Annotated in this window: 62 protein-coding genes and 1 tRNA gene (1 of these 63 running past the window's edge); 23 read left to right on the forward strand and 40 right to left on the reverse strand. The window is 61.8% G+C overall.

Features of this window, described 5'->3' with window-relative positions; genetic code table 11:
- Positions 1-52 precede the first annotated feature (52 nt).
- Positions 53-880 carry a tetratricopeptide repeat protein gene (locus LMTR13_RS20735; protein ID WP_065729443.1) on the reverse strand — a complete coding sequence of 276 codons (828 nt, stop codon included), beginning with the start codon at positions 878-880 and terminating at the stop codon, positions 53-55.
- Between the two features lie 149 nt (positions 881-1029).
- Positions 1030-1275, reverse strand: a complete 246-nt coding sequence (locus tag LMTR13_RS43370) for a PilZ domain-containing protein (RefSeq protein ID WP_065729444.1) — start codon at positions 1273-1275, stop codon at positions 1030-1032.
- A gap of 269 nt (positions 1276-1544) precedes the next feature.
- On the opposite strand from LMTR13_RS43370, the gene LMTR13_RS20745 reads away from it, so the two are divergent.
- Entirely contained in the window at positions 1545-3230 is a 1686-nt protein-coding gene (locus LMTR13_RS20745) for a Na/Pi cotransporter family protein (RefSeq protein WP_065729445.1), read from the forward strand.
- 3 nt (positions 3231-3233) lie between these two features.
- Here LMTR13_RS20745 and LMTR13_RS20750 read toward each other — a convergent pair whose 3' ends face one another.
- From LMTR13_RS20750 to LMTR13_RS20775, 6 genes are all read right to left on the reverse strand, one after another.
- Entirely contained in the window at positions 3234-3572 is a 339-nt protein-coding gene (locus tag LMTR13_RS20750) for a lipid-A-disaccharide synthase N-terminal domain-containing protein (protein WP_065729446.1), read from the reverse strand.
- Positions 3572-4312, reverse strand: a complete 741-nt coding sequence (locus tag LMTR13_RS20755) for a glycosyltransferase family 2 protein (RefSeq protein WP_065732849.1) — start codon at positions 4310-4312, stop codon at positions 3572-3574. The genes LMTR13_RS20750 and LMTR13_RS20755 overlap by 1 nt, the downstream gene beginning before the upstream one ends.
- A gap of 74 nt (positions 4313-4386) precedes the next feature.
- Complete coding sequence (locus LMTR13_RS20760; RefSeq protein WP_065729447.1) at positions 4387-5232, reverse strand: phosphatase PAP2 family protein; 846 nt, start codon at positions 5230-5232, stop codon at positions 4387-4389.
- A 1-nt stretch (position 5233) separates the two neighbouring features.
- The gene (locus tag LMTR13_RS20765) at positions 5234-6976 is read right to left on the reverse strand and encodes an ArnT family glycosyltransferase (RefSeq protein WP_065729448.1); all 1743 of its coding nucleotides are present in this window, start codon (positions 6974-6976) and stop codon (positions 5234-5236) included.
- Between the two features lie 77 nt (positions 6977-7053).
- Positions 7054-9168, reverse strand: a complete 2115-nt coding sequence (gene pbpC / locus LMTR13_RS20770) for a penicillin-binding protein 1C (RefSeq protein ID WP_065729449.1) — start codon at positions 9166-9168, stop codon at positions 7054-7056.
- 101 nt (positions 9169-9269) lie between these two features.
- Positions 9270-14483 (reverse strand): alpha-2-macroglobulin family protein, encoded by a 5214-nt coding sequence (locus LMTR13_RS20775; protein WP_065732850.1) that lies wholly within the window; start codon positions 14481-14483, stop codon positions 9270-9272.
- Between the two features lie 318 nt (positions 14484-14801).
- On the opposite strand from LMTR13_RS20775, the gene LMTR13_RS20780 reads away from it, so the two are divergent.
- Positions 14802-14878, forward strand: a tRNA-Arg gene (locus tag LMTR13_RS20780).
- A 287-nt stretch (positions 14879-15165) separates the two neighbouring features.
- Here LMTR13_RS20780 and LMTR13_RS20785 read toward each other — a convergent pair.
- Positions 15166-15396: a hypothetical protein gene (locus LMTR13_RS20785; RefSeq protein ID WP_065729450.1), complete on the reverse strand. Its 231-nt coding sequence runs from the start codon at positions 15394-15396 to the stop codon at positions 15166-15168.
- 293 nt (positions 15397-15689) lie between these two features.
- Between LMTR13_RS20785 and LMTR13_RS20790 the strand changes: the two genes are divergently transcribed.
- Both LMTR13_RS20790 and LMTR13_RS41755 read left to right on the forward strand, forming a co-directional pair.
- The gene (locus LMTR13_RS20790) at positions 15690-15893 is read left to right on the forward strand and encodes a hypothetical protein (protein WP_335622026.1); all 204 of its coding nucleotides are present in this window, start codon (positions 15690-15692) and stop codon (positions 15891-15893) included.
- Complete coding sequence (locus LMTR13_RS41755; protein WP_197520876.1) at positions 15890-16054, forward strand: hypothetical protein; 165 nt, start codon at positions 15890-15892, stop codon at positions 16052-16054. The genes LMTR13_RS20790 and LMTR13_RS41755 overlap by 4 nt, the downstream gene beginning before the upstream one ends.
- Positions 16055-16068: 14 nt before the next feature.
- Here LMTR13_RS41755 and LMTR13_RS20795 read toward each other — a convergent pair whose 3' ends face one another.
- Together LMTR13_RS20795 and LMTR13_RS20800 are read right to left on the reverse strand one after the other, a co-directional pair.
- Entirely contained in the window at positions 16069-16287 is a 219-nt protein-coding gene (locus LMTR13_RS20795) for a hypothetical protein (protein ID WP_065729452.1), read from the reverse strand.
- Positions 16288-16520: 233 nt separating this feature from the next.
- A complete protein-coding gene (locus tag LMTR13_RS20800) occupies positions 16521-17477 on the reverse strand; it encodes a hypothetical protein (protein WP_065729453.1) in 957 nt (318 codons plus the stop codon).
- A 646-nt stretch (positions 17478-18123) separates the two neighbouring features.
- Between LMTR13_RS20800 and LMTR13_RS20805 the strand changes: the two genes are divergently transcribed.
- The 3 genes from LMTR13_RS20805 to LMTR13_RS39440 all read left to right on the forward strand — a co-directional run bounded on the left by LMTR13_RS20805 (position 18124) and on the right by LMTR13_RS39440 (position 20187).
- Complete coding sequence (locus LMTR13_RS20805; protein WP_065729454.1) at positions 18124-18492, forward strand: type II toxin-antitoxin system RelE/ParE family toxin; 369 nt, start codon at positions 18124-18126, stop codon at positions 18490-18492.
- A 2-nt stretch (positions 18493-18494) separates the two neighbouring features.
- Positions 18495-18887, forward strand: a complete 393-nt coding sequence (locus LMTR13_RS39435) for a helix-turn-helix domain-containing protein (RefSeq protein WP_083219108.1) — start codon at positions 18495-18497, stop codon at positions 18885-18887.
- A gap of 112 nt (positions 18888-18999) precedes the next feature.
- The gene (locus tag LMTR13_RS39440; protein WP_083219109.1) at positions 19000-20187 is read left to right on the forward strand and encodes a PEP-CTERM sorting domain-containing protein; all 1188 of its coding nucleotides are present in this window, start codon (positions 19000-19002) and stop codon (positions 20185-20187) included.
- Here LMTR13_RS39440 and LMTR13_RS20810 read toward each other — a convergent pair.
- The 18 genes from LMTR13_RS20810 to LMTR13_RS20885 form a co-directional block, all read right to left on the reverse strand.
- On the reverse strand, positions 20169-21512 hold the full coding sequence (locus LMTR13_RS20810; RefSeq protein WP_065729455.1) for a right-handed parallel beta-helix repeat-containing protein: 1344 nt from the start codon (positions 21510-21512) through the stop codon (positions 20169-20171). The two genes, LMTR13_RS39440 and LMTR13_RS20810, sit on opposite strands and share 19 nt — an antisense overlap.
- A 17-nt stretch (positions 21513-21529) precedes the next feature.
- Complete coding sequence (locus LMTR13_RS20815) at positions 21530-21874, reverse strand: hypothetical protein (RefSeq protein ID WP_065729456.1); 345 nt, start codon at positions 21872-21874, stop codon at positions 21530-21532.
- Positions 21875-22372: a DUF7694 domain-containing protein gene (locus LMTR13_RS20820; RefSeq protein ID WP_156795694.1), complete on the reverse strand. Its 498-nt coding sequence runs from the start codon at positions 22370-22372 to the stop codon at positions 21875-21877. It abuts the gene before it with no gap.
- Positions 22373-22410: 38 nt separating this feature from the next.
- Positions 22411-22590, reverse strand: a complete 180-nt coding sequence (locus LMTR13_RS40885; protein ID WP_156795695.1) for an HU family DNA-binding protein — start codon at positions 22588-22590, stop codon at positions 22411-22413.
- Entirely contained in the window at positions 22590-22796 is a 207-nt protein-coding gene (locus LMTR13_RS20825; RefSeq protein ID WP_065729458.1) for a hypothetical protein, read from the reverse strand. Before LMTR13_RS20825 ends, LMTR13_RS40885 begins: the two co-directional genes overlap by 1 nt.
- Positions 22771-23349: a hypothetical protein gene (locus LMTR13_RS20830; protein ID WP_083219110.1), complete on the reverse strand. Its 579-nt coding sequence runs from the start codon at positions 23347-23349 to the stop codon at positions 22771-22773. Before LMTR13_RS20830 ends, LMTR13_RS20825 begins: the two co-directional genes overlap by 26 nt.
- Positions 23346-23594, reverse strand: coding sequence for a hypothetical protein (locus LMTR13_RS20835; protein ID WP_065729459.1), 249 nt, complete (start codon positions 23592-23594; stop codon positions 23346-23348). Before LMTR13_RS20835 ends, LMTR13_RS20830 begins: the two co-directional genes overlap by 4 nt.
- Before the next feature lie 2 nt (positions 23595-23596).
- Entirely contained in the window at positions 23597-24775 is a 1179-nt protein-coding gene (locus LMTR13_RS20840; RefSeq protein WP_065729460.1) for a hypothetical protein, read from the reverse strand.
- Positions 24775-25755: a tail fiber protein gene (locus LMTR13_RS20845; protein ID WP_065729461.1), complete on the reverse strand. Its 981-nt coding sequence runs from the start codon at positions 25753-25755 to the stop codon at positions 24775-24777. Before LMTR13_RS20845 ends, LMTR13_RS20840 begins: the two co-directional genes overlap by 1 nt.
- Positions 25755-26165, reverse strand: a complete 411-nt coding sequence (locus LMTR13_RS20850; RefSeq protein WP_156795697.1) for a hypothetical protein — start codon at positions 26163-26165, stop codon at positions 25755-25757. Before LMTR13_RS20850 ends, LMTR13_RS20845 begins: the two co-directional genes overlap by 1 nt.
- 2 nt (positions 26166-26167) lie before the next feature.
- Positions 26168-26524: a hypothetical protein gene (locus tag LMTR13_RS20855; RefSeq protein WP_065729463.1), complete on the reverse strand. Its 357-nt coding sequence runs from the start codon at positions 26522-26524 to the stop codon at positions 26168-26170.
- Positions 26524-26796: a hypothetical protein gene (locus LMTR13_RS20860; protein WP_156795698.1), complete on the reverse strand. Its 273-nt coding sequence runs from the start codon at positions 26794-26796 to the stop codon at positions 26524-26526. Before LMTR13_RS20860 ends, LMTR13_RS20855 begins: the two co-directional genes overlap by 1 nt.
- A 543-nt stretch (positions 26797-27339) precedes the next feature.
- Positions 27340-28110 carry a terminase small subunit-like protein gene (locus LMTR13_RS20865; protein ID WP_156795699.1) on the reverse strand — a complete coding sequence of 257 codons (771 nt, stop codon included), beginning with the start codon at positions 28108-28110 and terminating at the stop codon, positions 27340-27342.
- Between the two features lie 7 nt (positions 28111-28117).
- Positions 28118-29152 carry an AAA family ATPase gene (locus LMTR13_RS20870; RefSeq protein WP_065729466.1) on the reverse strand — a complete coding sequence of 345 codons (1035 nt, stop codon included), beginning with the start codon at positions 29150-29152 and terminating at the stop codon, positions 28118-28120.
- Positions 29149-29448 (reverse strand): hypothetical protein, encoded by a 300-nt coding sequence (locus LMTR13_RS20875; protein WP_156795700.1) that lies wholly within the window; start codon positions 29446-29448, stop codon positions 29149-29151. The genes LMTR13_RS20870 and LMTR13_RS20875 overlap by 4 nt, the downstream gene beginning before the upstream one ends.
- Positions 29445-29669, reverse strand: coding sequence for a hypothetical protein (locus LMTR13_RS40890; protein ID WP_156795701.1), 225 nt, complete (start codon positions 29667-29669; stop codon positions 29445-29447). The genes LMTR13_RS20875 and LMTR13_RS40890 overlap by 4 nt, the downstream gene beginning before the upstream one ends.
- Before the next feature lie 3 nt (positions 29670-29672).
- A complete protein-coding gene (locus LMTR13_RS20880; protein ID WP_156795702.1) occupies positions 29673-29873 on the reverse strand; it encodes a DNA-binding protein in 201 nt (66 codons plus the stop codon).
- A gap of 59 nt (positions 29874-29932) precedes the next feature.
- Positions 29933-30493 (reverse strand): hypothetical protein, encoded by a 561-nt coding sequence (locus LMTR13_RS20885; RefSeq protein ID WP_156795703.1) that lies wholly within the window; start codon positions 30491-30493, stop codon positions 29933-29935.
- 10 nt (positions 30494-30503) lie between these two features.
- Here LMTR13_RS20885 and LMTR13_RS20890 point away from each other — a divergent pair, with 10 nt between their 5' ends.
- From LMTR13_RS20890 to LMTR13_RS20900, 3 genes are all read left to right on the forward strand, one after another.
- Positions 30504-31712 carry a tyrosine-type recombinase/integrase gene (locus LMTR13_RS20890; protein ID WP_065729470.1) on the forward strand — a complete coding sequence of 403 codons (1209 nt, stop codon included), beginning with the start codon at positions 30504-30506 and terminating at the stop codon, positions 31710-31712.
- Positions 31713-31932: 220 nt separating this feature from the next.
- Positions 31933-32190, forward strand: a complete 258-nt coding sequence (locus tag LMTR13_RS20895; protein WP_065729471.1) for a hypothetical protein — start codon at positions 31933-31935, stop codon at positions 32188-32190.
- Positions 32191-32412: 222 nt separating this feature from the next.
- Complete coding sequence (locus LMTR13_RS20900) at positions 32413-32694, forward strand: DUF3551 domain-containing protein (protein WP_065729472.1); 282 nt, start codon at positions 32413-32415, stop codon at positions 32692-32694.
- 57 nt (positions 32695-32751) lie between these two features.
- Here LMTR13_RS20900 and LMTR13_RS20905 read toward each other — a convergent pair whose 3' ends face one another.
- The gene (locus tag LMTR13_RS20905) at positions 32752-33027 is read right to left on the reverse strand and encodes a hypothetical protein (protein WP_065729473.1); all 276 of its coding nucleotides are present in this window, start codon (positions 33025-33027) and stop codon (positions 32752-32754) included.
- Positions 33028-33287: 260 nt separating this feature from the next.
- Between LMTR13_RS20905 and LMTR13_RS43705 the strand changes: the two genes are divergently transcribed.
- Together LMTR13_RS43705 and LMTR13_RS40900 are read left to right on the forward strand one after the other, a co-directional pair.
- Complete coding sequence (locus tag LMTR13_RS43705; protein ID WP_065729474.1) at positions 33288-33539, forward strand: PilZ domain-containing protein; 252 nt, start codon at positions 33288-33290, stop codon at positions 33537-33539.
- A 376-nt stretch (positions 33540-33915) separates the two neighbouring features.
- Positions 33916-34215 (forward strand): hypothetical protein, encoded by a 300-nt coding sequence (locus tag LMTR13_RS40900; RefSeq protein ID WP_156795705.1) that lies wholly within the window; start codon positions 33916-33918, stop codon positions 34213-34215.
- A 195-nt stretch (positions 34216-34410) separates the two neighbouring features.
- On the opposite strand, the gene LMTR13_RS20915 is transcribed toward LMTR13_RS40900, so the two are convergent.
- On the reverse strand, positions 34411-34746 hold the full coding sequence (locus LMTR13_RS20915) for an H-NS histone family protein (protein ID WP_236843038.1): 336 nt from the start codon (positions 34744-34746) through the stop codon (positions 34411-34413).
- A gap of 465 nt (positions 34747-35211) precedes the next feature.
- On the opposite strand from LMTR13_RS20915, the gene LMTR13_RS20920 reads away from it, so the two are divergent.
- Entirely contained in the window at positions 35212-35628 is a 417-nt protein-coding gene (locus LMTR13_RS20920) for a septal ring lytic transglycosylase RlpA family protein (RefSeq protein ID WP_156795706.1), read from the forward strand.
- Positions 35629-36542: 914 nt separating this feature from the next.
- Here LMTR13_RS20920 and LMTR13_RS20925 read toward each other — a convergent pair.
- Positions 36543-36845: a hypothetical protein gene (locus LMTR13_RS20925; protein ID WP_065729476.1), complete on the reverse strand. Its 303-nt coding sequence runs from the start codon at positions 36843-36845 to the stop codon at positions 36543-36545.
- Between the two features lie 44 nt (positions 36846-36889).
- Positions 36890-37141, reverse strand: coding sequence for a hypothetical protein (locus LMTR13_RS20930; RefSeq protein ID WP_065729477.1), 252 nt, complete (start codon positions 37139-37141; stop codon positions 36890-36892).
- A gap of 197 nt (positions 37142-37338) precedes the next feature.
- Here LMTR13_RS20930 and LMTR13_RS20935 point away from each other — a divergent pair, with 197 nt between their 5' ends.
- Positions 37339-37584, forward strand: a complete 246-nt coding sequence (locus LMTR13_RS20935) for a hypothetical protein (protein ID WP_065729478.1) — start codon at positions 37339-37341, stop codon at positions 37582-37584.
- Between the two features lie 315 nt (positions 37585-37899).
- Positions 37900-38253 (forward strand): DUF6481 family protein, encoded by a 354-nt coding sequence (locus tag LMTR13_RS20940; protein WP_065729479.1) that lies wholly within the window; start codon positions 37900-37902, stop codon positions 38251-38253.
- Between the two features lie 118 nt (positions 38254-38371).
- On the opposite strand, the gene LMTR13_RS20945 is transcribed toward LMTR13_RS20940, so the two are convergent.
- A complete protein-coding gene (locus LMTR13_RS20945; RefSeq protein WP_065732853.1) occupies positions 38372-38614 on the reverse strand; it encodes a pentapeptide MXKDX repeat protein in 243 nt (80 codons plus the stop codon).
- A gap of 136 nt (positions 38615-38750) precedes the next feature.
- On the reverse strand, positions 38751-39452 hold the full coding sequence (locus LMTR13_RS20950; protein WP_065732854.1) for a GntR family transcriptional regulator: 702 nt from the start codon (positions 39450-39452) through the stop codon (positions 38751-38753).
- A 174-nt stretch (positions 39453-39626) separates the two neighbouring features.
- Between LMTR13_RS20950 and LMTR13_RS20955 the strand changes: the two genes are divergently transcribed.
- The 4 genes from LMTR13_RS20955 (at position 39627) to LMTR13_RS20970 (ending at position 43525) form a co-directional block, all read left to right on the forward strand.
- Entirely contained in the window at positions 39627-40250 is a 624-nt protein-coding gene (locus LMTR13_RS20955) for a TRAP transporter small permease (protein WP_065729480.1), read from the forward strand.
- Entirely contained in the window at positions 40250-41515 is a 1266-nt protein-coding gene (locus LMTR13_RS20960; RefSeq protein ID WP_065729481.1) for a TRAP transporter large permease, read from the forward strand. The genes LMTR13_RS20955 and LMTR13_RS20960 overlap by 1 nt, the downstream gene beginning before the upstream one ends.
- 26 nt (positions 41516-41541) lie before the next feature.
- Complete coding sequence (locus LMTR13_RS20965; RefSeq protein WP_065729482.1) at positions 41542-42525, forward strand: TRAP transporter substrate-binding protein; 984 nt, start codon at positions 41542-41544, stop codon at positions 42523-42525.
- 73 nt (positions 42526-42598) lie between these two features.
- The gene (locus LMTR13_RS20970; RefSeq protein ID WP_065729483.1) at positions 42599-43525 is read left to right on the forward strand and encodes a dihydrodipicolinate synthase family protein; all 927 of its coding nucleotides are present in this window, start codon (positions 42599-42601) and stop codon (positions 43523-43525) included.
- A 5-nt stretch (positions 43526-43530) separates the two neighbouring features.
- On the opposite strand, the gene LMTR13_RS20975 is transcribed toward LMTR13_RS20970, so the two are convergent.
- The 4 genes from LMTR13_RS20975 to LMTR13_RS20990 all read right to left on the reverse strand — a co-directional run bounded on the left by LMTR13_RS20975 (position 43531) and on the right by LMTR13_RS20990 (position 49335).
- Complete coding sequence (locus tag LMTR13_RS20975; RefSeq protein ID WP_065729484.1) at positions 43531-44439, reverse strand: hydroxymethylglutaryl-CoA lyase; 909 nt, start codon at positions 44437-44439, stop codon at positions 43531-43533.
- Complete coding sequence (locus LMTR13_RS20980) at positions 44436-46445, reverse strand: acetyl/propionyl/methylcrotonyl-CoA carboxylase subunit alpha (protein WP_065729485.1); 2010 nt, start codon at positions 46443-46445, stop codon at positions 44436-44438. The genes LMTR13_RS20975 and LMTR13_RS20980 overlap by 4 nt, the downstream gene beginning before the upstream one ends.
- A 2-nt stretch (positions 46446-46447) precedes the next feature.
- Positions 46448-48052: a carboxyl transferase domain-containing protein gene (locus tag LMTR13_RS20985; protein WP_065729486.1), complete on the reverse strand. Its 1605-nt coding sequence runs from the start codon at positions 48050-48052 to the stop codon at positions 46448-46450.
- A 110-nt stretch (positions 48053-48162) separates the two neighbouring features.
- Positions 48163-49335: an isovaleryl-CoA dehydrogenase gene (locus LMTR13_RS20990; protein ID WP_065729487.1), complete on the reverse strand. Its 1173-nt coding sequence runs from the start codon at positions 49333-49335 to the stop codon at positions 48163-48165.
- Between the two features lie 184 nt (positions 49336-49519).
- On the opposite strand from LMTR13_RS20990, the gene LMTR13_RS20995 reads away from it, so the two are divergent.
- The 3 genes from LMTR13_RS20995 to LMTR13_RS21005 all read left to right on the forward strand — a co-directional run bounded on the left by LMTR13_RS20995 (position 49520) and on the right by LMTR13_RS21005 (position 51663).
- Positions 49520-50185, forward strand: a complete 666-nt coding sequence (locus LMTR13_RS20995; protein WP_065729488.1) for a TetR/AcrR family transcriptional regulator — start codon at positions 49520-49522, stop codon at positions 50183-50185.
- Positions 50186-50195: 10 nt separating this feature from the next.
- Positions 50196-50663 (forward strand): Lrp/AsnC family transcriptional regulator, encoded by a 468-nt coding sequence (locus tag LMTR13_RS21000; protein ID WP_065732855.1) that lies wholly within the window; start codon positions 50196-50198, stop codon positions 50661-50663.
- A 235-nt stretch (positions 50664-50898) separates the two neighbouring features.
- Entirely contained in the window at positions 50899-51663 is a 765-nt protein-coding gene (locus tag LMTR13_RS21005) for a class I SAM-dependent methyltransferase (RefSeq protein WP_065729489.1), read from the forward strand.
- A 61-nt stretch (positions 51664-51724) separates the two neighbouring features.
- Here LMTR13_RS21005 and LMTR13_RS21010 read toward each other — a convergent pair whose 3' ends face one another.
- Positions 51725-52030, reverse strand: coding sequence for an ETC complex I subunit (locus LMTR13_RS21010; protein WP_065729490.1), 306 nt, complete (start codon positions 52028-52030; stop codon positions 51725-51727).
- A 220-nt stretch (positions 52031-52250) separates the two neighbouring features.
- Between LMTR13_RS21010 and LMTR13_RS21015 the strand changes: the two genes are divergently transcribed.
- Positions 52251-53162 carry the 5' portion of an OpgC domain-containing protein gene (locus LMTR13_RS21015; RefSeq protein WP_065729491.1) on the forward strand. The gene runs 234 nt beyond the window's last position, so the window shows 912 of its 1146 coding nt (coding positions 1-912); its start codon is at positions 52251-52253; its stop codon lies off the right edge, out of view.

Below are 53162 nucleotides of genomic sequence, written 5' to 3' on the forward strand. Positions count from 1 at the left end.
TGAATTCAGGCTCTGTTGGTTCTGATTGGATCGGAACCGGTAGAGCGCTAGACTAGTCGGTGCGTCGGGCCGAGGCGATCGGCATCTTGTCGGCCTCGGCCCGCGCGTTCTCCCTGTCCTTTCGCGCCAGCATCCGCTTCAATTGCGCGACGTTGGCTGCCGCTTCGGCGGGCGGCAGGTCGGCCTTCACGATCTTTTCTGCCTCGGCAAAACGGCCCTGCAGGCCGACCGCCAGTGCAAGATTGGCGCGCACGCGCGGATCGGTCCCGGCCAGGCTGTGGGCGCGGCGCAGCCTCTCCTCGGCCTTGGGCAAATCCTTCGAGAGCACATAGGACAGTCCTAGATTGGACAGCACCGACGGATGGTCGGGCACAATTTTCAGCGCGCTCGCATAGTATTGTCGCGCCTCCTCGTATCGGCCGAGTTGATCCAGTGTTGCTCCCTGCGCCGACAGCAGCCGCCAATCGGGATCGTCGGGGCTGTGGGCGCGGCCGAGCACGTCGAAGGCCTGCTGGAAATTGCCGTTATCCGCCAGCGCGCGGCCGTAGGCTGCGAGCAGCAGCTTGTTGCCCGGATGGGCGATGGAGGCCTGTTCGAGCACCGCAACCGCCTGCGACCGCTGCCCTGTCGCGCGAAGCGCCTTGCCGTATTTTAGCGCTGCGTCGGCATCCTTCGGATCGGCGCGATAGCGCTCCTGGTAAAGTTGAAGATCGCGGCGCGGATCGGCGGCCGGGTCAGTGTCGGCCTTCTCGCCGATCGAACCGGTAATGTCTGACAGACCCGAGGTCTGGCAGCCGCCAAGCCCCATCGCCAGGATCAGGGTCGATGTGCACGCAAGGAGCCGCATGACGCGGAGCGGATGGGGCAACTTCTGGAGCATGTAGCAGGACTCACGGCGGCGACTGTCCAGAAGTGTTCACAGCTTAACCCTAAGTTCCGGTTAAGCTGGCCCGCTTTTGCGGTAATTGGTGACCTTTGCGGGCGGCTGCCGCCAGGTACGCGCGGTGCCGGCCCGTTTCGCCGCGCCACCTAGTCGAGGAATTGCGCGCCGAGTTCGCAACCGATCCGCCAGGCCAGCTTGCACTGACGCGGCCTCCCCTCCGAAAAGATCACCGTGAATTCGGCAGGAATTTCGGGATACTCGGCGATGATCTTCACGCCGCCGTCCGACATGTCGGTAATCATGCAGTCGCGCGGCAATCCGCCGGTCGCAAACTGTATTTTCGCAAAGTTTCTGCACGCACGTCGTTCGCTTCTGCGGCGATTCGCTAACATGTCTACCCTGGCCTTGCTGGAGTGATTCACCCGGAGGTGCCCTCAGCTTTACCGAAGAATTGTTGGAATTGACCTAGCGCGTCAGCTCGCAATGTAACTGTTGCATTCGAACTCCGTTTACCGAACCCGGCGCCTCGACCTTCGAACGCCGGAAAGCCGCGCCCGCATCAGCGCCTCCGCGTCGCAATTTTCGGCAAATTAAAGGGTTGATCCCCTCTCGTCAGGCGATAGCCTGACCCCTCGACTCGATTTGGCGGAAGTTGACGCACATGGGAAGCCTCGTCCTTCTCGACCTGATGGGCGGCGTGGCGCTGCTGTTGTGGGGCCTGCACATGGTCCACAGCGGGATCCTGCGCGCGTTCGGGCCGAACCTGCGCCAGTTGCTGGCAAAAGCCCTGAGCAACCGCTCCTCCGCCTTCGCTGCCGGCCTCGGCCTGACCGCGCTGCTCCAAAGCAGCACCGCGACGGCGCTGATCACGAGTTCGTTTACGTCGGACGGGCTCGTCAGCCTGGTGCCTGCGCTCGCCATCATGCTCGGCGCCAATGTCGGCACCACGCTGATCGTCCAGATCCTGTCGTTCAACATCGCCGCCGTCTCGCCCGTGCTGTTCCTCATCGGCCTGGTCGCCTTCCGCACCGGGCCGCGCTCGCGCATCAAGGACATCGGCCGCGTCTTCATCGGGCTCGGCCTGATGCTGCTGGCGCTGCATATCCTGCTCAATACGCTGGCGCCGGCGGAGAGTGCGCCGGGCGTGCGCGTCTTCATGAACGCCATTACCGGCGATCCCGTGCTCTGCATCCTGTTCGCTGCGATCGTGACCTGGCTCGTGCATTCTTCCGTTGCCAGCGTGCTGCTGGTGATGTCGCTGGCCTATGCGCATTTCATCACCCCCTATGCGGCGCTGGCGCTCGTGCTCGGCGCCAATCTCGGCAGCGCCATCAATCCGATCGTCGAGGGCGCGCGCCGCGGCAATCCCGCGAGCTATCGGCTTCCGCTCGGCAACCTCGTCAACCGGCTCGTCGGCGTCCTGCTGGCGGCGCCGTTCCTGCAGCCGATCGCGGAGCTTCTGATCGCGTGGCAACCGGATGTAGCCAAGGCGACCGCCTTGTTCCACATCGCCTTCAACGTTGCGACCGCAGCTCTCTTCATTGGTCTGCTCGACGGCATGGCGCGGCTGTTGAAGAGGTTGCTGCCCGAGCGCGTCAAGGAGGCCGACCCGTCAGGTCCGCGCTATCTCGACGAGAGCGCGCTCGAGACCCCTTCCCTCGCGCTGGCGGATGCCGCCCGCGAGACCCTGCACATGGGCGATCACGTCGAGATCATGCTGCGCAAGGTGATGGCGGCGATGATGACCAACGACCGCGCGCTGGTCGACGAGGTCTCGCGGATGGACAACAGCGTCGACAGCCTCGACGAGGCAATCAAGCTCTATGTCACGAAACTCACCCGCGGCAGTCTCGACGAGCGCGAGGGACACCGGGCGATGGAGATCGTCTCCTTCGCCATCAACCTCGAGCATATCGGCGACATCATCGACAAGAATCTGAGCGAACTGGCAACCAAGAAAATCAAGCGCCGCTTCCAGTTCTCGGCCGAGGGCGCCGAGGAGCTTTCGGCCTTTCACAAGCGCACGATGGATTCGCTGCGGATCGCGTTCGGGGTCTTCATGTCGGGTGACCTCAACGAAGCGCGAAAATTGCTGGCTGAGAAGGCCGCGCTGCGCAATGCCGAGCTCGCCGCCACCGAGCGGCACCTCGACCGTTTGCGCGAGGGCCGGCCCGAAACCATCGAGACCACGTCGCTTCATCTCGACGTGCTCCGCGACCTCCGGCGCATTCACTCGCACATCTGCTCGGTCGCTTATCCCGTACTGGATGCGGCCGGCGAACTCGCCGCGCATCGCAGCGCCGAAAGCGAGTTGCCCACGCTATCCGCGCCGGCGCCGAGCCGCTGACGGTCAGCGATCGAGCGTCTTCGAGGCGGTGCCGCGGTTCTTCACGATCAGCATGATGTTTCTGATGTAGATGATGGTGGCCAGCGACTGGCCGACGATGATCACGGGCTCGCGCTTGGCGATGCCGTAGATCAGCGTCATCATGCCGCCGCCCATCGAGAAGAACCAGAACGCCATCGGCACCACGCTCTGCCCGGCGCGCTCGCTCGTGATCCACTGCACCAGGAAGCGCGCGGTGAAGAACAATTGCGCGATCAGCCCGAAGGCCAGCCAGAAGTCGAACTTGGCGACGAACACGTCGTAGAGATAGTCGCCGAGCGCCTGCCCGTATTGAATCAGCATCAGGAAACCTCGATCGCAACGGGCGTCGACTTCTTGCGGCGGATCAGCCACCACACGCCGGCAAGATCCATGATCCCGATCCATAACCGGTCAAAGAAGCCGTAATTGGACACGCCGGACTGGCGCGGGCGGTCGATCACGTCGACGTAAGCGATGTCGAAACCTTCGCGGCGCACCAGCGCCGGCAGGAACCGATGCAGCCCGTCGAAGTAGGGCATCGAGAGGAACACCTCGCGCGGGAACGCCTTCAGCCCGCATCCGGTGTCGCGGGTACCGTCGCGCAGGATCGCGTTGCGCACGCCGTTGGCGATCCGCGACTGCAGTTTCTTGAAACCGGTGTCCTTGCGCCCGACCCGCTGACCGGCGGCGAGGCCGACGCGGCCATCGCCTTTCTCAACCGCCGCAATCAGGTCCGGCAGGAACGCCGGATTGTTCTGTCCGTCGCCGTCGAGCGTCGCCACGATGGCGCCGCGCGCGGCCCGCACGCCGCTGCGCACCGCTGCCGATTGCCCCGTTGAGGCGGCGTGCTTCAGTTGCCGAAGCTGCGGATACTGTTTCATCATCGCCGCCAGCCGCTCTGCGGTTGCATCCGTCGAACCGTCGTTGACATAGATGATTTCGTAGGCCCAGCGGCTGCCGAGCGCGCTGACGATTTCCGCAATCAGCGGCGCGACGTTGTCCGCCTCGTTGCGCACCGGCACAACGATTGAAACGGCGACCGCATCTCTGTCGGCAGGTATCAAATCGGTACTCGTCTGGTTGGTTTGGAAGGACCCGGAACCGGGCCTATCGGGCCGTCGGGCGGCGTCCGCTTTTATGGGGCGAAAGCGCCCCGGGCAACCCTTTTGAGGCGTCCGGACGAGGGCCCGACAAGGGACACGATGCTGCCGTCGTGCTGGATCGCAAATCCGAGCCGACGGGCCGCAAACCAGTATCGCACGAACATCGCACCGACGATGCCGACCAGGGCGCCGGCAACCACGTCACTTGGATGGTGGGCGACCAGCACCAGACGGGTCGCCGCAATGATGAGGGCATAGACGGCCATCGCAAGGCGAGCATTCGGCCAGATGACCGACACCGCGAAGGCGAGCGCAAAGGCTGTCGTGGCGTGGCCGGAAGGAAAGCTGTAATAGGCCGGGTTGCCCGCGAAGTGCGAGAAGTGGAAAGCGTTGGCCTCGCCGCCGACAAATGGCCGCCCGCGGCCGATGCTGTATTTCAGCACTTCGGTGACCAGACTGGGCACGGCAACGGCGCAGAATATGAACTGCAGCCGCGTTCCGAGACCGAGCAACAATGATCGTCTGATGCCATGCAGGGCCGGTGCAGCGATCGCGACCGCGATCAGCGATACGCCCAGCACCGCCAGCACATATTCGTCCTTGCCGAAATCGGTGACAATGCGGACCCACCACAGCGAGGGCGTACCGCGCTTTGGCATCTGGGCGATTTCCCACGCGTCGATCGTATACATCAGCACCACGATCGCGGCGCCGAGACCCGCCGAGATCCACAAGACGTGACGCGCCGCGCGGCGAGCGGCTTCGGCCCGCCGCGAGTGCGACGGCGACCGCACGAGCTGCGCCAACGACAGCCACGCCAGCGTGGCGAAACGCGAATGATAGTTTTTGGAATCGACGACAGAAGGGCTCGCAGCCATCTTACTCCGTGCCTTCCGAGCGGAAGATGGCAATCGAGATCGCCTTGCCCTGCGAGATGTTATAGCCCTCGATTCGCTTCGCTACATTGTAGCGCAGCCCGATCGCTTCGGCGCGCTGGACGAAGGCGCGCTCGGTGCGCCATTCGACCAGCGCGAAGCGGCAACTGCCCTGCCCGAGGAAATCGGCCGCACCCGATCCGTCGGTGAGCAGCGTGCCGGTGCCGGTCATGAATACGAGGCTCGGCTCGTGAAAGCCCGCGGCCGCCGCCTTTGGCCCGACGCAGACCACGTTGCGAAGCGCGCGCGCGATCTCGGCGCTTGGAAACATGGCCGTCAGCGACGGCATGACGATGCCGTAGATTCCGACCGCCAGAAACATCGCCGCGACCACGGCATTCAGCAGCGAGCGCTCGGCGCGGCTGTCCTCGAACATCCACCACGCGATCAGGCCGAAGATCATCGCTGCCGCCAGGAAGGGCCAGGCCGGAAATGCCGGGTAATGCGTCAGCTTGATGGCGCCGATGACGGCGATCACGGATGCCCCGGCCGGAATGACAAACCACCAGGCCGCACCGCGCATCAGCCAGGATCGCGACAGCACGCGGCGCTCCAGCGCGCCGGCGGTGAGGATCGCAATCGCCGGATAAAGCGGCAGCACGTAATGCGGCAGCTTGGTCAGTACCGCCTCGAACACGATCCATGACGGAACCAGCCACGCCAACAGATATTGCGCGCCGGGCTCCCGCCGCGCGCGCCATACCGCTGGCGCCGCCATTCCCGCCAGCGCCGCGCCCGGCCAGAACGTTACCCAGAACAGCAGCAGATAGAGGCCGGGCGGCGCGCCATGGGACTCCTGTGCCCCGAGCTTGCTCAGCATGTCGCCGCCGAGCGAATTGGAGAAAAAGGCCTCGCCCGCGCGCCAGAAGATCGCAACGAACCATGGCAGCACCAGCACCAGCGTCCACATCAGCCCCCAGACCGGGCGCAGCCGCCACAGCCATGCCGCCGAGCGGTCCAGGATCGCGAGCGCCATGATGGTCAGCCCGACGAACATCAGGATCAGCGGCCCCTTGAGCAGGATGCCGCCGGCCAGGGCCGTCCAGAAGATCGCGGGCGCGGCCCAGGGCGGACGCACCGGATCCTCGCCACGCTGCCAGGACAAATAGACCCGCGCCATCGCCCCCATCGCGGCGACGACGGTCAACAGCAGCATCGCATCCGTTTTGGCCAGCCTTGCTTCGGCGCCGAGCAGGACGGAACTGCACATCATCAGCGCCGCCAGCGCGGCGCCTCGTCGCGTGACAAAGGCCAGCGCCGCCCAGTAGGTCAGGAGAACCGCGCCGATGGCGCCGATCAGGGAAGGAATCCGGTAGAGCCAGATGCGCAATTGCGCGCGCGGCAGGCCGAGCGATGAGGCGGTTTCGACCACGGCGGCCTGCAGCCAATAGATGCCGACCGGCTTCTTGTAGCGGACGTCGTCCTGGAAGCGGATATCGACGAAATCGCCGCTCTCGACCATCTGCTTGGTCGCCTGCGCGAAGCGCGCTTCGTCGCGGTCGATCGGCGGAATATTGAAGAATCCAGGCAGGAACAGCACGATGCCGCACAGCACCAGAAACACGATGGCGCGAAAGTGACTCGCGGTGGCGAAGTCGAACACAGCCGCCACCCTGCGGCCGGAATGCGCAGGTTTTACAGGCTGTTGGCCCGCTCCAAAGCGTGGGGGCTGCAAGGTTTCCACCATGCTGTTCGCATACGATGAAACCGCACTGCAAACAACACCGTAAGACCCTTAAGTCGCGGTCATCAGAGCGTTTTTCCTTACTGTACCCGGATGACCACGGTATCGGCAGCGCCGGTCGCGTCGATCACCGTCAACCGGGCAAAGCCCGGTCCCGGCGGGTCGACCAGGCGCTGACGCCGGCTGTCGATCTCGCCGACGGAGGCGCCGTTCATCATGATGGTCAACGGTAGTACGCCGCCGGCAACTTTGACCGGCATCGCGGCGGCCTGGCCGTTACCCGAACGGTCGACGTCGATGCGCGAACCGTTCAGGGGAAATTGAATGCGCGGAGTGGAATCGCTGCCGGTCCGCATCAACTCGCCGACCGGACGGAACCGCCGCAACGGCAACGGCAGCTTGGCATTGCCAGCGATCAGCGCACCTTTCGGCGGCTTCGGCAGCGCCGCCGGGATTTTTCCGGTGCGGGCAAAGGCGTCGAACAGGATCGGCGCGGCGGCAGTGCGGCCGATCAGGCCGGGCACCGGCGCGCCGTCGGGACGCCCGACCCACACGCCGATGGTGATGCGGCCATCGAAGCCGACCGACCAGGCGTCGCGATAGCCGTAACTGGTGCCGGTCTTGAAGGCGATTTTGTTGTGCACGCCGTTTTCCGGCGGCGGCGTGCCGAGCAGCACGTTGCCGACCTGCCAGGCGGCGGCCTGGTCCATCAGCCGCAGCGGCTCGCGCTCGTCGCTGGTGAGCATGATTTCACGCAGCGGCTTCGCCGCGCCGAGCCGCGCCAGTCCGGCATAGAGCTGCGCCAGATCCTGCAAGGTGACGCCGACGCCCCCAAGACCCATCGCAAGGCCCGGCGCCTCGTCCTTCGGCAGCACGAGGTTGCCGCCCGCCTGCTTCAGCCGTGACGACAGCCGGCTGGAGCCGACGCGATCGAGCAGCGCGATTGCCGGCACGTTCAGCGAAAGCTGCAGCGCCTTGCGCACCGGCACCGTGCCCTGGAACGTCATGTCGAAATTTTCCGGCGCATAGGAGCCGAAGCGGATCGGACGGTCGTCGATCAGGCTCTCGGGATGCACAAAGCCATCCTCGAAGGCGAGGCCGTAGATGAATGGTTTTAGCGTCGATCCCGGCGACCGCACCGCGCGGGTCATGTCGACCTGTCCGGCGCGGCGCTCGTCGAAATAGTCCGACGAGCCGACGCGCGCCAGCACGTCGCCCGTTTCATTGTCGACCGCGATGATGGCGACCGAAATGTTCGGACCCTGCGCCACGGCACGGTCGCGCGCCAACGCTTCCAGCGTTTTCTGCAAGCCGGAATCAAGCGTGAGCTTGATCAGCGGCGTATCCTTCACCGTCGCCGTTGCGGCATCGGAGGAATGCGGCGCGAGGATCGGCATCGGCTTGCGCAGCCGCGGCACCGCGACCGCCTTGGCCTGTGCCGCGTCCGCTTGCGACACGACGCCATCCTCGACCATCCGCGCCAGCACACGGTCGCGCGCGGTATGGGCCGCTTCCGGATGACGGTCGAGCCGGCGGCGTTCCGGCGATTGCGGCAGCGCGACCAGGAGTGCGGTCTCCGCAAGCGAAAGCCGTTTCGGCTCCTTGCCGAAATAGGCGATGGAAGCAGCGCGGATGCCTTCGAGATTGCCGCCGAATGGCGCCAGCGCCAGATAGAGATCGAGGATTTCGTCCTTGCTCAGTTGCCGCTCGAGCTGGACCGCGCGCACCATCTGGCGCAGTTTTGCATACACCGAGCGCTCGCGCCGCGGCTCCATCAGCCGCGCCAGTTGCATCGTAATGGTCGAGCCGCCGGAGACGATGTGGCCGCGCGTTAAGAACTGCAGCGCAGCCCGCCCCAGCGCCAGCGGATCGACGCCGCCGTGCGACCAGAAGCGGCGATCTTCATAGGCGAGTAGCACCTTCAGATAGCCGGGATCGACTGCCGTCTTCGCATCCACCGGCAGCCGCCAGCGTCCGTCGGCCATCGCATAGGCGCGCAGCAGCTTGCCGTTGCGATCGACGATGGTGGTGGATACTTTTCGTGCCTCTTCCAGCGGCAACGGCCCGAGCGAGTAGACCCAGCCAGCGAATGCGGTGGTGACTACGATGAAGACGAAGGCGAGCGTTACGGCGATCCGGAAAAAGCGATGAGGTCCAACACAACCGTCATGGCCGGGCTTGTCCTGGCCATCCACGTCTTTGCTTCCTCGAATGGAGGAAGACGTGGATGCCCGGATCAAGCTCGGGCATGATGACCGAGATTGCGCTGACGCCGCGTCGCTCATCTCATCTTCACTCATTTCGCCGGACGCACCTCAACCGAACCGGTGCCGGTACGGCCGTAGCGCGAGGGGTTGTACATGTCCTCGACATAGGCCTGCGGCAGCACGTATTTGCCGGGCGAGACCGCGCGCGCGATGTAGGCCACCGTGAACACCGCCTGGTCGTTGCTGGCGCGATCGATCGCCGCCGTGAAGCGGTCGTCGCGGAACTCGGTATGCTCCGGCTCCTCTCCGTCCTCGATCCAGTCCAGCGTGCCGGAGTCACCGGACGACACCAGGCGCGGGTTGTCGATCTCGAGGCCGGCCGGCAGATAGTCGGCCACCATGATGTGCCCGTGTTCCGGCTTGGCCTCGGTGATCTTCAACACCACCGCGAAGCGATCGTTCTGCTTGGCCTTGGTGACGTCGGCGGGCTTGCCGTCGAGCGTGAAATAATTCCGCTCGATCTTGAAGCCGTTGGAAGCTGCCGGCTCGGGGGTAACCGGCGAGCCCGAGACCGAGACCACTGCCTGCACCGGCGCATCGCCGGTGTTGGTGATCTTGACCGGCTTGCCGGCTACCGCCTCGGCCTTGTAGCTGCGATAGACGGCGGCCTTGACCGGCGATCCGTCGATATCGAGCGCCAGCGTTTCCTTCGACAGCGCCCGCGCGGCCAGCACCATCCACGCATTCTCCTGCGTCGAGGTGTAGGGCGTAAGCCCGCGCGCCGCTTCGACCCGCTGGACGGCCTGCGTCAGCGTCGCCCGCGGCGCGTTGCCTTCGCTGGCGAGCGAGACCAGCGCTGCCGCGTCGCGCAGGGCCGAGCCGTAATCGACGCGGCCGAATTCGAGCACCGGTTTTGGCGCCAGCGCATCGAGCGCTGCCGCGTAGACCCGTTCCGCCCGCGTCTTGTCGCCGACGAGCGCCAGCGCCGCGGCGAGCTGCGATTTCGCAATCGGCGTCGCGAGATTGTTCAGCTTGGTGTCGGCAAGATAGCGCAGGTCGCCGATCGGCGCTGCGCCATTGCGGGCAAGCACGTAAAGGCCATAGGCCAGATCGCGACCGCCGTCCTTTTCCGGCTCGTCGGCATTGACCACCGAATTTCGGATGCGATCCAGCGCGCTCTTGAACAGCACGTCCGGCACCGCAAAACCCTTTTCGCGGGCGCGGGTCAGGAAGTCGGTCACATAGGCGTCGAGCCAGGCGTCTTCACCGCCGGCCGACCACAGGCCGAACGAGCCGTTCGAGCCCTGGCGGGCCAAGAGCCGTTCGATCGCATCCTTGATGCGCTGGTCGACTGCGGTATCCATCGCCAGATGCGCGCCGGCCGCCAGATCGTTGACGTAGAGCAGCGGCATCGCGCGGCTGGTGATCTGTTCTGAACAGCCGTGCGGATAGCGATCCAGCGCCTTCAAGATGGTCGCCGCATCGAGTGCGGTGGACAGGCTCACCGACAGCGACACGCTGCCGGTGCCCGACACCAAGTCGGAGAACATGTCCGGGGTCAGCGTCAGGCTTTCGCCTTTGGCCAGTGTCCGGATCGAGCGCCGCGCCAGCACCTGCGTCGCCGCCTTGACGTCGAGCGCATAGTGCCGCGCCAGCGTCAGGCCGTTCGGGCCCTTGATGTCGACGTCGAGATTGGCGGTGCCTGCGCCGCCGGCATCGAGCGCCAGCGACATCGAGGTCCGCTGCTTGGCCGCTAGTTTGACCGTCGTGCTGGGATTACCCGTCACCTTCACGGGTCCCGAGGTCTTCACGCTGATGCTGTAGTCGCCGGGCGCGCCTTCGACATTGTCGAGGTCGAAACTCATGGTGCCCTTGTCGCCATTGAGCAGGAAGCGCGGCAGCGTCGCCGTCAGCACGACGGGATCGCGCACCGTGACGTCGATGGTGGCACGGCCGAGCTTGGTCGCAGTCCACGCCACCGCCATCACCCGCGCGGTGCCGGCGAATTCCGGAATGTCAAAACCGATCTCGGCGGTGCCGTCGGCGCCAACTGTGACGATGCCGGAATAGAGCGCGAGCGGCTTCTGCGTGGGCGGCGAGCCTTGCAGCTCGGCGCCGGCGGCGTCGCCGCCGGTCCTGATCTGGCCGCGCGTGCCCTGCATGCCGTCGATCAACTGGCCGTAGAGGTCACGGATTTCAGCCGTGAGGCGGCGCTGACCGAGATAGTAGTCATCAGGCGCCGGCGGCTTGTAATTGGTCAGGTTGAGAATGCCGACATCGACCGCGGCCACGACGACCTTGGCGTCCTCGCCGGGATTGAGCCCGCCGAGCTTGACCGGAATCTTCAAGCTGGTGCCGGGTCGAACCAGCGGCGGCGGCGACAGCGCGACGGCAAGCGTGCGCGCCTTCTTGTCGATGCCGAACCATTTGAGCCCGATCGCCCGTCCGGGCATCCGCAACGCCGCCGCGTCCAGCGGTCGCCGCAGCGTCGCCAGCACATAGGCGCCGGTGCCCCAGTCCTTGCCGACCGTCAGCTTGACCTGCTGCGTGCCTTCCTTGACGTCCACGGTCTGCGTCGTCAGCAGGCGGTCGCCGAGCACGTTGACCGTCAGCTTGCCGGACGTGCGCGCATTGACCGACACCACCATGGTATCGCCGGAGGCGTATTCCGGCCTGTCGATCGAGGTCTCCAACAAATCAGGCGTATCGGCGCTGCCGTCGGAATACCAGCCGACGTCGAACTGCACCGAGGTGATCGGGCCATCCGCCTCGTTCGATTTTACGTCCAGGCGATAGCGGCCGGGCTCCGGTGCGACCGATACCCGCGCCGCCTTGTCTGATGTCAGCGTCAGGTCGCCATCGGCAACGCGTTTGGTGGATTTGACCGGCTCATATTCCCAGGACGAGTACTGGCGATACCACTGATAGCGCGACTCCATTTTCAGCAGTTCGTAGCGCAGGCCGTCGCGCGACAGTTGCTTGCCGTCCGGGCTGACGAACACCACGTCGAATTCGGCCTTGTCGCCCTCGGCGACGCTCTTGTCGCCGAACAGCGGCTTGATGCCGATCAGCGCCGCCGTTGGCGCTACCGGAAGCACCAGCTTGCGTTCCACGGCGCGGCCGCCGGTCTCCACCATCCGGATGAAGATCTGCGCCTCCTGCGGCTGGGTCGAGGTCGGTGCCTTTGCCAGCGATACCGGGAAGGTCGCGACACCGTTGGCGTCGGCCTCCGGCAGGTTCTCGATCGGGGTGCGCTCGTTGGAGGCGGTTTCCTCGTCCGCCACGCCGAACTGGTAGCCGGGATAGCCGGGCCGCCCGGAGGCAGCGGGGGCGACCAGCACGTCGCCTTCGAGCTGCAGGCCCGACGCCGGCGCGCCATAAAGGAATTTTCCTGCGACCTTCAGTTCAAGCGGAGTCTCCGGCCTGATTGCCTTCTCCTTGGCGGATACCTCGAATTCGATCCGCTCGGGAATGTAATCCTCGACCATGAAGGTGGTCTCGCCGACGGACGAACCCTTGGGGTCGGTAAAGGCGCGCACCCGCCAGGTCCCGGTCGGCACCGCGGAATTGAGCGGCAGCGCAAGAGAGCGGCCACCTGCGCCCTGGTCGGGGAGCTGGGCGCGGCGGAATTCGACGCCGTCCGGCCGCTCGATCACCAGCGTCAGCGGCCCGCCGGCCATGGCGTTACCCTGCCCGTCTCGGAGCAGCGCGGTCAGGTAGACCGTCTCGTTCGACCGGTAGACGCCGCGCTCGGCATAGACGAAGGCGTCGGCGCCGGCCGGCACCGCCCGCCCGGACACGCCGCGGTCGGTAAGGTCGAAGGCGCTGGTCTTCAGGCTGAGGAAGGCGTAGTCCGCCTTCTCGCTCATGACCGTCAGGAGCGCCGGCGACAGCCCGCCTTCGCCGCGCGCAAGCCCGGCCTCGAACAGCACATGGCCGGCATCATCGGTCTTGCGGGTCGCCAAAATCTCGTTGTTGCGCGCGACCAGCCGCACCTCGGCCTTCGATACGGCTTCGGTCGAAGCCAGCGAATTGACGAAGACATGGATGCCGTCATTGCCGGAAAACGCTGTTAGCCCCATGTCGGAGACGATGAACCACTGCGTCGCCAGCGAGCCGTCATCGTCGCCGCCGCTGCCGGGGCCCTTGGCCGCCGCCGTCATCACATAAACGCCGGGTTGCAAATCGCCGAGCGCCTGGTCGACCGGGAAAGCCGTCACGACGTCCTGGTTCAGCGTGGAGGCGGTGGCAAGCTCGCCGGACCAGACCTTGACGCCACGCTCGTTGCCGAGATCGGAAAGCTGGTAGCTGGAGAGTGTCTTCTGGAAATCGCTGTCGACCACCGTGTTGATCAGGTTACGGTCGCCGATCCGGAATACGTTGACGTTCACCGAAGGCGTATTGACGCTGACCAGCGGAATGCCGCGCTGGCCGGTGCGCGGCAGCACGTAGGCCCGCCCGGTGAAACGCACGAACGGCTTGCGGTCGCGCACATAGATGTTGAACTCGGCCGATTTGGGCAGGCTCTCCTTCACCGTGGACGGCAGGCCGGCGCGCAGATTGACGTTGTAGCGCTCGCCATGCTTCAGCCCGTCGACGCAGAGCTGCTTGCCTTCGCTCGTCAGCGCCGGCTTGTCGGTGCCGGCCTGCGCCACGAACGGCGCGAAATCGACCCGCTTGGCGAGGTCTTCGGAGAACTGGAAACAGGCGCGCGGCGAGGCGCCGTCGGAATCCACGGTATAATCGAGCAGCCGGAAGCCGTGCTGGTCGCGCATCTTCTCGTACTGCCCGCGGACCTCGGCGACCTCGCGCATGTCGAGCGACAGCCGTAGCGCATCCAGCGCCGGCCGCCACAGCTTGCGTTCGGACATGGCGCGGCCGAGCACGGCCAGCGCATCGGCCTCCTCGGCCTGGTTGCCGGCGCGCTGATAGGCGATGTAGGCCGCGGTCGAGGCGCGCTCATACAGGAAGGTCTGTTCGCTGGAGCTGGCGGCGCGGATCTGGAAGATGGTCTTGGCGAGCCGCAGCCAGTTGGCGCTGTCTTCAGGCGTGGTGGCGGCGATCTGGCCGAGGATCTGCAGGCCCACCCGGAAGTCGGCGCGCTTGAAGGCGGCGTCGGCGTCGTTGCGCAGCGTCGCGGAGGATTTGGCCACCGGCCCCGCCTCGCTCTTGATCTGGGCCTCCAGCTTGACCGCCGAATCGGCCAGCTCGTCGCGCTTGAACGCCTTGTCCGCAGCCCCCGCCGCCGTCAGGCCAAGCGCCAGCGTGGCGCAAATCACTGTGGCGCGAACCAAACCGATCATGATGGGCTCCTTGCCGCGGACAGATGCCGCGTAACGACCAAAAAAGGCGCGAAAAGGTGACGGACTGATGGCGGAGGTGAAGGCTTGCGATAGGATCGCATGCATGGCGCTGGCAGTCCAAACGGTCCCGCCCGCCCTGACCGGCGGATCGCCGGCGGGTAGGCATGTGTGTCAGGGCGGACTATATGAGACAGCCCGCCGTCTGGCTTTGTCGCCCCCTTGAGGAAATCGGTTCGACCGTCTTGGCGGGAAAGCGGATTTTTCATATTGGCAGTGCTAGAGAGGCCAAGGCGATGGCCAGTTGTCTATCGCCCGGACGGTCCCGTAGCTCAACTGGATAGAGTAGCGGATTTCTACTCCGCGGGTTGCAGGTTCGAATCCTGCCGGGATCGCCACTACTTCTGATGATCAATCAACAACTTGGCGCGTTCCGCCGTTCGTTCTAGCACGCGAACCGTGTTGCGCGGCGTTACACGTCGCTGACAGCGATTTCAACGCCTTACAAGCAGCTACAAGCAGCTCCACGCAACACGAGCGCAACACGGCCTTTCCTGCTTCGTTCGCATCTGAGGGGGATACCGACGCCATCGGACTTGTCGTTCTGATTGTCGCAATCGTCGCGCTATTCATTGCCGCCAAGCTGCAGCCGTGTGGACCGAAGAAGGGCCCGCCGACGTGAATGTCACGGCACGTTGCTGACCTTCCTGCTCTCGCCAATGCTGTACGGCTTATTGAGAAAGTAATCGCGATTGCCTAGCGCCTTCTCCGCGTACTGATCGATGGCGACCATGATGGCCTGGACGTGCTGATAGCAGTAGCCTTCACGTGTCGCCCGCTGGCGCACTTCGGCAAGCGCCCTGATCCACGGCGAGCTGTCGGCTTTCTCGTCGTACCACTGCAGCGGCTCCGGCATTTCAATTCTCTCTGGATTGTCCGGTAAAGGCCTTCGGCCCCGCGCCCGAGCTGGTCGTACAGGCGAAGGCGTCTGAAAAGGATCTCGATTTCACGGTCGTTTCTCACGATGAGGCAAATAGTACAAAACGTGAACGAGATGACAAGCCGCTAGGAATAGGCTGTGCTAGCGCGGAACACCCAAGATCATTGCCCGAGTAGATTTTATTGCCCTGGTCGACCTCGTTTGAGGACCCAATACCGCTTCCAAATGGCCGGCGGCTCCTCACCCTGAGGGATGCCGCCAGCCACATCATGAAGTTGCCGCAGGCCGAACACTCCGCGCCGGAATGGCAGGCCGCCATGGAGGCGCTGATCCTTGTTGCTGAGAAAGGTGGCCCGACGATGTTGGCCAGGATCGGCGTCATGCGGGCGTTGAACCGTCATGTCGAGCGGGTCTTCAACCCCGATCTCAAGAAGCATCACTGGGGCAAGCGTAAGCTGAAGAGGGATCAATGACGACGGTCTGGATATACGTCGACACCAGCAAGGAAGTCGGCGACGTTGACCACCTTAAGGTCTTTGCGAGCCAAGACGTTGCCGAAGCCTGGTTTAAGGAGAACGATCCGGAAGGCGTGGCCTTCGAATATGAAGTCCTCGATGAAGAGGCCGCCAACTGAGGCGGCCCTACTCTCTATTTTGCCAAATTCCTTACGGCTTGCGGGGGTTGCAGTCCGGGTGATGTCAGCCACTCGTTGATATGGGCGGCGGTATCGAGCTGACCGATCTTTTTGAGGAGCCTGTCTAACTGAGGGCCGGGTTTGAGCTTGGCGGCCTCTGCTTCCAGCTTGGCCTTTTCGGCGGCGATATTCTCTTCGAATGTGTGGGGCTCTGGTCGACGGCGACGTTGCATGACACAACCTCCTGCTACGGGTCCTAACCGTTGGGTTTGCAAGTCCGTCTCTTAATATGCCGATGCCCGGGCGTCGGTTCCCTTGTGAACTTTCAAATCAGGCCACTGTGATTTTCAAAACCGGCCACCGTGACTGGAAACCGGCCAGTACCACCTCACCGAATGAGAACAAATTAAGAAATGAGAACGGAAAAGGCCCGCCAGCGTGAACCGGCGGGCCTAAAAGGATCATCTCAGCTCAGCGTGGCTGCTGCCTTGCCAAGCCCGTCTATCAACGGCTCCAAATGCTGCTCGCAAAGCAATTCGGGGTCGCGTCGGCGTGCCTTGGCCAAGTGGATCAAGAAAGACAATAGCCCAGCCATTGTTGTTGGCACCGTCTCAATCAGATTATCCACCGCGTCCGCTTCCGCCGATGCCGGGCCATTAACTACAGCGTCAAGGTCTCCATACACCGCATCTCGGGCCTTCTCGATTTCGTCCAGCTTCTGGCAAAAACCCTCTCTCAATTCCCTGTTCTCGTCGCCCGGGAGATACACCTCAACATGGCGGCTGGTCCAGGCCTCAACAAACTCTATCCCGTCCTGCTCATAGGCAACGGGTAGCTTGAAAAAGTCGTCGTCAATATCGGCGCCCGCGCGAAGATCTGGGATCACCACCATGCGCTTGCCGGCAATCTTGTCCGCCAGATCTTGCAGTCGGTCCGATTCGGCGCAGGCCGCGCGTACCTCTACATAGGCTTTTTCGTGCGCTTCGATCGCGGCATAAACCGGATCGGGCAAACGGGCAGCAACTGGCCGCAGCGCTGGCGATCCCCTTTCGGCAATATCGTCGGCAAGCGACACGGCAACTTCCCGGTGTCGGTCGTGGTCCTCTATCAGCGTACGCAGCCGCAAGACTGCGGCCTTGGCCTGCATGCCATCCGCCCCCAACGCAGGGACTACCACTAGCGTTGCTATATAGTCGTCTCGCTCGCGCTCACGTGCGTGATAATCGGCGCGGCTATCGGCATCGTCGCCGAATTTGTCGTGCAGGTCGCTAATGGCTTGATCGGCGGCCCGTACACCACGCGCGGCCTGCACTAGCTCTGCATCTTGCGATGCCTGATCGGTGGCGTTCGATGGCGCGGCTGGAGTGGTCTCAGGGAAAATTGATGCGCCCGCGACGGCCGCGCTTCCAACGAACATGTTCATGATAGTCCTCCTACTGACTGCAGCCCCGTCCGAACGAATCTCCGAACCGGAGGATGGTTCTGGCTCGTTTTTGACTCCCTGCCCTGCATGGGCGTGGCTGGTCGGAATCACTGGAGGTGAAGACAATTGAACGGCGCCTGGGGCGCTGGGTATCGATGAAGACGCAGAAGATCGTGGCGTGCTATGCACGCTGTCAGCCTTGGGCATGGGTCGCTTCCTTGCTTGGGGTTAGAGCCGGGCAGGATGTTTCCGCACTTGCCCGGCTTGCTATTTTATGACATCATGAATTTATGAAGTCAAGAATAAATAACGTTAAAAAATCGCGCGGCCGCCCCCCTGTGGAGAGCGAGGCCGTGACTGTGCGCATAACGACTGATGGCCTGCGACAGATCGACGACTGGCGACGGCAGCAGGGCGATCTGCCTGGGCGGCCAGAAGCCATCCGCCGGCTTGTAGAGCTGGGGCTGAAGGCGAAGGCGAAATGAGCGACTAGAACGCACAAAATTGCAACGAGTAACACTTTGAATTTGCTTTGGTAATTTGTCAGTAAGCAGGTTCAATTGAGTTCCATCGTTAACGTTTGTGTAAGACCGACTTGCAAAATATGGTCTTGAAACCATATGGCGTCCTGTGCATTAGTTAGTCCATGGCATGGGATGTCCTTCTGGCAGATGAGTTTGAGGGGGAGTTCGCTGGACTCCCTCCTGACATTCAGGACGAACTGTTGTCACGCCTCAAGCTGTTGGAGCAATTCGGCCCCCAACTGGGCCGTCCAAACGTGGACACCTTGGACCATTCCTCCTTCCCTAACATGAAGGAGCTTCGGTTTCGGCTCGACGGGCTGTGGCGATTCGCATTCGCCTTTGATACGCAAAGGCAGGCCGTCATTTTGGTTGGCGGCGATAAAGAAGGAGAGAACCAAGACCGATTCTATCGCGACTTAATCAAAACAGCCGACGAGAGATTTGGAAATCACCTAAAGCGACTGAAGCAGAGTGAGAGTAAAAGGGGATAGCCATGAAAAACATCAATCAAATCATCCGGGACTTGCCGCCCCAGAGGCGTGCGAAGATTTCCTCGCGAGCCAATGAATTGATTGGCGAGGAAATGGCTCTTCAGCATGTGCGCAAAGCGCTTGATCTCACGCAAGAGCAAATGGCGAAACTGCTCGGCATAGGACAAGATAGCGTGTCTCGGATCGAAAGCCGAAGCGATATGCTCATTTCAACGCTTCAGAGCTATATTGAGGCTATGGGCGGTTCGCTGAAGGTCATCGCCGAATTCCCTGACGGAAGAGTATCTCTCTCAGGATTAGGATGCGAACAGACAAAAAGATCCAAACGACCGGCCCCAACAAAAAGGCCAACTCAGCCTCGCCGCAAACTCAGGTTGGCTCACGCAGAAGCTTGATCAAAACCAAAGTCGAACACAGAGACCGCCTTCGGGCGGTCTTTTTGTTTGAGTGACCGCATTGACTCAACCGCCGCGGGAAGGTGGAATGGGGCTTTTGGGGAGTTGAGTTATGCGTATATTGTTGTGCGTTGCTTTTTTGCTGACGGTCATATTCAGCCACCATCATTCCGCGTCGGCGGCCACAGTGTTAATCAACGCTTCTGTCGGCGGCACAACGATTTTTTCTAATAACTGTCCGGGTCCGTCATCGTGCACGCCGGATGGATACCTGACGCCTCTTTACCAAGTGAACCAAGGAGATGTTGTTGACCTCGGATCTGTGGAATTAGGACCAGCCTTCACAGGGCCTGGACGTAGCCAGTTTCCTATCTACAGTTCTTATCAGGGCGTCCTAGGCTTCAGCTGGGGGCCGCTAGCCTTCAGCGCTACTGGGCCCCTCTATGCCAGCTGTTTTGGCGATGGATGCATACCCGACACGCCTCCCACTCTTGTCGAAAGGCTGCTCTTTCTCGTTCCCGCGGGAGCGACAGAACTGCAGCTGGCCTTCACGGGGCCCTACTCCTACCAGCCGCCGAACGTTACGGCTGCGGTACCAGAAGCCTCAACTTGGGCGATGATGATCCTTGGATTTGCTTATTTTGGATATCTGACGCATCGCCGCCGCAAGATCTCCCGTCGTGCGCAAGTAGGCGGAACGCTCCCCATTCCGTTTGTTACGAGATCGCTGCTGCTAGCTATCCCAATTGCAATAGGATCTTGTCTGTGCGGGCCGGCCACTGCGGCTACATACAATATTGATGCGTTTGCTCCTGGCGGCTTGCCAGGCTCCGCCCGTACTTGGCAAATAGACGGCGCTGGGGCCTTCGACGGCTATAATGGCTATCAAACTGCATTCTACGAATTTCTCCCAGGCGACCATGTGAATTTCGGGTTCATTATCTTCGCACCCGAAATCATCAATGGACGATATCAAAACTACGTCAGGCGCGGCTCTGTTGGAGTTCAATATTCATTTCCTGGAGAGTTTCAGCAACCTTATGATGTTCTCGCGTCCTGCTGGCTGTGGGACGCCGACTGCGCAATAAGCGACAGCTATCCCAACCTAACCGTTGGGTTAAATTTTCTGTTGCCGCCCGGAGCAAATGGAATCCAAGTGTTTTGGAGTGGCACGTACTCGTATGCGCCACCCGTTCCAGAACCTTCAACATGGGCAATGCTGTTGATCGGGTTCGCTGGTTTAAGCATTCTTGGAAGATCTCGCCGCAAAACCTCCACAGCTCAACTCCCTATCACATAGGCTCGTGCGGCTACCGCTTGCCGCTGCACCGCCCCGATATCTTGATAGCCCGTCGAAGCGCTGGACACAGGCAACGCCCCCAACATGCCAGCCTCTGCAGCCGGCGACGATGAGCTGATAGCGAAATTGTTGGAGCCTGGATTAACCAGCAGCGGATCACTAGAGGATTCCGTGCTGTTGAGAGTGAAGCCGGACACCCCACTGTTTGCGTCAGCACTATTGTAAAACACGTTGTTGGAATGCATCGACACAAGCTGCCCTGAGCCGGCCGCCCACTTTGCCGTTGCAACGCCGGTCAATGTGGATTGGATGATATTGTTGACCAGGAGAACGACGCTATCTGCGTCAGCAACTTCAAACCCGGAGTTGCCGTTGCCGTAAATTGTGTTTCCATACACAAGCAAAGCATGGCTTTGAGCGGTCGTGGACCCCGAGAAATAGATGCCGCGGCCGGTATTCCCTTCAATAACGTTCCCGACGATCGCCACGCCTGGCCCGGTGCCGCCTTCGGTGATTCCGTCCACCGTGCAATCGTGGATGTAGTTGCCCACGATGAGCCCCATGGTCACGCTGCTCTGCGGGTTGATCCCGCTGCCAATGACAGGCCCAATCTCGCAGCCCTTTATGACACTGCCGTTGCCGGCCATTACAATGCCGTGCTGTATCGAGCCGCCGCTCGAACCAGAGATTTTGAGATTGTAGACGTGAGCACCAGCCGAAAGCTGCATAATTGCTCCGTTTGCTGTGCTGGTAATTTCCAAGTTCTCGAAATGCCACCCAGCATGGCTTACGCTGATCGGAGAGACGCCCGCACCCGTGTTCGCGAGCACTGGCCGCACCCCAGATCTACCGATGACCCGAATGCGGCCACTTGTATTATCACCCGCAACGTTAGACGTGATGTAAGTCGAGGTTTTGCCCGACGGCGTATTGTTGAACTGAAGGGTATCACCAGCCCGCAAAGCATTGACGATTACGTTCGCAGTGTTGGACGATGGGAAGACATACTGACCCCCAATCCGCCAGGAGTTTGTGGTCATGCCGGTAGGGGCCACGTCCAAAGTGACTTGCGGCGTAGCGCCACCAGACCCCGAAACAGCCGTAATCCAAAAGATCGTTCTATTAGTGTTGGTCGCTCCAGCGATGTTGATTGTTGACTGGCTCGCGCCCGATGTCTCCACGGAGGAGAGATCAGTTCCGGAGTCGAGCTGTACGGTCGTGCCAGAAACGAAGGTAGCGCTCGTGCCGGTGAGCGTTGCCGACGCGCTATCAGTCGATCCAGAGTTTGCGGGATTGCCGCCAGTGTCAACGTAGAGTGTTCCCATCTTCTATCCAAGTACTGTCAGGCAATGCCCAACGATTGATATTTCAGCGCCCGATTGAAGGGCGCGTCTGACTTCCGCCAATTCGCGAGCGCCATTCGCTTTGCGATCTGCAGGGCCGTCTCTCCAGGCTGCAAAACGTATGAACTTGCTTTGCCGCCGATCGGCTTTCCCTTTTCGTCCGTCAGCGTCACAGTGTTCTCTTCAACGATGAAATGAACATCGATCACGGCGCCGGGGTCGCCGGCCTCGCTGTCCGCAAAACGAGTCTGGGCCCACGTCGTTTGCACCTCAGGCTTAGGCTTGCGCGCCGCCCGTTGCTTGCTCGCGCCATGCGCTCTGATCTTCTGTGCCCAGCTTGCCATTCAAGCGACCTCCCGCGGCAAGGACTCTTTCCAGCGCTGATAGGCCGTCTCCCAGGAGCAACCCTCCTCCCCCATGACTTGGCTGATCTGAAGCATGGCGATCGTCTCTTCAGCGAACGTCAGGTTATGCTCGCCTAGCTTCGCAATGAGTGCCAATGCCTGACCTGTTTCGAAACCCGGTACTCCCACAAGAATTGTCGGAGGCACCGGAATCTCTTCATGCAACGGCTTCCAGAGATGCAGGCAATAGGGATGGGTCTTGACGTATTGCGAGAGCGGCGGATGCAATTGCATCACGCACTCCTCTTCATCCCAGAACAGATCCTTGACGAAGCACATCTCTTGCCAGTTCGGCGAACGTGATTGGTCTGTATTGACCGACACGTGCTCCCAACCCGCTTCAGTCGCCGAAGTGACTTGAAGCGCACAACCGCAAGGTCCCTGCACAATGAAACGGCCATCCGCGCCATGATCAGGGAAGATGCCCGTATCCCGCACGCGGCCAAGCTCTAGTATCTCTGGTAGATGGGCTCTCATCAGTGCAACTGATGACCTTTGAGCGAAAGATCGGATTCGAACGCATCAAGCGCCTCGCGAGCGTCCTGCAGGCTCACGCCCATTCGTTCGGAAATCCGTTCCGCAATGCGCCGACGCTCGGCCAGACGAGCCATCAGCTCCGGGTCAGACAATCCGCTTAGCAATCCGCCGTGCTGCATCAGGCCGCCCCCCTCTCTTTCATGATCTGAAGATATTGGGCGCATTGGCATCCCCCTGCCCGAGCTGTCAGAAGGTTACGAAGGATCGCCGCCGGCACACCCGGCGTTTCCTTTGCCATCTCGACAACGCGCTCATCGATGAATGTGTTGATCTTGCTGCGGAGAGCTTCGATTTGCTCCTCAAGCGGCGGCGTGCGTAGTGCCATTGGATCCCTCTACTGGTTTCTGGATTGCGGCCAATTCCTGCCGCGCCTTCGCGGCCTCGCCCTGCGCCTGCCTCACAGTCTTTTCGCGCTGTCGATCGTGCGCGAAGAGGTAGCGGCGGAGGATGCAGGGCAGTTGATGAAACCGCCATTTGTGCTCTTTCGGCCAGGAACGCGGCGCCTCGGCCCGGCTGTCGATGCGATCCATTGCTTCCGCGACGATCCAGGTTGCGACCGGATTTGCGAGCCCTGCAGCCTCGTGCATGTCGGCAATGTGATCGACCACCTCGGAAAGGACGTCGATACCAAGCCCCGCATTCTCCAGCGTGAACTGGGCAACGGTTGCCGGCTGTGCAGGGAAGGATCTGACGCCCTTTGCCTCGCACCAATTCACGAAGGCGGAAAGCGCGACCATCATGGCGGGCGTCTGCTCCATCGGAGCACCGCCGAACTGACGCTTGAGGCTCGCAAGGATGGCAGCCTCGTTGCGCTGATACTGTGCCGTGCGCTCTGCCAGCTTGGCGTTTTCAAGGGCCTGGTGAACCGGGCTCGTCATCTGCCAGCCTTGATCAGGGCCTGGTGCACGGCTTCCAGCTTCATCCGAAGCGCCAGGTTGTCTCCGGTTTCCCGTGGCGTGCTGCCCTCGAAGCTATCGGACCCGGAATCCATCTCGTTGAGGATCTGAGCCCGCGCGCCCTGGTCATAAACCGGGAAAAACTCGGCCAGATATTGCGGGGTCGTCTCGACCCCATATCCGTTTCGAACCTGCGTCTTCGTGCGCTTCAGAAATTCGTTGGTCATGCTTAGGCCCTTCTCATCGAGGCAATGAGCGATCCAAGGTCTTTAGCTCCGCCCCGGCCGCTATCGATGTTAGCTCTCGCCCTCGCCGTCTTGGCGTTCAGACTGCTCGCCTGCCGCTCAGCGGATGATGCTGATACGCCCGGCCGCTGCACGGACGGAATGTCCCGAGCTGGGAAAGACTTTGGGGCGTTCATGATTTCGCGATAGCGCATGGCATCCAGCAAAACACGCTGGCCCAGCGCGCTGTTCACCGTCCGATCGTTCGCCAGCGCCTGCATCTCGTCAGGCCTCATGCCCAAGCTCTTGAGATACGGCTCAACCTTGGACTGGTACTGCTGCACAAGGCCGCGCTCAGCGCCCAGGCTCTCCGCCAGCTTGGCATCCTCTGCGGCCTTGAAAGTCCGAAGGTCCTGATGCTCAGCGTAGGAGCGCTGTTGCTGGTGCTGCTGCTGCGCCTGCGTGATGGCATGCACGCGGCCAAGAATGTTCATTGCCGACTGGAAAGCCGGCGGATCGATTTGCGATAAAACGGCTAGTCCCTGCTCGAATTGCAGCGGGGGCAAGCCCGCAAGGTGCGGAACCACCTCGCCCAGTGATGCAAGCGCGTACACCCGGGCATTTTCCAGGCCGGCCGTGTAGGCTTCGCGGCTCTGACTGGCGGTTTTCAGCTCGGCTTCAACAGCTTCCCTCACCTGCGGGTGCTTCAGCGCTTCCTCGAGCTTGGGATCGAGGCCGCTGGTTGGCTCGGTCGGGGCAGCCTCCGCTTCCTTAGCTGCCGGCTCTACCGGCTCGATTGCAGCCGGCTTTTCTGTCCCTAGAATGTGCTCTCGCAGGCTGTCGGCCCACGCTGCAACTTCCTCGTGGCCCCGCCGCTCGACGTCAATCTCGTGCATCAAGCGCCGATCGGCAAGCTCGTCGACAAGCTGGCGCTGGGTTAGAGCCTCTTTCGGCGCGTCCGGATCTTGCTCAACGGGTTCTTCGGCTGCTTCGGGCACCTCAGGTTCGCCGCGAAGCTCGGCGATAGATGCCGCCAGCTCCTTGGCGTCCTCGGGGCCCTTCTCAACCGGATCCTCTCTAGTCGTGTAGCCCATGCTGGCGTTGGCCGCGGCCTCGCCAGTGAGGTTGGCAGCGCCTTTGGTGAACCGGCCGGCGTCGTCGCGAGAAGCTTCAGCTTCCGACATCAAATGATCCTCAAAATGTAGTTGCAGACAATCGTGGGCTGCACGATTCCAAAAGCCGAGCTCGTACCGCCCTGAGCATTACCAGTGAATGTTGATGCAGACTGCGATGCACTGATAGACGCGCTCCCGCCGCCCGCTTGGAATCCACCGCCACCAGTTGTGGTATTTGGGAAAGCCGCAGCGTTATGGCTAATGCTGATCGCGCCATTGGAGATCGTGCCGGACGGGGTATAGGCTGGCAGGTTAGCGGTAACGAGTGTCTTGGATTGACTCCCGCCCGCCTCGCCCAAACCGTCACCGAAACCAGAAACCGCGTCCGTTAAGCGGCCGGCGCTAGCGTCAAGAGCTGCCGACACGCGCCCGCGCTTGTCCGGCAGATTGAACGTGGTGGTGCCGTCTCCGGTGCCGTAGGTCGTGCCCATCGCCGCGAACAAGGTCGCGTAAGTCGTGCGGCTGATCGCCTGCCCGATCGGGAAAACGAACGAGCTGTTAGGCGCAGTGGGTAGCCAGTAATCCATACCTGCGCCAAGCGGAACATTGTACGGATTGCCGTAGAAGTTCTGGAGATACCAAACCGCATCCGAATTGTTGTAAGTCGCAACGTAGGGCGTGCCCTGAATAATCGTGCCTGCCTGCAATTCCACGGAGGGCGCCGAACGCAAGGGTTTCGCGCCCAGGCCGTCAACGTTGAGCGTGACCGTTGCGCCGTTCGTGGCATGGGGCACAAACGCGAGCATCGCTCCATTCATATTCGCCAGGGAGTCGAATACCTGATTGCTGGTCACGGTGAGCGCCGTGCTCGTCCCGCCCGTGGTAATCGTGCCGCTGATATCATCCCGCCATCCCGCGGCAGATGCCATCATGGCTCTCGCACTGTCGTTCACGGAAGAGGGGGCCATGCCCTCAGGCCACTGCGCCTGTGCATCCGCCGTTCCGTTTGAAGCGGCCGTCTTCGACCATTTGTAGAACAGAAGCGCCATTAGACCGCCTCGCCCTTGTCGATCACGGGGTAGCGGCGAATGACCTTGTTGCCCTCGACAAAGGGCTGATCAGGCGCCAAGCGGTAATGCTTGTCGGGATCGAAGGGTGCGGCGTCGGCATAGATCATCGGAAGCCAGGTGCCGCGGTCGTCATCGGCGGGCTTGGCGTCGAACTTCCCAAAACCTAGGACGTTGTTGCTACCGTCAACGAGCGCCCAGGAGTCGGGGCCGGCGCCGTCCGCGTTGCCGTTGGCAGGGATGGCCGTAGGTTCGTACCCATCGGCGCGGAGAGCCCCATAGACAGCTTGGCGAATGTACTGACTCGTTAGGCCGCCTCGCTTGGCAGCCGCCTCAGCGACCATTTGTGCGGCCCTGGAGGGGAAGCGGACTTGGATAGGTCGATCGGTCATTGCTAAACCCTGACCACGGCAGAGAACTGCGCCGCAGCGGTGGTTGAGGACTCCCCGGCAGAGACAAAGCCCAGGGTGTCGCCCTTGTTGACTAGCGGCGGGTCGAACTGTCCGAAGTCGATTGAGTCCACGTCGCCGGCAGCGGAGCCCGACGCGGTAACCGTCACGGTGCTGTTAGCGACGGCCACGCCGTTGATTGTCATGCTCCAGGTGCAATCGCTGCCGGTGATACCGCCCTGGAGGCAGCTAGAAGCGCTGTACAGCTTGCCAGTGACCGGAGAGGCGACATAGGCCGTGCTCGCCGCGGAGATGTCCGCAAGGCGCGCTGTGATGTTAACGAGGTTGCTAAGAGCGGCCATCAGGTGGCCCGCCCCGCTTCAACCGGCGGCATCGTTACCGTGTCATGCCTGCGGAAGTCGGCGCCAGCGCCATAGATCGGGGCGCCGTCCTTGGTGTAGGCCTCGATGCGAGGGGCGGCGCGTGGCCTCTCCAGGCTCTTGCCGGTGCGGGTCATATGGCCGCCGTCAATCAGCCAGTTGAATACGGCTCTGGCCTCGGTGCCGTTGAGGCGCTGCAGCGGCGTTGCCGTCTGACATTGCCGGATCAACTCTTCTAGGTGCTGGTCAGACATCGGTCTGCTCCGTGATCTTGTAGCCGCGCTGCTGCATCAGCTCGAATACCGCCCGCGCTTCCATGTTCGAAAGCTGCGCAAGTGGCGTGTGCGCCTGGAGCATTCGGACAAGCTCGCCCAATCCATCTTCCGTCATCAGAAAACCCGTTCGTTTGTGCTACGGCAGATGTAGTGCAAACGACGCACAGGATCATTCACTCGGATTGACAACATCTGCGAGGTATTGCGAAGCGCTCCCAAAAGCAGCGCATAAAACGAGGCCGGAGCAACACCAGCGCAACACAAAGGACTCAAGACAAAGGACTCAAGCCTTTGATTTCTAAGAGGTGCGAGCGGATTTTGTATCTGTTGGGCCAGATATTGGCCTCTCAGAGCGGCCTTGCTTACCTCGCTGTCTCTGCCGCTGCAGAGTCTAAAACCCGATAACAGCGATAACAGAAGTAACAGAGATAACACCGGTAACAGCGGTAACAGACGAGCCCTCGCGCGCGCGTAGTCGTTGCGTTCGTCTCACGCGTTCAAGCTATCAATCTGATAGTTTGATTAAGCAGCCGCGCTCCCCAAATAATGCGCTCTCAGGAATGTTTCGATCTTCCCGAATATCTCTTCCGGGACGGATTCAGCCTCATCGCTTGGGCATATCTGCTCTATGAGGTCTGACACACGGCCCATAGCGCTCCACAGCCTCGGTGAGAGGTCTGCAGGTGGTGGGGTTGGATTGTGGGTCAGTTGGGCGGGCGGCTGCTGTACTGGCGTCTCTGGGGCTTTGGTCTGCCCCTCGGGATATGCCGAGCGGGTTCGGCCATCAATCGATGCCATCAGGTCGGAAACTTTGGGATCAACGATAACGCGCTCGATCCGCGTCGGTGCGTCGATCACATCTTCCGGCCGCTGCCATCTGATCACCATGTCAGACGGCGGGGCATCTAGTGCGGCTGCGTTCGCCTTGTCACCGTACTGCCGGCCGAACAGCTTGCTCATGGTCCATTTGAGCGTGTCCACCTTCAGCTTATCACGCTGCACCTTGGCGTGATTGGCAACCGCCACCGTCTTGTCGCCCTTTTGCTCAAGGACGATATCGCCGGACTCGTCAAACGCGATCTCTCGAATGAGGTCCGCGTAAAAGTCCATCATCGCTTCGCGGGCTCTGGCGTATTGCTCGCGGAAATCTTTGTTTCCTTCGAGCCAACGATACACCGTCACCCGGTTCGGCATTTCGTCGCCCCTGCAGATTTGGGTCAGGCTCTCGCCCTCCGCCATCCGCTCGCAAATCGAATTGCCCAGCTCAATTGTGTACGTCGATTGCGTGGTCATTGTGGTGCTAGTCATCCTCGCTGTTACCGCTGTTACCGCTGTGATCGGGGTACGCCGGTTCGGTCCAGTAACACTTGCCGATTTTCTGGATTTGGCCCGCTTTGACCATTTTTCGCAGCAAAGCGCGGGTATTATTGCGCGGTTGACCCGTGGCATCGGAGATTTCCAGCGGCGTCATTGGCTCGCTGTTATCGGCCAGCGCGCCAAGGATAACAGATCGCTCATCCGATCGACGAACCTCAGACGCTCGGCCCAGGATCGACCAGGCGCCCGCGGTGAACATAACCGCCGTCTCCTGCTCTTCGACGTCGCGGCCTCGGACATACAGCGTCCGCCCGTCCGCCTTCTGGTCCAGAACCACCGTCGTGTCTGCACAAGCCGACAAACCGTTAGAACCTGAGAGGGCTTCGAGGGGATCTTCGGCGCCTCCCTTCTTGGTGTGATGCAGGCCCAGCACACAAACTCCGTGCTTAGTTGCCCATGCCTGCAACGGCGCCCAGGTCGAATAGTCGCTTTCATAGGCGTTCTGATTTTTGTTGCCGGGTGGCTTGATGCGCTGGAGAACGTCAATGACGACGAGGCGCGGGTCTTTGACGGACGTCCGCCAATGCTCCAGCCTGTCGATAAAGCCTTGATCCAGCGACGGCGCTTCGGTCACCCAATCGAGCCGGGAAAGGTCCGGCAAGGTCTGGTCATGGGGGAATAATGATCGTATCCGCGCCTGAATGCGCCGATCGCCGTTCTCCATGTCGATGTAAAGAACATCGCCCGGCTGGCAATCTATCGAGCCCATAGCAACCCCGCCGGTTGCCACAGCCAGGGACCAATCGATCCCCAGCCATGTCTTTCCAAGCTTCTGTCTGCCAGCGAGCACGGTAAAGCCACCGTAGAGATAGCCGGGAACTATCGCCTTCAATGGCGCGAACGTCTTTGCCATCAAATCGTTGGTGTTGGTCCGCTTGAACCTGGGGACGAGCGAAGCGCCCGGCCCATCGTTTTGAACAACGGCCATACCGTCATCGCGCAACAGGGAGAACGTCATCGCGCCTCCATTCCGACCGCAATCAGGTCTTCAATGAGGGCGCCGCCGTGAGCGCTCAACAGGCTATTGGCCGTGGCGATTTCATAGAGACAATCGACCACCTCCCGCTTGCGGTGCGGGTTGCGTTGAGCCATGCCGCCCAGCAAGGCGGCCTCGATCTCGAATTGGCGAGCCATGCCGCCCAGCAAGGCGGCCTCGATCTCGAATTGGCTCAGCTTCGCGATTGCGACATTGCGGCGCGCGTCACGCATTGCCGCCGTAACGTCGTCCGTTTCGCAAATGGTGACATGTTTCAAGCTGGCGCCCTCCAGGAACGGATGCGGCAGGGCACGCGCTTGCGGAAACGACCGCCGATCGACTCGCGCACGACAATGAAGCCGCGGCCAAACACTTGGCGCGCAAGTGCATCTGAAGCTTGAATATCGGTCGGCGGTGCTATAGATTCCGTAGCGTCGTGGTAGACAACAGCTTTCGGATTGGGGCGGCCCTCGGGCTGCCCCTTTTCAATTTCGGACATGCCTCAAGCTACCTCCAGACCGCTCGCACGCTTCTGGTAGCCCTCGCGAATCTTGCTCTTGAGGCCAACCCAGCGGCCACCCTGCTTGAACACGCCGTACAACTCGCCCTTCTCGGCGAGATAGAAGGCTCGCCGCTCGGCAATGCCGGTGAAGCGGCTGATTGATTTGATCCCTTCTAGGAGGTCGTCTGCGATGTTATCCATGATCTCCGTTTCCGATGATTGCACTAAGTACGCATTACGCACTTACACGGACAAAATTTTTACTGGAGCTTCGAAAGATAGGTTTCGAGCCGAATCGCCATCACAACGTCTGGCCAGGTAGTGTCGCGCTTAGCAAAGGTCTCGCGCTGGCCGATCGTGTAGGTATAGGACCACTCGGGGGCGTCTGCCGGCCAGTTAGCTTTCCCCCTCATGAGGCGCCCCTCATATGCAAAGATGGTTTCGTGCCCTCCAGCGATGGCAAGCTCAAATTGCTCAGGAGTAGTAAGCAAAGAGGCCCGAATGATTGCAGAGATCGACAGTAATTCGCCGATTGAGATTTGCCGCTCTGCAAACGGATGAATTACACAAGCAACAATGGCTTCGCGTCGGGAGAAACGTCGATGCGTGCCGGTACCTGCACGCTCTGTCCCCCGCTCTGCCTGTATCACCCCGGCATCCGCCCACAGCTGGATAGACCGGCGTTTTGCGCCGGTAATGTTGACCAAGTCGCCTAGCGAATAGCTTTCCATCATCATAATTCCTAACATAATGCGTTTTACGTGCTTGTCAAGCGTTGCGAATTGATGTTGAATGCTTCCGGCGATTACCGGCCGCTTCAAGGGGGATTCCATGGCTACCGTTCGAAAGCGCAAGTTGCCGTCCGGCCTGATCCGCTGGCAGGCTGGTTATATGGACGGGGCCGGCAAGCGCCGCTTCAAGATGTTCGAGAGGAAGGCGGAGGCGGAAGCCTGGCTGGTCGAGGCCCGCCACGATGTCGCCCGCGGCACTCACACGCCCGGCAGCATATCCCCGACCGTGAAGGATGCGGCAGCGCTGTGGATCAAACGGTGCGGCGAGAAGCGCCTGGAGCCCATGACCGTGAAGGGGTACGAGGAACACGTCGACCTGCATATCGTCCCGTTCATCGGGGCGAGGAAGCTTTCCGAAATAACCGTTCCGGCCGTCAACGCCTTCGCCGACCAGCTCCGCGAGAACGGACGATCGGCCGAAATGATCAAGCGAGTGGTGCGCTCGCTCGGCAGCATCTTCAAGGAGGCCCGCCGGCGCGGCCTCGCCAACACGTCGCCGACGTCCGGCATCGAACTGGACTTGCCCGATCGGGAGGATCCCCGCCCCGTTATCCCGAGCAAGGCGGAGCTACAGGCGATAATCAATGCTGCGACTGGCCGCTGGCGACCGGTTATCCTTGTCGCGATCTTCTGCGGGCTGCGGGCCAGCGAGCTGCGGGGCCTCCGATGGGCAGATATCGATTTCGAGGCCAAGCAACTGAACCTCACCCAGCGGGCGGACGCCTCCCACCGGATCGGCAAGCTCAAATCTAGGGCCGCCTATCGCTCGATTCCCTGCCCTCCGATCGTGATCAACACGCTTCGCGAATGGAAGCTGGTTTGCCCCAAGCGCGACACCGGCAAGAAGGATGCGGCCGGCAAGCCGGTGGAGGTTCTGGAGCTCGCGTTCCCGAACGGGCTTGGCAAGGTGGAGAGCCATTCGAACGTTCTCGAGCGCGGCCTGGAGCCGATCCTGATCGCGGCCGGTCTGGCCGAGAACCGTCCCGTTCTGGATACTGCCGGTAACCCGGTTCTCGACAAGTCTGGAGAGCCCAAGGTGGTCATGGTCGGAAAGTACGGCATGCACTCGCTACGCCACGCCTGCGCTTCCCTGTGGATCGAGAACGGGCATAACCCAAAGCAAATACAGCGCCTCATGGGGCATAGTTCGATTAAGGTGACGTTTGACGTTTACGGCCATCTGTTCGCGGATGCCGAAGCGGATCAGCGGGCAGCCGAAACCCTGCAAAACCGCCTGCTCGGCGCCTGAAAGCAACACCTCGGCAACACGGGAGGGCTAAGCCATTGATGGGATTCAGCATCCAAAGGATTTCTACTCCGCGGGTTGCAGGTTCGAATCCTGCCGGGATCGCCACTACCATTTCGAGCTTTTCCGCAATTTCGACTTCATTCTCGTCTCGGTTTAGATATCGGCTTATGATGCCAGCCTGGGAATTGCTTCCGTTGCCCTGACAAAGGATGCGGACGTCATGCCAAAGAAGGGAATCACCGGCCACGACGAGTGGGTCGTCACGGAAGCGCTGGCGACGGCGCTGGTCGCGCTCGAACAGCTCGAGCCGACCCAACAGTCGCGCCAGCAGATGGACGATATCCGCAAAATTCTGGCGGCCAATTGTCAGCCCGGGACCATCAACCTGCATCTCGCCCAGGCCAAGTGCCGGCTGAATCCTCACGCCGATCGCGCCGTCATCTATCGCGAGTACGGATTTCAGGACTGGGAGGTCTGAACGGCGGCCTCGTGGCAAGCGTCGCCGGATGAGGCAACGGATCGCGCATGCGCGCCCGATGGCAGGCTCCGCGACATCCCGCATTTTCGCTTGTTTTACCCCGCATCTCGCTGCGTCCATGCGGGCTACTTGCGGCCTGTTGGAACAAGCTCGGATCGCTGGTGTTCTGTCGTGCGGAGGGGACCGCAATAATTCTGCGAGGAAGGCTGGGAGGATATCAGGATGAAACTGCCGCACGCATCTGCCACGGCAATAGCTCTGATTTTGGCCGCGACGATAGCCCTACCCGCATCCGCCCGCGCCCAGACCTACGATCCGAGCTACCCCGTTTGCCTCCAGGTCTACCAGGGCTTCGTGGACTACTATTTCGAGTGCCACTATCGAACGATGGCGCAGTGCCAGGCGTCGGCATCGGGCCGCTCCGCGCAATGCGTCGTTAATCCATACTACGGCGGGCCGAATGCCGGGCGCGGCAAGCGCCAGAAGCGGTACCAGTCCTATTGAGAACCGGTTCGCTTCGACGGAGCGGCGCTCGGCGCGGCTCCCACCTCGCCACTCTGTTCACCAGCCGTAGCTGCCGAGCGCCAGCGGCCTTCGTGGTGCCTTTGCCGTTCGCGTCGTATCGGGCTGCAGGCAGCGCCGCGCCGCATTGATCTCGGCATCGCTCGCGCCCTTGCTTCGCGCCCAGTGCTCTGCGGCGGGCGCACTGTATTTCGCCACGTAGTAGCGCACGACCGGACACGAAATTCGACGCAAGACACCGGATTGTTCACCCGCAAACCCGGCGCTTGGTGTTCCCAGACACAGCGCCAGCACGCACATCCAACGTAAGCTCATCTGATTCCCCTCTGCACATGAGAGAGGGCATGGCTTTTGCCGACGCATCAAGCCCGATAGCGAGTTCCGCGAGTGGAACAGCGGGCACTGTGTTGAAGCCGCAACTGCGGCAATCCGACGGACGGCAATTCCGCCGTTGATTGCGACTTTATGCGATCATTAAAATTGATTGTTTACGAAAAATACCGAACCTGATTGCCGCCCAGGGACAATTCGGTAACCTCTGCTCGCCAGGGCTCGTGAACCGTTGGTGGCCGAGAATGGAATTCGAACGCCGGTCTGTCGCAAGGACGACGATTTCGAAAAACGCGTTGCTGTTCTTTGACGCGCAGCGCGGTGTTTTCACCTGCCGCGTTCAGGATGTCACGAATTCCGGGGCTGGAATTGAACTTCACGACCTCAATCTGCTGCCCCTGAATTTCGAATTGACCTTCGACAATTTTCACAACGTTCGCGAATGCCGCGTGATCTGGCGGCAAGGCGATTTCGTCGGCGTTGCGTTTCAAAACTGATCGATCCGCGACAAGCGCCACCCCGGAGCCGCTGCGCTGACGCGGGCGGCTCAAGCCAACTCGCTCAAGGCCACCGTCGCCCGCAATCAACTCTCCAGCCAGGATGGGAGGGCAAAGGCGCCTCTGTTGGCCGGGAACCCTGGAGGGCCGTTCAAGCTGGTTCGCAGCGCGCAAACCACCTGAAGCAAAACACCTGAAGCAAAACACCTGAAGCAAAACACCTGGAGCAAAACACCTGGAGCAAAAACACCTGGAGAATGGAACCAACAGCGAGGCTCCGCGTCGAATCTCCTGCTGCCAGCCCTCCGCCGGGGTGCGCCGCCTTCGCATATCGTCCACGCTCGGGTTGTTTGGAATCTGTGACGGGAGTTCGAACATGTCCTGGGATCGTCCGTTCGCTCAGCCTGTGCCGCTCCCGAAAGGGCCGCCAGCACAAACATTGCGAGACGCCGCCAGCTATATCAGGACCCTTCCTCTCCCCGAACGTGACCGTCAGGAATGGCGGCTTGCCATCCAGATGCTCATTGATGCCGCCGAAGATCGCGGACCCATGCTGTTCGCGCGGGTGGGAATTGTCAGAGCCCTGGAGACGCGTATTGAAACGACGCTCGATAGGGAGCGCCAGGGCAAGCTGAAAGAAAGCAAGGTGAACGGAGACCGCGACGCCAGCATCTGAGCACAGATCGGCGTCACGGAAGATGGTGCCGGAGAGCCTGAAGGAGTCTCAAGTCCGGCAGTCCCAAATTGAACAAGAACTGGCGCTCGCAGCCGAAAAGAGCGACGTCCGAAGTCTTCAGGAAGCCGCCTCTTGGATCGGCCCGCAGACGCGTCGTCACCGAATGGCTGCAAGCCTGCCTACACCAAGCCCTGCCTACGCTACCTTCCTAATTCGGAAATCATCGATCCGCTTGCCGGACTTCAGTTTTGCAGCGAGCCAGCGAGGCGTCTTCCCTCGTCCTGCCCACGTCTCGGACGGCCGATCGGGATTCCGGAATTTCGGAACGACCGTTGGATATGGACGCCGCCCTGTCGATGATTTCGTGCGCTCAGCTTCGACGACGCCCTTGAGTTGTTTCAAGCGATCTTCGAGAATGCGCTTCTCTGCCAGCAGGGAAGTTGCAAGCCTTGCGGCTACCTCTTCGTGGAGTGCCCACAGCTCATCCGTGGACATTGATTTGAAGTCATTCCGGTTCACGACCGTCCCCAATCATGATTCGATAGTTGTCATCGTTGATAGCAAAACATGAGCAGAATAAGGCCTATTCAGAACCTCCTTCAGGCCGAAAAGTTCCACACGATTTGCATCGTTTACTTCAAGCAAGCATAACGGAAACTACTTGAAGGTGCACCAAATTTCCTTTCGCCGCTTCACAACTTTTGATTGATTCAGGCGCAGAGCCCCGCAATGATGTGAAACTAATGGCCTCTCATTGACGGTTCCCTAATCGCAACTGCTTCGATCGATTGATTTGCGCGTTTGATCTCGCAAATCTCCCGCAAGGCGCGCGGCGAGAAGCAAAGCGCATCGCCGGATCACGCGACGACAGATCCGGATTCCAACTCGGCGCAATGCCGCCCCATCCCCGCCACGCCGACGCCAAAGTCGAGACGGAACCTGCGTCTGGAACCCCCCGGCGGGCGCGAGCCCGTCCCGCAACAGAATGTTGACGTCATGGCAGGGTATCGCCACCGCGCAGGCCGCGGTGCTTCCAAGCTGCAGCTCGCGGCGCTTTCGCTGGTGCTGACCTCGTCGGCTGTGTGCGCGGACACATTTCAGGAAAAATGGATGGGACGGATCGCCCGGCCGCCGGCGGACGATCAGGAAGCTTCCGTTTACTGGGAAGGCAAGTGGGACGCGCGCGGCAAGCGCTTCAAGGCCAACGAGGTCTCCTGCGCGCACCGCACCGAGGCGTTCGGCACGATCTTCGTCGTAACCAATCTCGAGAACGGCAAGAAAATCCGCTGCCCTGTGCAGGACCGCGGCCCCTACGCCCGCGGCCGGGTTCTCGACTTCTCGCTCGGCGCTGCGCGCCAGATCGGCTGCGATGGCCTGTGCCGCGTCACCGTGCGCCGCGCCGGATATGAGTAGTCGCTATGCAATTCACCCCCAAGCTGTCGTCGAAACTGGGTCCTTGGTGTGCCCACAATAGCCGAGCGCTCGTCTCCCTGGGGTAGGTGATAGGAGCGGCACCCGGCTATTCGGGCCGCGCGGCGGTGCGGCCTGAACAGGAACTCATTTATGATTTAAGGGAACTTTAAAAAGCCATTGAAACATAACGATTTTGTCGAGAACACAGATTGCTCGTATCAGCACTTTCGGGCTTCCGGGGAACCGAAACGACGTGAAAACGGGCCTGAATGACCTCGCGTGAGGAAACGTAACGCCTCCTGCACGTTTTCCCGTCTTATGAATTTGAACCCGTCGAGCCCGAGGGCCACCTTGAGCCTGCCACCACCCGAATTCGATCGCGACGAGACGCTGGTGTGTATGGCGCTGGCGTTCTGCCTGGCCGGTGCATCGACCAGCATCATCTACCGCCTGCTGGGTTAAGGGCTCCGGGCCGATCATCCGGCAATTTTTCGGATCGCTTTGATCGCGGCAGCGCATGCCGACGAACGTGCCGCGCTTCCGTTTTGCGATGGAATGGTGCCGGTGGAGCGCGGCAGGCGGCGGATGCGGCTCGGCCGCGGCGATATGGAGTAGACGAGGCCCGGAGTGCCTAGGAGTCCGGGCCTCGTGGCCTCCAGTGGTAGCGCCCGTCGTGATGAACGAACGCCCTGCCCCCCGCTGCAAGCGACGGCGTTATAGATCGGCGTTTCGTGCACAGCCAATCCGTACGAGTACGGTGAGCGGGCGCCGCGCGGTTCTGTGTGACAAATTGATCAGCAAATGCGGCAGCGCGGATAACGAAGCGATATTCGGCTGGCGATTCGCTGCATTACGTCCCGCTCTAAAGGCGAGATCTGCGGCGAGCTACGACAAGCGCAGGCATTTGCCCGCGCCTACCGCTTATCGAATGGAATATACTGATGGTACTCTTTCGGTACCGAGCTCCGGTAACGCGCGGGCACCGTGCCGCGGTCGATCGAACGGTCGATCTCCTGCTGCCGGGTCATCTTGGCCGGTTTCCTTTTCTTCGGCGCCGCCTTCTCCTTTTCGGCCGCGGCGGCTTCCGGCGCGGCGGGGGAAGACGTTCCCGTTGCGGCGGTGCCGCCACCCGGCGTGCCCTGCGCCAGCGCGACGGCCGGCAGGAGTACGAGAGCCGCCGCCGACGCGGCCAGCACAAGACGAGACGGCTTTTGCATGGAAAACTCCAGTTTCGGCCTGCTCCGTTTCCAGCCCGATCCTATTACGTCCGCAGCCGTCCGCACACCGGGAATTTGGCGAGGCGGACGGGCGTGGACCGGCTATGCTTGACCCGGCTGCAGGTCGTGAAAACGAAAGCCACCCGGCTGCACTGCCAGTCCGGACCAAGCGCTGCGCTCAAGACCGGCTCTGGCGTAGACAGGCCGAACGGAAAGAAACCGATGGCGCAGGCCAGCAACGCGATGGCGGCGGCGGCGAGAACGAGGCTTTTGCGGTTCCACCAATTGTGCGGCATGGCGGTCGCTCCCTGTTTCGGAAGCCCGGAAAATAGGATCGCCCCGCCGCGGTGCCTGTGAACGGCTTCACACTACACGGGTTTGTGCGCGAGCCCGATGGATGCGGAAATGGGTATAACTCACGTAAATCCGTTGCGCGCGCGCAACCCTTGATCGACACTGCACGTTCGGGGCGAGCGCGTGTGCGGAGCGTGCAATGGACGAGCAGGAAGCGGGCAAACAGGATTCCGGCAAGCAGGAAGCGAGCTACGACTACCACCGCTACAAGCAATTGCTGGCGGAAGCGGTCGACGAGACCAAGCGGCTCGAGCTGATCGAGATCATGATCAGGGAAAAGGCCCGCGACAGGCTGGAGGCGCAGCGGATCGCGGATCGCGTAGCGATGACGGCGATGACGGTTGCACGCGTCCTCGGGCCGAGGGGACGTCGGGATAATTTCTAGAAAAGCGATCACTTCTCCGAAGCAGCATCACCAGCGAGCCAACCAACCCGCTCAGCGCACAGGCGCGAAGCCCATATTGAAGGACCGCCAACGCCCCGGGCGGGCTTCGGTCGCCGTTGCCATCCCGTGAAGCGACCGGCCGACGTGATCCCGCTCATCGGCATCAATTTGGGCCATTTGCTGCTCACGCAAGCCTCCCCTGCTCTACCCGCCCCTTTTCGACGCTGGCATTTTGCCTCGGGTTCACTTACCTAGGCGCCATCCCGCGCGCGTGGCGCGCCCAACCCCAAGAGTGAAAGCGACAAGGCCTCCTTTATGAGTGGATTCAAGGAACCTAACTTCGCGGACCGCCAGAAGGCCGCGATGCAGGCGCGGCAGAACATCCTGAACAAGTTTCGCGCCCAGCCGGGACCCGACGATCCCGAGGTGAAGCGCCGCCAGGCCGAGCGCGAGGCCATAGCCGCCGCCCGCGCCAAGGCGAGAGAGGCCAAGGAAGCCGAAAAGGCCGAACAGAAACGTCGCGAGGCCGAGGCCGCCGCGGCGGAAGCCGCGAGAATCGCGCGCGAGAAGGAAGAAGAGGCCGCTAGGCAGGCGGCGCTCGAGGCTGAACAAAAGGCCAAGCGCGACGCGCGTTACGCCGCGCGCAAGACCAAGGGCAAGAAGAAGTAGGCCTGCGATCCGCGTTCGATTCTGGCGCGCTCTCGTCATTCCGGGATGGTGCGTTAGCACCGGACCCGGAATCTCGAGATTCTGGGCCCGGTCCTTCACCCCGGAACGACGGTGCGGCTCAGTTTTTCTTCATGCCGTCTTCTTTTTTCATGCCGTCCTTCATCATCCCGTCGTGCTTCATGCCGTCCTTCTTCATCATCCCGTCCTCCTTCTTCATGGCGTCCTTGGACATGGACTCCTTCTTCATGCCGTCGCCTTTGCCCATTTTGTCCTGAGCGAAGGCAGCCGGCGCGAACGCGAGGCCGAGCGAAACGAGCGCGGCAGAAAGGCAGAGGCCGATACGGGTCGTGGTGGTGGTCATGGGATGGGCGTCCTTGGTTTGGGTTGGCTTCTCGAAAGCGACGTCTGCCGCTTCCCCAACGACGATGGCGCGACCGGGTTTGTTACCGACAACACCCCAGAGTTCAGCAATTCTCACGGTTAGTTGAAGCGGCAATTCAAGGGGCTGACGCTCCGCGAGCGCCAAAGTCGGCCGTCGCATCGGATATGCCCCCCACCACCTGCAACAGGTCGGTTCGCACCGCCTCTATATGCTGCTCCAGAAACCGGCAGGCCTTCTCGGTCTCCCGCATCCGACACAGTTCGATCAGGTGCGCGTGTTCTTTTTCGGCCTTCCCCATCGCTTTCGTATTTGAGAGCTGCAGGCGCGTGTAGCGATCGCTGGTTTGCAAGAGCGCCACCACGATCGCCTTGGTACGCGGCCGCCGCGCGTGAACATACAGCGCCATATGGAAATCAGCATTGAGCTGGCCCCACTCGCTGATGTTGCCCGCCTGGATCGCCTTCTCAAACCGCTTCTGGATGTCGTCCAGCGCGGCAAAGTCTCGTTCCGTAAAATGCGGCGCCGACTGGGCCAAGAGTCGCGGCTCCATGATCCCTCGGAGATCGAACACGTCGTTGATTTCGTCCAGCGACAACTCCGAAACGATCGCGCCCTTTTGCGGGACGATGCGCACCAGCCCCTCCGCCTCGAGCTGAAACAGCGCTTCGCGCACCGGAATGCGGCTGACGCCGTAGGCCTCACCCAGCGCATCCTGCCGCAGTTGTGAGCCGGCCGGATAAGTCCCGTCGAGAATGGACTGCCTGAGCTGGTCGACGATCGCAGCCGACAGCGTCCGGTGCTTCAGAGGGACTTTCATCTGATCTTCCGTCGTCATCGCCGGCCTTTCGGATCGAGGCGGCCCTGTTTCGCACGTTGACGTGGTCCCGCCCCAGCAAAAGCCGAAGCGCCCCACAATCTCCATTTGACAAGATTGTATAAATTATACAATTTCGAATGGCACGAGAAATCTTGATGGGTAGCGGGACTCTTTATGATCGAGCAGGCGATTGCGGATGCGCCGGCGCTCAGCGCCCGGGGGGTCGTTGTCAGGGCTTCGAGTCTCCTGCTCGCTTTCGAGCGCATCGCCTTGATGGGACTGATGTATCTGCTGACGGCTCTGATCATGGTGAACGTCGTCACCCGCTATTCGCACTTCCCGATCTACTGGATCGATGAATCGGCGGTCTATTGCGTGGTCTGGCTGACCTTTATCGGCGCCTCTGCGATGACGCGGCTCAGGCTCGATTTCGCCGTCACCATGATGACCGAGCGACTCTCGGCGCGGAATCAGAAGTTCGCGAGGATCGTCGCGACGGGCATGGTCGTCGTGTTCGGCGTGGCGCTGATCATCACCTGCTTCCTCTGGATGGATCCGATCGGGCTTGCCCGCGCCGGCTTCGACGCGCGCAAGCTTGCCGCCGAGACGTTCAATTTCCTCTACACCGAGCGCACCCAAACGCTGAACTGGCCGACCTGGGTGCTCTATCTGACGCTGCCGATCTTCGCGGTCTCCATGACCATTCATGGCCTGGCAAACCTGCTCGAAGATCTCGAACTGGTGCCACGGACACCGCCCAAAGGCTTTCAGCTCTCCGAGCTCGACGGGGTCAACTAGTGATCACGTCAGCCGCCTTCATCGCGATCATGCTGGTCGGGGTACCGATCGGCCTCTGCCTCTGCCTTGCCGGGTTCGTCTACATCATCGCGTCAGGCAATCCGGTTCTGTTTCAGTCCTACCCGCTGCAGCTTTTCGGCGGCGTCGACAGTTACGGCCTGATCGCCATCCCGCTGTTCATCCTGATCGGCGAAATCATGAACGGGGGCGGCATTACGCGGCGCATCGTCGACATGGCGATGGCCTTTGTCGGCTCGCTGAAGGGCGGACTCGCCTACGTCAACATCCTCGCCAACATGTTCATCTCCTCCATCCTCGGCTCCGCGACCGCGCAGGTCGCGATCATGGCGCAGATCATGGTGCCGGAGATGGAGAAGAAGGGCTACGACAAGACCTTTGCGGCTGGGCTAACCGCCTATGGCGGCATGCTCGGGCCGATCATTCCACCGTCAGTGATGTTCGTCGTCTACAGCGTGCTGGCGCAAGTATCGGTCAGCGACATGCTGATTGCCGGCATCGTGCCGGGCGTGATCCTGACGGTAATGTTCTGCATCGTCATCGCCCTGATGGGGTACATCTACAACTATCCCAAGGCCGACTATCAGACGCCGCGGCAGCGGGTCGCGACGATCCTGCGGACGTCGCCGACGTTGTTAATCCCTATCGTCATCGTTGGCAGCATTCTCGGTGGACTCGCCAACGCAACGGAGTCCGCGGCCGTCGGCGCAGTAGCCGCCGCTCTCGTCGGAAAATTCTGGACCAAGGAGTTCAGGTTTTCGCAGCTCCCACAGATGATGCTGCGCGCGGGGATCTACTCGGCCATCGTGCTGTTCCTGGTCGCGGCGGCGGCCGTGTTCTCCTGGGTGCTGGTGTTCGGCAAGGTGCCGCAGGAGACCGCCGCATGGATCCAGTCGGTCGCCAAGGATCCCGTCAGCTTCATGCTGCTTTGCAACGTGATCCTGCTGGTGATCGGCACGGTCATCGACGGCATTCCCGGCCTGATCATGACGGTGCCGATCCTGCTGCCGGTCGCGACCGAGGTCTATCATATCGACCCGCGTCAGTTCGGCGTGGTCGTGGTGATCAACCTGGTGCTTGGATTGCTGTCGCCTCCGGTCGGTCTCTGCTTCTTCGTTGCCGCCGCCGTCACCGGCGCCAAGCCCGGCAAGATGTTCATGGTGACGCTGCCGCTGTTCGGCATCTCCTGCATCCTGCTGGTGCTGCTCTCGATTTATCCCTCCCTTTCCCTCGTCCTCATCAAGTAGGTCCAAACCCCTTAAGGAGCATTGTCATGTCGCTTTCACGTCGCCGCTTCCTTGCCGCCAGCGCGGCCGTGCCGCTGTTCGCGCCGTCGCTGGCGCTGGCGCAAGCCAAGGAATTCCGCCTCGGCCTGATTACGCCCAATGGCCATTCCTGGAACAAGGCAGCGCTAAAACTCGGCGACGACCTCAAGGCAGCGACCAATGGCCGCCTGACCATGACGGTCTTCCACTCCGGCCAGCTCGGCAACGAGCCGGCCATGATGCAGCAATTGCAGTCGGGCGCGCTCGACATGGGCTTCATCCAGGCGGCCGAGCTCGGCTCGCGCGTGCCGCATATCGCGGCGATCAACGCGCCCTACATCGTCCGCTCGACGCCATCGGTCGCAAAGTTCGTCCGGCATCCGGCCGCGATCAAGCTGTTCGAGGTGCTGCCGCAGGAAACCGGCACGATCGGCCTCGGCTGGGGCATCACCGGCATGCGTGCCATCTTCTCGTCGAAGGATTTGACTGGTCTGCCCGATATCAAGGGCATGAAGCTGCGCATCAACCCGACGCCGGTCTACCGCGATTTCTATTCGTCGCTGGGCGCAGCACCGACACCGATCCCCACGCCCCAGGTGTTCGATGCGATGGCGAACGGCCAGGTCGACGGCCTCGAGGCGGATCTGGAGTTCTCCTGGAACCAGCGCTTCGACAAGGTCTCAAAGGTCATCCTGCAGATGAACGCCGTCTTCATGCCAATGGCAGCCATCGTCTCCGGCCGCGTCTGGCAATCGCTGCCGGCAGCCGACCGGGAGCTGATCACCAAAACCGTCAAGTCCACGCTCGACGCGCAAATCGATGAATTGGCCGGCAATGAGCCGAAGCTGATCGAGAACTTCAAGAACGCGCCGATCCCGATCCGCCAGGTCCCGGCCGGCGATACCGAAGCGGTCATTGCCGAGTTCGACAAGATCTGGCTGCCCAAGGCCCCCGTCCTCGCCGAACTGCGAAAAGTCGGCGCGACGCTCTGATCCCACCCATCGTCTTCAAGCCAAAGCCCGGCGGATGCGTCAATCCGCCGGGACAATCCCAATGGAGCCAACAATGAGCCCACGTATTTCCTGGGAAGGCGTCTTCCCGGCCGTCACCACGCAATTCAATGACGACCTCTCGCTCAATATCGATGCGACCGCGAAGGTCATGGATGGTTTGATCCGCGACGGCGTTTCCGGATTGATCGTCTGCGGGTCCGTCGGCGAGAACACTTCGCTGGAGCGCAAGGAAAAGATCGCCATCATGGAGGCGGCCAGATCGGTCGCCGCCGGCCGCGTGCCCGTGTTGTGCGGCATTGCGGAGTTCACGACCGCCTTTGCCGTCGAAACCGCCAGGGAAGCGGCACGCGTCGGCATCGACGGCGTGATGGTGATGCCGGCGCTGGTCTATTCGTCCAAGCCGCATGAGACCGCCGCGCACTTCCGCGCGGTTGCGAGCGCGACCGACCTGCCGGTCATGCTCTACAACAATCCGCCGATCTACAAGAACGACGTGACGCCGGACATTCTGGCCTCGCTCGCCGATGTCGAAACCGTCGTCTGCTTCAAGGATTCTTCCGGCGACACACGGCGGTTCATCGACACCCGCAACATGGTCGGCGACCGCTTTGTGCTGTTCGCCGGCCTCGACGACGTCATTGTCGAGAGCGTGGCGATGGGCGCCGTCGGCTGGGTCTCCGGCATGTCGAACGCCTTCCCGCGCGAAGGCGAGACGCTGTTTCGCCTCGCCAAAGCAGGACGCTATGCCGAGGCGATGCCGCTCTACGAATGGTTCATGCCGCTGTTGCACCTCGATGCGCGTCCGGATCTCGTCCAGTGCATCAAGCTTTGCGAGCACATCATGGGCCGGGGGACTGCGCTGACACGTCCGCCTCGGCTGGCGCTGCTGCCGCACGAGAAGGCAGAGGTCGAGGCCACCATGGCCAAGGCGCTGAAGAACAGGCCGGCGCTGCCGAATGTCGGCCTGAAGGCGGCGTAGGCGGCCTACTTCGCGGACCGCGCCTTTGCATTCAATGCCGCCGCGACCCGGCTGACCGGCGGACGGCCGATCAGCCCACTGACGACATTGGTCGCGGCGACCAGCTTTGCCATGTCGACCCCGGTCGCAATGCCCATACCCTCGAGCATGTAGACCACATCCTCCGTCGCGACGTTGCCCGTCGCGCCGGGGGCGTAGGGACAGCCGCCGAGACCGCCGGCTGCGGAATCGATCACGCGGCAGCCCTCTTCCATCCCGGCGTAGAGATTGGCGAGCGCCTGGCCGTAGGTGTCGTGGAAATGCATGGCGAGATTGGCCATCGGCACATGGCCGGCGACCGCGCGCAAGAGCTGCCGCGCCTTCAAGGGCGTGCCGACACCGATGGTGTCGCCGAGCGAGATTTCATAGCAGCCGAGATCCCACAGTACTTTTGCGACATCGACCACTGCCTGTGGCTTGATTTCGCCCTCATAGGGGCAGCCGAGCACGGTGGAAATGTAGCCGCGCACCCGGACGCCATCGGCCTTGGCGCGGACCAGCACCGGCTTGAACCGCTCGATCGATTCCGCGATCGAGCAATTGATGTTGGCGCGTGAAAAACCTTCCGACGCAGCGGCGAACACTGCAATCAGCTTGGCGCCGGCGGCTTGTGAAGCTTCGTAGCCTTTTTCGTTCGGCACCAACACCGGCAGTTCGCAATCCGTATGATGGCTGACGCCGCGCAACACTTCGGCCGAGCCGACCATCTGCGGGATCGCCTTGGGTGACACGAAGGCGCCAACCTCGACCGCCTTGAGCCCTGAGCCGATCAACGCCTCGACGAACGCGATCCGGTCAGCCACGCTGACCGGGGTTTTTTCGTTCTGCAGCCCGTCGCGCGGGCCGACCTCGACGATGTGAACACTGTCGCTCATAACACAGCCGCCGGTTCGACCTCGGCGAGTTCGACGCCCTCGCCGACGATATCACCGACCTTGCATCTGATCTTCTTCAACACGCCTGCAAACGGTGCGCGCAGGGTCTGCTCCATCTTCATGACTTCCAGCGTCAGGATTGCCGCGCCCTTTTCCAGCGTCGCGCCTTCCTCGGCCAGCAACGCCACCACGGTCCCGGGCAGCGGCGCCACGATCTTGTCCTCGCCGACCAGTTCCTCCGTCTCGCCGCCGAACGGATCGACCCAATGCAGGTCGAAGCGGCCGTTCCGGGTGCGGAGGTAAAGCTCATGGCCTTCGATCACGGCCGTGACGCGCGATTTTATGCCTTCGATTGTCAGATCAAAGCTGCCTTCCTCCGCGGGCGAGGTCGCGAAAACGAACTCGTGCTTGCCGATGGTAAGTTTCGACGGACCATTGCCATAGTGCAGCGTCACCTTCTGTTCGGCGCCCTGCCCCTGACGGAACGAGAGCATCCGCTTCCGCTGGCCGACCGGCATCCAGCCAAACGTCTGCCAGGGCGAATGCGCTTGCTTCCGCGCGGCCTTCTGCTCATCGACAACGATTGCCGCTACCGCGGCACAAAGCTCGAAATCCCCTGCCGTTCCCGAGAACTCCGTCAGCTTCTTCAACTCGCGCTCGATGAAGCCGGTATCGATGGTATTGGCGCGCACCTGCGGGTGCGTCACCAGCGCGGACAGGAACGGAATGTTGGTGACGATGCCGCGGACGTCGGTCTCTTCCAGCCCGCGGTTCAGCCGCTCGATCGCTGCCTGACGGGTCGGCGCCCATGCAATGACCTTGGCGAGCATGGCGTCGTAGTATGGCGACACCGCATCGCCATCGCGATAGCCGGCGTCGATCCGCAGGCCATCGACCGCCTCGGGCGTGCGCCAGGTCCTGATCCGGCCAACCGAAGGCATAAAATTCTTCTGCGGGTTTTCGGCATAAACCCGTGCCTCGATGGCGTGGCCGTTCAGCTTGATCTCGTCCTGCTTGAGCGGCAGCTTTTCGCCGAATGCCACCCGCAACTGCCATTCCACCAGATCGACGCCGGTGATGAGCTCGGTCACGGGATGCTCGACCTGCAGGCGGGTGTTCATTTCGATGAAGAACACCTCCTTGCCGTCGGAGACGAATTCGATGGTGCCGGCGCCGACATAGTTGACCGCAGCCGCTGCCTTGCGCGCGGCCGCGCAGACCGCTTCGCGTTGCCTGGCGTCGAGCGTCGGCGATGGCGCCTCCTCGATCACCTTCTGGTGCCGCCGCTGCAGCGTGCATTCGCGCTCACAGAGCGAGAGCAGATTGCCGTGGCTGTCGCCGATGATCTGCACCTCGATATGCCGGGGGTTTTGCACGAATTTTTCGATCAGCATGCGGTCGTCACCGAACGCAGCCTTCGCTTCGCGCTTGGCGCTGACGATCGCAGCCGCCAGCTCTCCGGCCGAATTCACCACCCGCATGCCGCGCCCGCCGCCGCCGGCGGAAGCCTTGACCAGCACGGGGAAACCGATCTTCTCGGCGGCCTTCGCAAGCGTCGCGTCGTCCTGCGCCTCGCCGTGATAGCCGGGCACCAATGGCACGCCAGCCTTTTCCATCAGCGCTTTCGAGCCGGACTTCGAGCCCATCGCCGTCATCATCTCGGCCGTGGGGCCCACGAACACCAGCCCGGCATTCAGGCAGGCTTGCGCGAACTCGGCATTTTCAGACAGAAAGCCGTAGCCGGGATGCACCGCCTCGGCGCCGGTCTGGCGCGCCGCTTCGATGACGCGCTCGACGTTGAGATAGCTGTCGCGCGCCCGCGCCGGCCCGAGCAGCACGGCCTCGTCGGCCATGGCGACATGCATGGCATCACGATCAGCCTCGGAGTAGACGGCGACGGTACGCAGGCCCATGGCCCGTGCGGAGCGGATCACACGGCAGGCGATCTCGCCGCGGTTGGCGATCAGGAGCGTGCGAAAACGCCGGTAAAGTTTCGAGCGGTCCATCGTCACATCCTGAACAAGCCAAACTTCGTGGGTTCAATCGGCGCGTTGGCCGCCGCCGACAAGCCGAGGCCGAGCACCAGTCGCGTGTCGGCAGGGTCGATGACGCCGTCGTCCCATAGCCGCGCGGTGGCGTAATAGGGATTGCCCTGGCTTTCATATTGCGCGCGGATGGGGCTGCGGAATTTTTCTTCCTCTTCCGCCGACCACGTCTCGCCCTTGGCCTCGATATTGTCGCGGCGGACCTGGCTCAGCACCATCGACGCCTGTTCGCCTCCCATCACCGAAATGCGGGCATTTGGCCACAACCAGAGAAAGCGCGGAGAGTAGGATCGCCCGCACATGCCGTAATTGCCGGCGCCGTAGGAGCCGCCGATCACGACGGTGAATTTCGGCACGCCGGCGGTTGCCACCGCCGTCACCAGCTTGGCGCCATCGCGCGCGATGCCGCCGGCCTCGTATTTCTTGCCGACCATGAAGCCGGTGATGTTCTGCAGGAACACCAGCGGAATGTTGCGCTGGCAGCACAATTCGATGAAGTGCGCGCCCTTCAGCGAACTCTCGCTGAACAGGATGCCGTTGTTGGCGATGATGCCGACCGGGTAGCCCCAGATGTGGGCGAAGCCGCAAATCAGCGTCGTGCCGTAGAGCTTCTTGAACTCGTCGAACTCGGAGCCGTCGACGATCCGCGCGATGATGTCGTGGACGTCGAACGGTTTTCTGCCGTCGGCGGAGACGACGCCGTAGATTTCCTCGGCCGAAAACAACGGTTGCCGCGGTTCGCGCATGTTGAGCGCAGCGCGCGTCGGCTGCTTCAGGGTGGAGACGATGCGCCGGGCGATCCCGATCGCATGGGCATCGTTCTGCGCATAGTGATCGGTGACGCCGGAATGCCTGGAATGCACGTCGGCGCCGCCGAGTTCTTCCGCCGTCACCACCTCGCCGGTCGCGGCCTTCACCAATGGCGGTCCGCCGAGGAAGATGGTGCCCTGGTTGCGCACGATGATGCTCTCGTCCGACATCGCAGGCACATACGCGCCGCCGGCGGTGCAGGAGCCCATCACGATCGCGATCTGCGGAATGCCCTGCGAGGACATCTGCGCCTGGTTGTAGAAGATGCGGCCGAAATGCCGCTCGTCCGGAAAGATCTCGTCCTGCATCGGCAGGAATGCGCCGCCGGAATCGACCATGTAGACGCAGGGCAGATTGTTCTGCCGCGCGATGTCCTGCGCCCGCAGATGCTTCTTCACGGTCATCGGGTAATAGGTGCCGCCCTTGATGGTGGCGTCGTTGGCGACGATGACGCATTCGCGGCCCGAGATGCGCCCCACCCCGGTAATGACGCTCGCAGAATGGACGTCGCCGCCATAGAGACCGTTGGCCGCGAGCGGCGACAGTTCGAGAAAGGCGGTGCCGGGATCGACCAGGAGATCGACGCGCTCACGCGCCAGCATTTTGCCGCGCGAGGTATGCCGCTTGCGCGACGCCTCGCCTCCACCGCCGGAAACCACCTTCAGCTTCTCCCGAAGCTCCGCCACCAGGCCGCGCATTACGTCGGCATTGCGGGCAAACTCGGAGGATGTGGGATCGATGGTGGAATGAAGCGGCATGGTCGGTGTTTTCTTTGAATGCTCAGGAGCCGTTGAGATGGCTTCAGGACGGTCGGAACCGCACCTTCGGGGACGCGACAGCCTGTACCATCTTCGGCCGAATGTGAAGTTCAGGCGGTCTTTTCGAACAGCTCCCGCCCGATCAGCATGCGGCGGATTTCGCTGGTGCCGGCGCCGATCTCGTAGAGTTTGGCGTCGCGCAGCAGCCGTCCCGTGGGGTAATCGTTGATGTAGCCGTTGCCGCCGAGGAGCTGGATGGCGTCGAGCGCGCACTGCGTCGCCTTCTCCGCCGCATAGAGGATGGCGCCAGCCGCGTCCTCGCGCGTGGTCTCGCCGCGGTCGCAGGCTTTTGCCACCGCATAGACATAGGCGCGTGAGGCGTTCATCGTGGTGTACATGTCGGCGATCTTGCCTTGCACCAGTTGGAACGTGCCGATCGGCTCGCCGAACTGCTTGCGCTCGTGCACGTAAGGCAGCACCACGTCCATGCAGGCCTGCATGATGCCGATCGGGCCGGCCGCCAGCACCGCGCGCTCGTAGTCGAGGCCGCTCATCAAGACGTTGACGCCGCGGCCGACCTCGCTCAGCACGTTCTCCTCCGGCACCTCGCAATCCTCGAATACGAGTTCGCAGGTGTCGGAGCCGCGCATGCCGAGCTTGTCGAGTTTTTGCGCGGTGGAAAATCCCTTCATGCCTTTTTCGATGATGAAGGCGGTGATGCCGCGGGGACCTGCCTGGGCATCGGTCCTGGCGTAGACCACGAGCGTATCGGCGACGGGGCCGTTGGTGATCCACATCTTGTTGCCGTTCAGCACAAAGCGGTCGCCCTTCTTCTCGGCCCGGGTCTTCATCGAGACCACGTCCGAACCGGCGCCCGGCTCCGACATCGCGAGCGAGCCGACATGCTCGCCCGAGATCAGCTTTGGCAGATACTTCCGCTTCTGCGCCTCGTTGCCGTTGCGGCGGATCTGGTTGACGCAGAGGTTGGAGTGGGCGCCATACGACAGGCCGACGGAGGCTGAAGCCCGCGACATCTCTTCCAGCGCGATACAGTGCTCGAGATAGCCGAGACCGGCGCCGCCATATTCCTCTTCCACCGTGATGCCGTGCAGGCCGAGCGCGCCGATCTTCGGCCAGAGGTCGCGCGGGAACTGATTGCTGCGGTCGATTTCGGCGGCGCGCGGAGCGATCTCGTTTTGCGAAAATGAATGCACCGTCTCGCGGATCGCATCCGCAGTCTCGCCGAGGTCGAAGTTGAGAAGCAGCGCCCTGTTTGAGGCCATCTTTTCCCCCTTAGAGTCTCTTCGGAATTAAACGATCATACGTTTTTTTATTATCTCTGCAAGCGGAACCTGTCGAGGCTCAAATCCTGCTTACAGACAATTGAAATCACTATCATTTCGTGTCAGAATTATACGATCGATCGCTCGTTTCCATAGCGACGAATTGCCTACTCTTAGAGGCCTCATGGCGCGGACGATCGGCTCACACGGCCCCAAGACGATGGAGGCGATCCGCAAGGCCGGGCTGCGCCTGATCTTCGAGCACGGCTACGCCGCCATGAGCCTGCGCCAGCTTGCGGCGGAAGTCGGGATCCAGTCGGGCTCGCTCTACAATCATATCTCGACCAAGCAGGAATTGCTGTTCGTACTGGTACGGGATCACATCAACGAGCTGCTGCGCCAGCTCGATCGAGCCCTGCAAGGCAAGCAACAGCCGGCCGACAAGCTCCGCGCCTTCGTCGCGTTCCATGTCAGCTACCACATGACCAGGAAGCGCGAAGTCTTCATCGCCAATTCCGAGCTGCGCAGCCTGGAACCGAAGAATTACGAGGAGATCGTGGCGCTGCGCGGCGCCTATGAGCGGCGGCTTGCAGAAATTCTCACCGAGGGTGTCGCGGAAGGTGAGTTCGAGGTCGTTGACATCCAGGTGGCGACGTTTGCGATCCTGTCGCTCCTGACCGGCCTCACTGCCTGGTACCGGCCAGGCGGGAGGCTCACCAAGGAGGCCATCGTCGCCGCCCATGAGAAGCTGGTGCTATCGGGCGTCGCCCCTGGCGCGAAGCCTGACCAGGCGCGAAGCAGCCGCGCGCCCTTCGCTGACATCGCGGCCCGCGACGGGTCAGAGAGCTGACGAGATGCCGATGACGGAACGTCAGCCTCTCGACGAAATCGACCTGAAAATCCTGTCCGAATTGCAGAATGATGGACGCATCCGCAACAACGAGCTGGCGGAGAGGGTCGGCCTCTCGGAGCCTCCGTGCCGGCGGCGCGTTCGGTCCTTGCGCGAACGCGGCTATGTCAGCGCTATCAGAGCCACGCTCGACGAAAAGCTGCTGGGTTACGAGGTCATTTCCTACGTATTGATCCAGTTGCAGAGCCAGGCCCAGGCGACGTTGCAGGCCTTCGAAAAATCGATCGCGGCAATACCGCTGGTCCAGCAGAGCTGGCGGATTTCGGGCGACGCCGATTATCTGCTCAAATGCGTGGCGCGAAACGTCGAAGGCATGCACCAGCAGCTTCTGCAATTTTCTGCGATGGCCGAGGTCCGCAACATCAGAACCTTCCCGGTGCTCGGCGTCGCCAAGGATGCGCCGCTGCCGATCCCTTAGATCAGGCGGCATCTCTTCCGGTGCAACCGGCCCATAGAACGCGTCCATCGCCGACTGCCTCGGCCAGGACCGGCTTCGGGTGATCACGGGCAGCGCTCGGCCCGGCACCGCCTGCGACGTGGCCTCATCATTGCGCCGAGCCTCGACGTGAACAACCTACGATTCTATCCAGCCAATATCTTTACTCTGGGTAGCTGCATCGTTAGGTTGTTGCCGCCCCCAGGAGCCCCTACTCATGGAACGCACAGAGAGAGACCATTGCCCGGTTTGCGAGCACGTCTCATTCACCACAAGCCTTTCGGTCCACCGCGCCGCCGAAGATTTTCACATCGTGACCTGCACGGCGTGCGGCCATGTCTTTGTCGCCGATCCGCCTGCCGATACCGCCAACCACATCGACATCAACCGGATCGATTGGGCGTTCCGACCGCGGCATCACCAGATCCGGCGCCTGATCCTTTCACAGCTCAAGCCCGGCGCCAGTGTGCTGGAAATCGGCTGCGGTCGAGGCGAGGTCGGATACTTGATGCGCAACGACCCTCTGACCTATGTCGGCTATGAACCGGCCCGCGGCCTATCCGATTTCGGCATCCGCGAAGGCGTGCCGATCCTCCGGCAGGTTTACCAAGGCGGCAGGAGGGCCGATGCCATCGTCATCGACAATGTTCTTGAGCACGTCGCCGAGCCTCGAAAGCTGGTCGAGATTGCGGCGGGTTCGCTTAATCCAGGCGGGCTGATGATTGTGATCACGCCGAACGTCCACGATATTCGGGCCGTGCTGTCGCGGAGCTGGCGTAACCGCCATCTCTGGATTCCGCCCGACCACATCAATTTCTTTTCGGCGAAGGATATCAATCTCATCTTTAGATCGGTGGGTCTGAACTCGCGGCGATTTCGGTTTTCACCACTGCGTCTGTCGGACTACCGGTTCTTCCCTCGCGCAATCGCGGAAACGATGGGTCTCTCGATATTCGGCCATAACGTCTACGCTATTGGTTAGAGATTGGGACGAGGGAACTGATCTCCCGGCGATGGGAGACCGGAAAGCCCCCGTCAGGCTCCTAATGAGTCCAAGGCTCGACGCGCTTGAAGGCGAAATTGTCGGCGTAAGCGGCCGGCCGGCGCGCCGAATCCTTGGGCTCGATCACCTGGTAGGCAATGCCCTTGCGCTCGCAATAGGCAATCGCGTCTTCCTTGGTGTCGAAGCGCAAGGTGAGCTGCTGCTTCATGTCGGAGGACGAGGTCCAACCCATCAGCGGCTCGATCGCCCGCGGCTGCTCGGGCTCGTAGTCGAGCTGCCATTCCTGGGTCTTGGCCCTTCCCGATTGCATCGCGTTCTTGGCAGGTTTGAAAATGCGGGCGGTCATGGGATGGTCGGGTCCTCAAGCGATATGGAAGCGTTTGGTGGGAACGGCCGGGATAGTATAGAGACCTTTCAGGAATTTGATCGGTGATTCCAGAAACCCGGATGTACCATTTCCGTACCGGTATAGTCATTATGCCGTACTGTGACAATCCAGGGCTATCCGGCGCCCGGGACCCGGTCTTGCGGCGCGATCTTCCCGAAAGCATCACGAAGCGGCACCCATGAAAATAAATGCCACCCTGCCAGACAAAGGACGCGACCTCCGGCTCGACCTGTTCCGCGGGGTCGCGAACTGGTGGATCTATCTGGATCACATCCCGGATAACGTCGTAAACTGGATCACCGTCCGCAATTACGGGTTTAGTGATGCCGCCGACCTGTTCGTCTTCATTTCCGGCTATACCGCCTCGTTTGTCTATGCGCGGATGATGCTCGAACGCGGCTTCATTGTCGGCGCTACGCGGCTGACCAAGCGGGTCTGGCAGCTCTATGTCGCCCACATCATCCTGTTCGTGATCTATATCGCCTCGATCAGCTACCTCGCCTTGCGCTTTGGCGACTCGGAGCTGGTCAACGATTTCAACGTCGCCGTCCTGGTCGACAATGCGACCGAAACGCTGCGGCAGGGCTTGTTCCTGAAGTTCAAGCCGGTCAATCTCGACGTGCTGCCGCTCTATATCGTGCTGATGGGGCTGTTCCCGCCGGTGCTGTGGATCATGCTGCGGCAGCCCAATTGGACCCTGGCGGCCGCGATCATACTGTGGCTGGTGTCGCGGCAGACAGGATGGAACCTGTCCGCCTATCCGGTCGGAACCTGGTACTTCAATCCGTTCGCCTGGCAGGTGCTGTTCGTGTTCGGCGCGTGGTGCGCGCTCGGCGGTGCCCGCAAGAACATGCACATCATCAACTCGCCGATTACGCTGTATGTGTGCGTGGCCTATCTGATCCTGGCGCTGGTCATGACCATGGCCGGCAAATTTCCGGCTTTCGGCGACATGTTCCCGCAGTGGCTCTATTCGACCTTCAATCCCAACGACAAGACCAACCTCGCGCCCTACCGCTTCCTGCACTTCGTGGCGATCGTGATCCTGGTGATCCGCTTCGTGCCGAAGGAATGGCCGGGGCTGGAGTGG

It is taken from the genome of Bradyrhizobium icense (assembly GCF_001693385.1).
In the GTDB taxonomy this organism is placed as follows: domain Bacteria; phylum Pseudomonadota; class Alphaproteobacteria; order Rhizobiales; family Xanthobacteraceae; genus Bradyrhizobium; species Bradyrhizobium icense.

What these genes read in the sequence shown, in the direction of transcription:
- LMTR13_RS41755 (WP_197520876.1), top strand. Translation starts at nt 15,890, where the DNA reads ATGACGACGGTCTGGATATACGTCGACACCAGCAAGGAAGTCGGCGAC.
- LMTR13_RS20980 (WP_065729485.1), bottom strand. Translation starts at nt 46,445, where the DNA reads ATGGACCGCTCGAAACTTTACCGGCGTTTTCGCACGCTCCTGATCGCC.
- LMTR13_RS20750 (WP_065729446.1), bottom strand. Translation starts at nt 3,572, where the DNA reads ATGCTGATTCAATACGGGCAGGCGCTCGGCGACTATCTCTACGACGTG.
- LMTR13_RS20800 (WP_065729453.1), bottom strand. Translation starts at nt 17,477, where the DNA reads ATGAACATGTTCGTTGGAAGCGCGGCCGTCGCGGGCGCATCAATTTTC.
- LMTR13_RS20830 (WP_083219110.1), bottom strand. Translation starts at nt 23,349, where the DNA reads ATGACGAGCCCGGTTCACCAGGCCCTTGAAAACGCCAAGCTGGCAGAG.
- LMTR13_RS21000 (WP_065732855.1), top strand. Translation starts at nt 50,196, where the DNA reads ATGACGGAACGTCAGCCTCTCGACGAAATCGACCTGAAAATCCTGTCC.
- LMTR13_RS40900 (WP_156795705.1), top strand. Translation starts at nt 33,916, where the DNA reads ATGTCCTGGGATCGTCCGTTCGCTCAGCCTGTGCCGCTCCCGAAAGGG.
- LMTR13_RS20810 (WP_065729455.1), bottom strand. Translation starts at nt 21,512, where the DNA reads ATGGGAACACTCTACGTTGACACTGGCGGCAATCCCGCAAACTCTGGA.
- LMTR13_RS43370 (WP_065729444.1), bottom strand. Translation starts at nt 1,275, where the DNA reads ATGTTAGCGAATCGCCGCAGAAGCGAACGACGTGCGTGCAGAAACTTT.
- LMTR13_RS20745 (WP_065729445.1), top strand. Translation starts at nt 1,545, where the DNA reads ATGGGAAGCCTCGTCCTTCTCGACCTGATGGGCGGCGTGGCGCTGCTG.
- LMTR13_RS20870 (WP_065729466.1), bottom strand. Translation starts at nt 29,152, where the DNA reads ATGACGTTCTCCCTGTTGCGCGATGACGGTATGGCCGTTGTTCAAAAC.
- LMTR13_RS20735 (WP_065729443.1), bottom strand. Translation starts at nt 880, where the DNA reads ATGCTCCAGAAGTTGCCCCATCCGCTCCGCGTCATGCGGCTCCTTGCG.
- LMTR13_RS20925 (WP_065729476.1), bottom strand. Translation starts at nt 36,845, where the DNA reads ATGCAAAAGCCGTCTCGTCTTGTGCTGGCCGCGTCGGCGGCGGCTCTC.
- LMTR13_RS20955 (WP_065729480.1), top strand. Translation starts at nt 39,627, where the DNA reads ATGATCGAGCAGGCGATTGCGGATGCGCCGGCGCTCAGCGCCCGGGGG.
- LMTR13_RS20890 (WP_065729470.1), top strand. Translation starts at nt 30,504, where the DNA reads ATGGCTACCGTTCGAAAGCGCAAGTTGCCGTCCGGCCTGATCCGCTGG.
- LMTR13_RS20880 (WP_156795702.1), bottom strand. Translation starts at nt 29,873, where the DNA reads ATGGATAACATCGCAGACGACCTCCTAGAAGGGATCAAATCAATCAGC.
- LMTR13_RS20850 (WP_156795697.1), bottom strand. Translation starts at nt 26,165, where the DNA reads ATGACCGATCGACCTATCCAAGTCCGCTTCCCCTCCAGGGCCGCACAA.
- LMTR13_RS20945 (WP_065732853.1), bottom strand. Translation starts at nt 38,614, where the DNA reads ATGACCACCACCACGACCCGTATCGGCCTCTGCCTTTCTGCCGCGCTC.
- LMTR13_RS20815 (WP_065729456.1), bottom strand. Translation starts at nt 21,874, where the DNA reads ATGGCAAGCTGGGCACAGAAGATCAGAGCGCATGGCGCGAGCAAGCAA.
- LMTR13_RS20985 (WP_065729486.1), bottom strand. Translation starts at nt 48,052, where the DNA reads ATGCCGCTTCATTCCACCATCGATCCCACATCCTCCGAGTTTGCCCGC.
- LMTR13_RS20895 (WP_065729471.1), top strand. Translation starts at nt 31,933, where the DNA reads ATGCCAAAGAAGGGAATCACCGGCCACGACGAGTGGGTCGTCACGGAA.
- LMTR13_RS20840 (WP_065729460.1), bottom strand. Translation starts at nt 24,775, where the DNA reads ATGTCGGAAGCTGAAGCTTCTCGCGACGACGCCGGCCGGTTCACCAAA.
- LMTR13_RS20835 (WP_065729459.1), bottom strand. Translation starts at nt 23,594, where the DNA reads ATGACCAACGAATTTCTGAAGCGCACGAAGACGCAGGTTCGAAACGGA.
- LMTR13_RS20970 (WP_065729483.1), top strand. Translation starts at nt 42,599, where the DNA reads ATGAGCCCACGTATTTCCTGGGAAGGCGTCTTCCCGGCCGTCACCACG.
- LMTR13_RS20975 (WP_065729484.1), bottom strand. Translation starts at nt 44,439, where the DNA reads ATGAGCGACAGTGTTCACATCGTCGAGGTCGGCCCGCGCGACGGGCTG.
- LMTR13_RS20935 (WP_065729478.1), top strand. Translation starts at nt 37,339, where the DNA reads ATGGACGAGCAGGAAGCGGGCAAACAGGATTCCGGCAAGCAGGAAGCG.
- LMTR13_RS20765 (WP_065729448.1), bottom strand. Translation starts at nt 6,976, where the DNA reads ATGGTGGAAACCTTGCAGCCCCCACGCTTTGGAGCGGGCCAACAGCCT.
- LMTR13_RS20760 (WP_065729447.1), bottom strand. Translation starts at nt 5,232, where the DNA reads ATGGCTGCGAGCCCTTCTGTCGTCGATTCCAAAAACTATCATTCGCGT.
- LMTR13_RS20995 (WP_065729488.1), top strand. Translation starts at nt 49,520, where the DNA reads ATGGCGCGGACGATCGGCTCACACGGCCCCAAGACGATGGAGGCGATC.
- LMTR13_RS40890 (WP_156795701.1), bottom strand. Translation starts at nt 29,669, where the DNA reads ATGTCCGAAATTGAAAAGGGGCAGCCCGAGGGCCGCCCCAATCCGAAA.
- LMTR13_RS20775 (WP_065732850.1), bottom strand. Translation starts at nt 14,483, where the DNA reads ATGATCGGTTTGGTTCGCGCCACAGTGATTTGCGCCACGCTGGCGCTT.
- LMTR13_RS20940 (WP_065729479.1), top strand. Translation starts at nt 37,900, where the DNA reads ATGAGTGGATTCAAGGAACCTAACTTCGCGGACCGCCAGAAGGCCGCG.
- LMTR13_RS20930 (WP_065729477.1), bottom strand. Translation starts at nt 37,141, where the DNA reads ATGCCGCACAATTGGTGGAACCGCAAAAGCCTCGTTCTCGCCGCCGCC.
- LMTR13_RS20990 (WP_065729487.1), bottom strand. Translation starts at nt 49,335, where the DNA reads ATGGCCTCAAACAGGGCGCTGCTTCTCAACTTCGACCTCGGCGAGACT.
- LMTR13_RS20865 (WP_156795699.1), bottom strand. Translation starts at nt 28,110, where the DNA reads ATGACCACGCAATCGACGTACACAATTGAGCTGGGCAATTCGATTTGC.
- LMTR13_RS20965 (WP_065729482.1), top strand. Translation starts at nt 41,542, where the DNA reads ATGTCGCTTTCACGTCGCCGCTTCCTTGCCGCCAGCGCGGCCGTGCCG.
- LMTR13_RS20805 (WP_065729454.1), top strand. Translation starts at nt 18,124, where the DNA reads ATGGCATGGGATGTCCTTCTGGCAGATGAGTTTGAGGGGGAGTTCGCT.
- LMTR13_RS40885 (WP_156795695.1), bottom strand. Translation starts at nt 22,590, where the DNA reads ATGCAGCACGGCGGATTGCTAAGCGGATTGTCTGACCCGGAGCTGATG.
- LMTR13_RS20790 (WP_335622026.1), top strand. Translation starts at nt 15,690, where the DNA reads ATGAAGTTGCCGCAGGCCGAACACTCCGCGCCGGAATGGCAGGCCGCC.
- LMTR13_RS43705 (WP_065729474.1), top strand. Translation starts at nt 33,288, where the DNA reads ATGGAATTCGAACGCCGGTCTGTCGCAAGGACGACGATTTCGAAAAAC.
- LMTR13_RS20845 (WP_065729461.1), bottom strand. Translation starts at nt 25,755, where the DNA reads ATGGCGCTTCTGTTCTACAAATGGTCGAAGACGGCCGCTTCAAACGGA.
- LMTR13_RS21010 (WP_065729490.1), bottom strand. Translation starts at nt 52,030, where the DNA reads ATGACCGCCCGCATTTTCAAACCTGCCAAGAACGCGATGCAATCGGGA.
- LMTR13_RS39440 (WP_083219109.1), top strand. Translation starts at nt 19,000, where the DNA reads ATGCGTATATTGTTGTGCGTTGCTTTTTTGCTGACGGTCATATTCAGC.
- LMTR13_RS20795 (WP_065729452.1), bottom strand. Translation starts at nt 16,287, where the DNA reads ATGCAACGTCGCCGTCGACCAGAGCCCCACACATTCGAAGAGAATATC.
- LMTR13_RS20950 (WP_065732854.1), bottom strand. Translation starts at nt 39,452, where the DNA reads ATGAAAGTCCCTCTGAAGCACCGGACGCTGTCGGCTGCGATCGTCGAC.
- LMTR13_RS20920 (WP_156795706.1), top strand. Translation starts at nt 35,212, where the DNA reads ATGGCAGGGTATCGCCACCGCGCAGGCCGCGGTGCTTCCAAGCTGCAG.
- LMTR13_RS20825 (WP_065729458.1), bottom strand. Translation starts at nt 22,796, where the DNA reads ATGGCACTACGCACGCCGCCGCTTGAGGAGCAAATCGAAGCTCTCCGC.
- LMTR13_RS20785 (WP_065729450.1), bottom strand. Translation starts at nt 15,396, where the DNA reads ATGCCGGAGCCGCTGCAGTGGTACGACGAGAAAGCCGACAGCTCGCCG.
- LMTR13_RS20905 (WP_065729473.1), bottom strand. Translation starts at nt 33,027, where the DNA reads ATGAGCTTACGTTGGATGTGCGTGCTGGCGCTGTGTCTGGGAACACCA.
- LMTR13_RS39435 (WP_083219108.1), top strand. Translation starts at nt 18,495, where the DNA reads ATGAAAAACATCAATCAAATCATCCGGGACTTGCCGCCCCAGAGGCGT.
- LMTR13_RS20900 (WP_065729472.1), top strand. Translation starts at nt 32,413, where the DNA reads ATGAAACTGCCGCACGCATCTGCCACGGCAATAGCTCTGATTTTGGCC.
- LMTR13_RS21005 (WP_065729489.1), top strand. Translation starts at nt 50,899, where the DNA reads ATGGAACGCACAGAGAGAGACCATTGCCCGGTTTGCGAGCACGTCTCA.
- LMTR13_RS20855 (WP_065729463.1), bottom strand. Translation starts at nt 26,524, where the DNA reads ATGGCCGCTCTTAGCAACCTCGTTAACATCACAGCGCGCCTTGCGGAC.
- LMTR13_RS20860 (WP_156795698.1), bottom strand. Translation starts at nt 26,796, where the DNA reads ATGTCTGACCAGCACCTAGAAGAGTTGATCCGGCAATGTCAGACGGCA.